General features: G+C 58.3%; 52 protein-coding genes and 1 pseudogene (2 of these 53 cut by a window edge). 33 read left to right on the top strand and 20 right to left on the bottom strand.

Translation table 11 applies throughout. The features are described from left to right. From BLW70_RS11085 to BLW70_RS11075, 3 genes are all read right to left on the bottom strand, one after another. Nucleotides 1–49, bottom strand: the start of a protein-coding gene (locus BLW70_RS11085) for a co-chaperone GroES (protein WP_007948593.1). The gene continues 245 nt to the left of window position 1, outside the view; 49 of the gene's 294 nt are visible here — the first part of the coding sequence; its start codon is at nt 47–49; its stop codon lies beyond the left edge, outside the window. Between the two features lie 248 nt (nt 50–297). Next, on the bottom strand, nt 298–774 hold the full coding sequence (locus BLW70_RS11080; protein WP_008155548.1) for an FxsA family protein: 477 nt from the start codon (nt 772–774) through the stop codon (nt 298–300). 66 nt (nt 775–840) lie between these two features. Continuing rightward, nucleotides 841–1,572 (bottom strand): HugZ family pyridoxamine 5'-phosphate oxidase, encoded by a 732-nt coding sequence (locus BLW70_RS11075; protein ID WP_074874046.1) that lies wholly within the window; start codon nt 1,570–1,572, stop codon nt 841–843. A gap of 168 nt (nt 1,573–1,740) precedes the next feature. Here BLW70_RS11075 and BLW70_RS11070 point away from each other — a divergent pair, with 168 nt between their 5' ends. Next, complete coding sequence (locus BLW70_RS11070) at nt 1,741–2,499, top strand: SDR family oxidoreductase (protein WP_074874045.1); 759 nt, start codon at nt 1,741–1,743, stop codon at nt 2,497–2,499. A 69-nt stretch (nt 2,500–2,568) separates the two neighbouring features. Here BLW70_RS11070 and apbC read toward each other — a convergent pair whose 3' ends face one another. Further along, nucleotides 2,569–3,663: an iron-sulfur cluster carrier protein ApbC gene (gene apbC / locus BLW70_RS11065; RefSeq protein ID WP_074874044.1), complete on the bottom strand. Its 1,095-nt coding sequence runs from the start codon at nt 3,661–3,663 to the stop codon at nt 2,569–2,571. Between the two features lie 367 nt (nt 3,664–4,030). Here apbC and metG point away from each other — a divergent pair, with 367 nt between their 5' ends. The 8 genes from metG to BLW70_RS11025 all read left to right on the top strand — a co-directional run bounded on the left by metG (nt 4,031) and on the right by BLW70_RS11025 (nt 10,918). Then, the gene (gene metG / locus BLW70_RS11060) at nt 4,031–6,082 is read left to right on the top strand and encodes a methionine--tRNA ligase (RefSeq protein WP_074874043.1); all 2,052 of its coding nucleotides are present in this window, start codon (nt 4,031–4,033) and stop codon (nt 6,080–6,082) included. Between the two features lie 142 nt (nt 6,083–6,224). After that, nucleotides 6,225–6,794 (top strand): electron transport complex protein RnfA, encoded by a 570-nt coding sequence (locus BLW70_RS11055; RefSeq protein WP_074874042.1) that lies wholly within the window; start codon nt 6,225–6,227, stop codon nt 6,792–6,794. After that, a complete protein-coding gene (gene rsxB, locus BLW70_RS11050) occupies nt 6,791–7,801 on the top strand; it encodes an electron transport complex subunit RsxB (RefSeq protein ID WP_074874041.1) in 1,011 nt (336 codons plus the stop codon). The genes BLW70_RS11055 and rsxB overlap by 4 nt, the downstream gene beginning before the upstream one ends. Then, on the top strand, nt 7,788–8,780 hold the full coding sequence (locus BLW70_RS11045; RefSeq protein WP_074874040.1) for an RnfABCDGE type electron transport complex subunit D: 993 nt from the start codon (nt 7,788–7,790) through the stop codon (nt 8,778–8,780). Before rsxB ends, BLW70_RS11045 begins: the two co-directional genes overlap by 14 nt. Further along, nucleotides 8,777–9,388: an RnfABCDGE type electron transport complex subunit G gene (locus BLW70_RS11040; RefSeq protein ID WP_074874039.1), complete on the top strand. Its 612-nt coding sequence runs from the start codon at nt 8,777–8,779 to the stop codon at nt 9,386–9,388. Before BLW70_RS11045 ends, BLW70_RS11040 begins: the two co-directional genes overlap by 4 nt. Further along, nucleotides 9,381–9,968: an Rnf-Nqr domain containing protein gene (locus tag BLW70_RS11035; RefSeq protein ID WP_074874038.1), complete on the top strand. Its 588-nt coding sequence runs from the start codon at nt 9,381–9,383 to the stop codon at nt 9,966–9,968. The genes BLW70_RS11040 and BLW70_RS11035 overlap by 8 nt, the downstream gene beginning before the upstream one ends. Nucleotides 9,969–9,993: 25 nt before the next feature. After that, nucleotides 9,994–10,632 carry an endonuclease III gene (gene nth / locus BLW70_RS11030; RefSeq protein WP_074874037.1) on the top strand — a complete coding sequence of 213 codons (639 nt, stop codon included), beginning with the start codon at nt 9,994–9,996 and terminating at the stop codon, nt 10,630–10,632. Between the two features lie 106 nt (nt 10,633–10,738). Continuing rightward, entirely contained in the window at nt 10,739–10,918 is a 180-nt protein-coding gene (locus BLW70_RS11025; RefSeq protein WP_007898493.1) for a PA3496 family putative envelope integrity protein, read from the top strand. Between the two features lie 83 nt (nt 10,919–11,001). Here the strand turns inward: BLW70_RS11025 and BLW70_RS11020 are convergent, their stop codons facing one another. After that, nucleotides 11,002–11,628, bottom strand: coding sequence for a response regulator transcription factor (locus tag BLW70_RS11020; RefSeq protein WP_008155570.1), 627 nt, complete (start codon nt 11,626–11,628; stop codon nt 11,002–11,004). Nucleotides 11,629–12,204: 576 nt separating this feature from the next. Here BLW70_RS11020 and BLW70_RS11015 point away from each other — a divergent pair. After that, entirely contained in the window at nt 12,205–12,837 is a 633-nt protein-coding gene (locus tag BLW70_RS11015) for a hypothetical protein (protein ID WP_074874036.1), read from the top strand. A gap of 149 nt (nt 12,838–12,986) precedes the next feature. On the opposite strand, the gene BLW70_RS11010 is transcribed toward BLW70_RS11015, so the two are convergent. Both BLW70_RS11010 and BLW70_RS11005 read right to left on the bottom strand, forming a co-directional pair. Then, on the bottom strand, nt 12,987–14,204 hold the full coding sequence (locus BLW70_RS11010) for an argininosuccinate synthase (RefSeq protein WP_007898502.1): 1,218 nt from the start codon (nt 14,202–14,204) through the stop codon (nt 12,987–12,989). Nucleotides 14,205–14,333: 129 nt separating this feature from the next. Further along, complete coding sequence (locus tag BLW70_RS11005; RefSeq protein WP_074874035.1) at nt 14,334–15,242, bottom strand: flagellar protein MotY; 909 nt, start codon at nt 15,240–15,242, stop codon at nt 14,334–14,336. Between the two features lie 159 nt (nt 15,243–15,401). On the opposite strand from BLW70_RS11005, the gene pyrC reads away from it, so the two are divergent. Together pyrC and rnt are read left to right on the top strand one after the other, a co-directional pair. Next, entirely contained in the window at nt 15,402–16,448 is a 1,047-nt protein-coding gene (pyrC, locus tag BLW70_RS11000) for a dihydroorotase (protein ID WP_008155578.1), read from the top strand. Beyond that, nucleotides 16,445–17,122: a ribonuclease T gene (rnt, locus tag BLW70_RS10995; protein ID WP_008155580.1), complete on the top strand. Its 678-nt coding sequence runs from the start codon at nt 16,445–16,447 to the stop codon at nt 17,120–17,122. The genes pyrC and rnt overlap by 4 nt, the downstream gene beginning before the upstream one ends. A 75-nt stretch (nt 17,123–17,197) precedes the next feature. On the opposite strand, the gene BLW70_RS10990 is transcribed toward rnt, so the two are convergent. Beyond that, nucleotides 17,198–17,800, bottom strand: coding sequence for a peroxiredoxin (locus tag BLW70_RS10990; RefSeq protein WP_008155583.1), 603 nt, complete (start codon nt 17,798–17,800; stop codon nt 17,198–17,200). A gap of 302 nt (nt 17,801–18,102) precedes the next feature. On the opposite strand from BLW70_RS10990, the gene BLW70_RS10985 reads away from it, so the two are divergent. Then, entirely contained in the window at nt 18,103–18,321 is a 219-nt protein-coding gene (locus BLW70_RS10985) for a bacterioferritin-associated ferredoxin (RefSeq protein ID WP_008155585.1), read from the top strand. Between the two features lie 198 nt (nt 18,322–18,519). Further along, nucleotides 18,520–18,993, top strand: coding sequence for a bacterioferritin (gene bfr / locus BLW70_RS10980; protein WP_074874034.1), 474 nt, complete (start codon nt 18,520–18,522; stop codon nt 18,991–18,993). Between the two features lie 175 nt (nt 18,994–19,168). On the opposite strand, the gene grxD is transcribed toward bfr, so the two are convergent. The 3 genes from grxD to BLW70_RS10965 all read right to left on the bottom strand — a co-directional run bounded on the left by grxD (nt 19,169) and on the right by BLW70_RS10965 (nt 22,138). Continuing rightward, nucleotides 19,169–19,510 carry a Grx4 family monothiol glutaredoxin gene (grxD, locus tag BLW70_RS10975; RefSeq protein ID WP_074874033.1) on the bottom strand — a complete coding sequence of 114 codons (342 nt, stop codon included), beginning with the start codon at nt 19,508–19,510 and terminating at the stop codon, nt 19,169–19,171. 97 nt (nt 19,511–19,607) lie between these two features. Further along, complete coding sequence (locus tag BLW70_RS10970; RefSeq protein ID WP_074874032.1) at nt 19,608–21,713, bottom strand: molybdopterin oxidoreductase family protein; 2,106 nt, start codon at nt 21,711–21,713, stop codon at nt 19,608–19,610. Between the two features lie 134 nt (nt 21,714–21,847). Further along, nucleotides 21,848–22,138 carry a hypothetical protein gene (locus BLW70_RS10965; RefSeq protein WP_074874031.1) on the bottom strand — a complete coding sequence of 97 codons (291 nt, stop codon included), beginning with the start codon at nt 22,136–22,138 and terminating at the stop codon, nt 21,848–21,850. Between the two features lie 417 nt (nt 22,139–22,555). On the opposite strand from BLW70_RS10965, the gene argF reads away from it, so the two are divergent. Beyond that, nucleotides 22,556–23,476: an ornithine carbamoyltransferase gene (gene argF, locus BLW70_RS10960; RefSeq protein ID WP_074874030.1), complete on the top strand. Its 921-nt coding sequence runs from the start codon at nt 22,556–22,558 to the stop codon at nt 23,474–23,476. After that, entirely contained in the window at nt 23,473–24,582 is a 1,110-nt protein-coding gene (locus tag BLW70_RS10955; RefSeq protein WP_074874029.1) for an ABC transporter ATP-binding protein, read from the top strand. Before argF ends, BLW70_RS10955 begins: the two co-directional genes overlap by 4 nt. A gap of 22 nt (nt 24,583–24,604) precedes the next feature. Here BLW70_RS10955 and BLW70_RS10950 read toward each other — a convergent pair. Beyond that, nucleotides 24,605–24,787: pseudogene (locus BLW70_RS10950) on the bottom strand (isomerase); the annotation flags it as partial. Between the two features lie 55 nt (nt 24,788–24,842). Continuing rightward, nucleotides 24,843–25,313: a Cys-tRNA(Pro) deacylase gene (ybaK, locus tag BLW70_RS10945; RefSeq protein WP_007971306.1), complete on the bottom strand. Its 471-nt coding sequence runs from the start codon at nt 25,311–25,313 to the stop codon at nt 24,843–24,845. A gap of 370 nt (nt 25,314–25,683) precedes the next feature. Between ybaK and BLW70_RS10940 the strand changes: the two genes are divergently transcribed. The 4 genes from BLW70_RS10940 (at nt 25,684) to glpD (ending at nt 30,819) form a co-directional block, all read left to right on the top strand. Beyond that, a complete protein-coding gene (locus tag BLW70_RS10940) occupies nt 25,684–26,535 on the top strand; it encodes an MIP/aquaporin family protein (protein WP_074874028.1) in 852 nt (283 codons plus the stop codon). A gap of 75 nt (nt 26,536–26,610) precedes the next feature. Next, nucleotides 26,611–28,116, top strand: coding sequence for a glycerol kinase GlpK (gene glpK, locus BLW70_RS10935; protein WP_074874027.1), 1,506 nt, complete (start codon nt 26,611–26,613; stop codon nt 28,114–28,116). A gap of 96 nt (nt 28,117–28,212) precedes the next feature. Further along, complete coding sequence (locus BLW70_RS10930; protein ID WP_027922833.1) at nt 28,213–28,968, top strand: DeoR/GlpR family transcriptional regulator; 756 nt, start codon at nt 28,213–28,215, stop codon at nt 28,966–28,968. 312 nt (nt 28,969–29,280) lie between these two features. Then, complete coding sequence (gene glpD, locus BLW70_RS10925) at nt 29,281–30,819, top strand: glycerol-3-phosphate dehydrogenase (RefSeq protein WP_074874026.1); 1,539 nt, start codon at nt 29,281–29,283, stop codon at nt 30,817–30,819. 65 nt (nt 30,820–30,884) lie between these two features. Here glpD and BLW70_RS10920 read toward each other — a convergent pair whose 3' ends face one another. Next, nucleotides 30,885–31,772: a LysR family transcriptional regulator gene (locus tag BLW70_RS10920; RefSeq protein ID WP_074874025.1), complete on the bottom strand. Its 888-nt coding sequence runs from the start codon at nt 31,770–31,772 to the stop codon at nt 30,885–30,887. Nucleotides 31,773–31,877: 105 nt separating this feature from the next. Between BLW70_RS10920 and BLW70_RS10915 the strand changes: the two genes are divergently transcribed. The 9 genes from BLW70_RS10915 to BLW70_RS10875 all read left to right on the top strand — a co-directional run bounded on the left by BLW70_RS10915 (nt 31,878) and on the right by BLW70_RS10875 (nt 40,998). After that, nucleotides 31,878–33,245 carry an MFS transporter gene (locus BLW70_RS10915; protein WP_074874024.1) on the top strand — a complete coding sequence of 456 codons (1,368 nt, stop codon included), beginning with the start codon at nt 31,878–31,880 and terminating at the stop codon, nt 33,243–33,245. After that, nucleotides 33,226–33,636, top strand: coding sequence for a DUF4440 domain-containing protein (locus tag BLW70_RS10910; protein WP_074874023.1), 411 nt, complete (start codon nt 33,226–33,228; stop codon nt 33,634–33,636). The genes BLW70_RS10915 and BLW70_RS10910 overlap by 20 nt, the downstream gene beginning before the upstream one ends. A gap of 327 nt (nt 33,637–33,963) precedes the next feature. Then, a complete protein-coding gene (locus tag BLW70_RS10905; protein ID WP_074874022.1) occupies nt 33,964–34,878 on the top strand; it encodes a glutamate/aspartate ABC transporter substrate-binding protein in 915 nt (304 codons plus the stop codon). Between the two features lie 190 nt (nt 34,879–35,068). Then, the gene (locus tag BLW70_RS10900; protein WP_074874021.1) at nt 35,069–35,815 is read left to right on the top strand and encodes an amino acid ABC transporter permease; all 747 of its coding nucleotides are present in this window, start codon (nt 35,069–35,071) and stop codon (nt 35,813–35,815) included. Beyond that, nucleotides 35,815–36,486: an amino acid ABC transporter permease gene (locus BLW70_RS10895; protein WP_033053683.1), complete on the top strand. Its 672-nt coding sequence runs from the start codon at nt 35,815–35,817 to the stop codon at nt 36,484–36,486. The genes BLW70_RS10900 and BLW70_RS10895 overlap by 1 nt, the downstream gene beginning before the upstream one ends. Continuing rightward, the gene (locus tag BLW70_RS10890) at nt 36,483–37,217 is read left to right on the top strand and encodes an amino acid ABC transporter ATP-binding protein (RefSeq protein ID WP_074874020.1); all 735 of its coding nucleotides are present in this window, start codon (nt 36,483–36,485) and stop codon (nt 37,215–37,217) included. The genes BLW70_RS10895 and BLW70_RS10890 overlap by 4 nt, the downstream gene beginning before the upstream one ends. A gap of 216 nt (nt 37,218–37,433) precedes the next feature. Next, a complete protein-coding gene (gene aauS, locus BLW70_RS10885) occupies nt 37,434–39,335 on the top strand; it encodes a two-component sensor histidine kinase AauS (protein WP_074874019.1) in 1,902 nt (633 codons plus the stop codon). Continuing rightward, nucleotides 39,332–40,660, top strand: coding sequence for a two-component response regulator AauR (gene aauR / locus BLW70_RS10880; RefSeq protein ID WP_074874018.1), 1,329 nt, complete (start codon nt 39,332–39,334; stop codon nt 40,658–40,660). Before aauS ends, aauR begins: the two co-directional genes overlap by 4 nt. A gap of 8 nt (nt 40,661–40,668) precedes the next feature. Beyond that, complete coding sequence (locus BLW70_RS10875) at nt 40,669–40,998, top strand: GlpM family protein (RefSeq protein WP_173860489.1); 330 nt, start codon at nt 40,669–40,671, stop codon at nt 40,996–40,998. 100 nt (nt 40,999–41,098) lie between these two features. Here the strand turns inward: BLW70_RS10875 and BLW70_RS10870 are convergent, their stop codons facing one another. Further along, nucleotides 41,099–42,133 (bottom strand): alpha/beta fold hydrolase, encoded by a 1,035-nt coding sequence (locus BLW70_RS10870; RefSeq protein WP_074874016.1) that lies wholly within the window; start codon nt 42,131–42,133, stop codon nt 41,099–41,101. A gap of 190 nt (nt 42,134–42,323) precedes the next feature. Between BLW70_RS10870 and BLW70_RS10865 the strand changes: the two genes are divergently transcribed. The 3 genes from BLW70_RS10865 to BLW70_RS10855 all read left to right on the top strand — a co-directional run bounded on the left by BLW70_RS10865 (nt 42,324) and on the right by BLW70_RS10855 (nt 52,146). Then, nucleotides 42,324–47,915, top strand: coding sequence for a dermonecrotic toxin domain-containing protein (locus tag BLW70_RS10865; protein ID WP_074880504.1), 5,592 nt, complete (start codon nt 42,324–42,326; stop codon nt 47,913–47,915). Nucleotides 47,916–48,095: 180 nt separating this feature from the next. Beyond that, nucleotides 48,096–49,208, top strand: coding sequence for a hypothetical protein (locus BLW70_RS10860; protein WP_074874015.1), 1,113 nt, complete (start codon nt 48,096–48,098; stop codon nt 49,206–49,208). A gap of 34 nt (nt 49,209–49,242) precedes the next feature. Continuing rightward, nucleotides 49,243–52,146, top strand: coding sequence for an Ig-like domain repeat protein (locus BLW70_RS10855; RefSeq protein WP_074874014.1), 2,904 nt, complete (start codon nt 49,243–49,245; stop codon nt 52,144–52,146). 106 nt (nt 52,147–52,252) lie between these two features. Here BLW70_RS10855 and metE read toward each other — a convergent pair whose 3' ends face one another. Then, nucleotides 52,253–54,565: a 5-methyltetrahydropteroyltriglutamate--homocysteine S-methyltransferase gene (metE, locus tag BLW70_RS10850; RefSeq protein WP_074874013.1), complete on the bottom strand. Its 2,313-nt coding sequence runs from the start codon at nt 54,563–54,565 to the stop codon at nt 52,253–52,255. Between the two features lie 119 nt (nt 54,566–54,684). On the opposite strand from metE, the gene metR reads away from it, so the two are divergent. Continuing rightward, a complete protein-coding gene (gene metR / locus BLW70_RS10845) occupies nt 54,685–55,602 on the top strand; it encodes a transcriptional regulator MetR (RefSeq protein WP_074874012.1) in 918 nt (305 codons plus the stop codon). A gap of 146 nt (nt 55,603–55,748) precedes the next feature. On the opposite strand, the gene BLW70_RS10840 is transcribed toward metR, so the two are convergent. The 4 genes from BLW70_RS10840 to BLW70_RS10825 all read right to left on the bottom strand — a co-directional run. Further along, a complete protein-coding gene (locus BLW70_RS10840) occupies nt 55,749–56,246 on the bottom strand; it encodes a GNAT family N-acetyltransferase (RefSeq protein WP_074874011.1) in 498 nt (165 codons plus the stop codon). Between the two features lie 2 nt (nt 56,247–56,248). After that, entirely contained in the window at nt 56,249–56,887 is a 639-nt protein-coding gene (locus tag BLW70_RS10835; RefSeq protein ID WP_074874010.1) for a LysE family translocator, read from the bottom strand. A 27-nt stretch (nt 56,888–56,914) separates the two neighbouring features. Beyond that, nucleotides 56,915–57,349 (bottom strand): NUDIX hydrolase, encoded by a 435-nt coding sequence (locus BLW70_RS10830; protein WP_074874009.1) that lies wholly within the window; start codon nt 57,347–57,349, stop codon nt 56,915–56,917. Between the two features lie 143 nt (nt 57,350–57,492). Next, a protein-coding gene (locus tag BLW70_RS10825; protein WP_074874008.1) for a response regulator c-di-GMP phosphodiesterase, NosR family crosses the window boundary here: on the bottom strand, nt 57,493–57,671 show its 3' end. The gene runs 1,180 nt beyond the window's last position; 179 of the gene's 1,359 nt are visible here — the last part of the coding sequence; the start codon falls outside the window, past its right edge — the gene reads right to left on this strand; its stop codon occupies nt 57,493–57,495.

The following is a 57,671-nucleotide window of genomic DNA, read 5'->3' as shown; positions in this document are numbered from 1 at the left end:
CTTCGCTGCGACGGACGACGACGCGGTCATGCAGAGGACGAAGCTTCATTGTCGATCTCTCCTAATTGTGGTTTTCATCGGCCGGTGTATTCCCGGCGGGTTTAACAAATCCGGCGGTGCCGGGTGCGGTTCGTCAAGCGAACCGCGGAAGTCTGTCTGGCGTGTTCGCCAGAAACCTTGCGGTGACCGTTACATAAGGGCGCGCAAGCTTATTACAAGGGCGAGGACGCAAATTTTTTCAGGTTGTTGCCCCACAAACGAACACGGCACCCGAAGGTGCCGTGCCAATGGTATGGATTACTTGGTATCGCGGTGTTCGAATTCGCCTTCGATCACGTTGGGCTCACGGCCCAACGGCTCGCGCGGGGCAGGACCGCCACGTGGCTGAAGGTCGTCGGCGAAGGCACGCTGACGGATTGCCGCCTCTTCGGCACGCTGGCGCATTTTATTGGCCAGCAGTCGACGAGAGATCGGCAGCAACATGATCAGACCCAGCACGTCAGTGACGAAGCCCGGCAGGATCAACAGACCACCCGCCAGCGCCAGCATCAAGCCTTCGAGCATGGTCTGGGCCGGCAACTCGCCGCGGTTCAGGCTTTCACGAGCACGCAACGCGGTTGCCAGACCAGCGATACGCAGCACGAACACACCGAGCATCGAGCCGAGAATGACCAGCAGCAGGGCCGGGAAAAACCCGATCGCCCCGCTGACCTTGACGAATACGAACAGCTCCAACACCGGAAACAGTACAAAGAGCAACAAAAAAGGGCGCATCAAATGGTTCCTCAACGCAAGAATGCCTTGCCAGTCTCCCCTAGATGACGTCGCCAATTCGTGAATTCAAGCGTCGGCCCCTTCATTTTTTGGCCAATGTTCGGCGTGAGCCAGGAAAACCAAGGCTTCGCGCACTTGTGTCGGCGTATTGCACGGCGCTTGAAACGGCAACCAATAGAGCCCCTGGCCAATGCGCAGGTGCATGCCTTCGGTGTCGATACCCGCCAGTTGCGCCGGCTCGGTTTTCGGCAGGCCCGCCATTTCGACGTAATGGGCGATGGCTTTGGCGTGATCGGCATTCATGTGCTCGACCATGCTCGCTTCGGCTTTTCCGGCGAACGGGTTGGCCAGCGTTAACTGATCGACCCAGTGAATCGCACCGAAGCCGCCGATGTAACGGTGGCGTACCGGTTTGAGCACCCAGAAATCGAAATCATGAGCCTTGTGGTAGCTCTGCGAATCAGGGAAATAGCGGTAGTAACGCTCAGCCGCCGCGTCGATGGCGGCCTCGTCCTCGAGCTTTTCGGCTTCGGCGAGGTAGGTCAGGCGACCAACGGCTTGCACGTCTTCGGCCCCGCGCTCGCCCACAAACAGTGAGCATTTTGGATCTTTCTGCAGGTTATGGGTGTGCTGGGCGATACGGCTGATAAGGATCAGCGGCCAGCCCTGTGCGTCCAGACAGTACGGAACCACGGAGCCAAACGGGAAACCGGGCATCGCCTTGGAATGCGTCGAGAGCACTCCACGGTATTCCTTGAGAAGCAATTCTCGGGCATTCTTGGCCGCTTCAACGCTCAATTTATGACTCCTTATTAGAATCCGTCAAAAAAACGGACAGGCGCCTGGGATAAGTTCCAGAGCGCTATCGGGGCAGTTCTCATGTGCAGCCAGGCCGCATCAGGTGCAGATCGAGAGGCTACTCTCTAAAAGGAAACCACACCTCTGACCTGCTATTGGGGCATGCGAATGCAACTCACTGACAAAGTAATCATTATCACGGGCGGTTGCCAGGGTTTAGGCCGTTCCATGGCCGAGTATTTCGCCGGTAAAGGCGCGAAGCTGGCGCTGGTGGACCTGAACCAGGAAAAGCTCGACGACACCGTCGTCGCTTGCAAGGCCAAAGGCGTCGAGGCTCGCGCTTATCTGTGCAATGTCGCCAATGAAGAGCAAGTGACGCATATGGTCGCCCAGGTGGCCGAAGACTTCGGTGCGATCCATGGCCTGATCAACAACGCCGGGATCCTGCGCGATGGCTTGCTCATCAAGGTCAAGGACGGCGAGATGACCAAGATGAGCCTGGCCCAGTGGCAGTCGGTCATTGACGTCAATCTGACGGGGGTGTTCCTGTGCACCCGTGAAGTCGCGGCCAAAATGATCGAGCTGAACAACAGCGGCACGATCATTAATATCTCGTCGATCTCCCGTGCGGGCAACGCCGGCCAGACCAACTACTCCGCCGCCAAAGCCGGTGTCGCTGCGATGACCGTGACCTGGGCGAAGGAATTGGCACGCTACGGTATTCGCGTGGCAGGCATTGCACCGGGTTTTATCGAAACCGAAATGACGCTGAGCATGAAGCCTGAGGCGCTGGAGAAGATAACGTCAGTGATTCCACTCAAGCGCATGGGCACGCCTGAAGAGATCGCCCATTCGGCGGCGTACATCTTCGAGAACGACTACATCAGCGGTCGGATTCTGGAGCTGGATGGCGGGTTGCGGATCTAAATCCCGACACAAAACAAATGTGGGAGCGGGCTTGCTCGCTCCCACAGGGGATTGCATTCCTTCAGTGAATTAATCGTCGCTGATGGTGATATTGGGCATCGCGGGCGATACCGCTTCCTGCAACACGATCCGCGCGCCGACATGGCGGGCCAGTTCCTGGTAAACCATTGCAATCGGGCTGTCGGGCTCGGCGATCACCGTTGGCTTGCCGCCGTCGGCCTGTTCGCGGATGGCCATCGCCAGCGGCAACGAAGCCAGCAGCTCGACGCCGTACTGGTTGGCCAGCTTCACACCACCGCCCTCACCGAACAGATGCTCGGCATGCCCGCAGTTGGAGCAGATGTGCACGGCCATGTTTTCCACTACGCCCAGCACCGGAATGTTGACCTTGCGGAACATCTCCACGCCCTTGCGTGCGTCCAGCAATGCCAGGTCTTGCGGCGTGGTAACGATCACCGCGCCGGCTACCGGGACTTTCTGCGCCAGGGTCAGCTGGATGTCGCCGGTGCCTGGCGGCATGTCGATGACCAGGTAATCCAGGTCGCCCCAGGCGGTTTGAGTGACCAGTTGCAACAAGGCGCCGGAAACCATCGGTCCGCGCCAGACCATCGGCGTGTTGTCGTCAGTCAGGAACGCCATGGACATGACTTCGACACCATGGGACTCGATCGGAATGAACCACTTCTGATCCTTGACCTGGGGCCGGGTGCCTTCAGGGATGCCGAACATGATGCCTTGGCTCGGACCGTAGATATCCGCGTCGAGAATCCCGACCTTGGCGCCTTCGCGGGCCAGGGCCAGGGCCAGGTTGGCGGCGGTCGTCGATTTACCCACACCGCCCTTGCCGGACGCCACGGCGACCACGTTCTTGACGTTGGCCAGGCCCGGGATCTGCGCTTGAGCCTTGTGTGCGGCAATGACACTGGTGATCTCGACGCGAGCGATGGTCACGCCGTCCAGCCCTTCAATGGCCATTTGCAGCAACTGCGCCCAGCCACTCTTGAACAGGCCGGCGGCATAACCCAGCTCCAACTGGACGCTGACGCGATCACCCTGAATGTCGATGCTGCGAACGCACCCGGCGCTGACCGGGTCCAGGTTCAGGTAAGGGTCGGTGTATTGGCGAAGGACGGCTTCCACCGCTGCGCGATTGACGGCGCTCATGGGCAACTCCGATAGCAAGACTGAAAAATCAGGCGGGTATCCTAACCGTTCTACATCATAGACGGCATGCCCCACGATGATTTGTGGCAAACACATCCTGGTGGCGAGGGAGCTTGCTCCCGCTCGGCTGCGCAGCAGTCGTAATCAAGTTGATGCGATCCTTCTGTCGGAACCGGGTTACAGGGGTTGGGGCGGCTTCGCCACCCAGCGGGAGCAAGCTCCCTCGCCACAAAAGCCCACCTGCACCAAGCAAACTCATCACCACTCTTTTCAGAGGCGATGCATTCGGAAACAGGCCCGAAGGGTGAAAAATATACGCCAGCGCTTTATAGTGGCCGACCTCCGTTTCATCAAGTAGCCGAGCCCCATGTCCGAGCCACGCAAGATCCTCGTCACCAGCGCCCTGCCCTATGCCAATGGTTCGATCCATCTTGGCCACATGCTGGAATACATCCAGACCGATATGTGGGTGCGCTTCCAGAAGCACCGCGGCAATCAATGCATTTATGTCTGCGCCGACGACGCCCACGGTTCGGCCATCATGTTGCGCGCGGAAAAGGAAGGCATCACCCCGGAACAACTGATCGCCAACGTCCAGGCTGAACACAGCGCCGACTTTGCCGAGTTCCTGGTGGACTTCGACAACTTCCACTCCACTCACGCCGAAGAAAACCGTGAGCTGTCGAGCCAGATCTACCTGAAGCTGCGCGACGCCGGGCACATTGCCACGCGCTCGATCACTCAGTACTTCGACCCGGAAAAGAAAATGTTCCTGGCCGACCGCTTCATCAAGGGCACCTGCCCGAAATGCGGCACCGAAGACCAGTACGGCGACAACTGCGAAAAATGCGGTGCGACCTACGCGCCAACCGACCTGAAGGATCCAAAGTCGGCGATCTCCGGCGCCACTCCGGTGCTCAAGGATTCCCAGCACTTCTTCTTCAAACTGCCGGACTTCCAGGAAATGCTGCAAGCCTGGACCCGCAGCGGTACCCTGCAAGAAGCCGTGGCGAACAAAATCGCCGAATGGCTGGACGCCGGCCTGCAACAGTGGGACATCTCCCGTGATGCGCCGTACTTCGGTTTCGAAATCCCCGACGAGCCAGGCAAGTACTTCTACGTCTGGCTGGATGCGCCGATCGGCTACATGGCCAGCTTCAAGAACCTTTGCGACCGCACGCCGGAACTGGACTTCGACGCGTTCTGGGGCAAGGATTCCACCGCCGAGCTGTACCATTTCATCGGCAAGGACATCGTCAACTTCCACGCCCTGTTCTGGCCAGCCATGCTCGAAGGCGCCGGTTTCCGTAAACCGACCGGTATCAACGTACACGGCTACCTGACCGTCAACGGTCAGAAAATGTCCAAATCCCGCGGCACCTTCATCAAGGCCCGGACCTATCTCGACCACCTGTCGCCGGAATACCTGCGTTACTACTACGCGGCCAAGCTGAGCCGTGGCGTCGATGACCTGGACCTGAACCTCGAAGACTTCGTGCAGAAGGTCAATTCCGATCTGGTCGGCAAAGTCGTCAACATTGCCAGCCGTTGCGCCGGTTTCATCCATAAAGGCAACGCCGGTGTACTGGTGGCGGGCAATGCCGCGCCGGAACTGACCGAAGCGTTCCTCGCCGCAGCGCCGAGCATCGCCGAAGCCTACGAGGCTCGCGACTTCGCCCGCGCCATGCGCGAGATCATGGGCCTGGCCGACCGTGCCAATGCCTGGATTGCCGACAAGGCGCCGTGGTCGCTGAACAAACAAGAAGGCAAGCAAGACGAAGTCCAGGCCATCTGCGCCCTGGGCGTCAACCTGTTCCGCCAGCTGGTGATTTTCCTCAAGCCGGTGCTGCCGCTGCTGGCCGCCGACGCCGAGGCGTTCCTGAACGTCGCGCCGCTGACCTGGGACGACCACGCGACCTTGCTCAGCAACCATCAACTGAACGAGTTCAAACCGTTGATGACCCGTATCGACCCGGTAAAAGTGCAAGCCATGAGCGACGCCTCGAAAGAAGACCTGACCGCCAGCGCTACCGACACCGGCGATGCTGCACCTGCCGGCAATGGCGAACTGGCCAAGGATCCGCTGTCACCGGAAATCGAGTTCGATACCTTTGCCGCTATCGACCTGCGCGTCGCCCTGATCCTCAAGGCCGAACACGTGGAAGGTGCCGACAAACTGCTGCGCCTGACCCTGGACATCGGTGACGAGCAACGCAACGTGTTCTCCGGGATCAAGAGCGCTTATCCGGATCCGTCCAAGCTCAATGGTCGCCTGACCATGATGATCGCCAACCTCAAGCCCCGGAAAATGAAGTTCGGCATCTCCGAAGGCATGGTGATGGCGGCCGGCCCTGGCGGTGAAGAAATCTACCTGCTCAGCCCTGACAGCGGCGCCAAGCCAGGCCAGCGCATCAAGTAAGGCTGTGCGGTAAACCAATCCCACAGTCGTGCCTGGCGCGACTGTGGGATTTTCATGTCTGGCCCACCCTCCGTCCTTGCCGGATAATGCCTAAGCTTTTTAGACCGCTCCGTTAAAAAGCCCCGTTCTTGCCGGCACGACCATGACCGAATTGCTTCTTACGCTTATCAGCACTGCCCTGATCAACAACCTCGTGTTGCACTGGCCGCTGGGCGTCGATCCGCTGCTGGGCAACGAGCATCGGCAAGTTCACGCATTGGGCCTTGCGACCACGTGTTTGATGCTGATCGTCGGCACGCTGGGCTACGTGGCCTACCGTTGGTTGCTGGTCCCGCTGGAGCTGACGTCGCTGCGCCTTTTTGTCTTCCTGCCATTAAGCGTTCTGCTGATTGGCCCGCTGCTGAAAGTGCTTTCCCGGTCACTTCCAAAATTTGCGTTCAATGGCCTCTGGCCCCTGCTGCTGGGCAACGCCGGCGTACTCGGCTTGACGCTGCTCAATGCTCAGGACGACAAAGGCTTCTTCCACGCCGTGGCCCTGAGCCTGGGCGCCGGGCTGGGGTTCTGGCTGGTACTGAGCCTGTTCAGCGACTTGCGCCAACGCACCCTCGAAAATGATATCCCCCTGCCCTTTCGCGGCCTGCCCATCGACCTGATCGGCGCTGGACTGATAGCAGTGGCCTTTCTCGGATTCAGCGGACTGATCAAAACATGAGTCTGATTCAACGCATCGACGCCCTGTTGCCGCAGACCCAATGCGGCAAGTGCGGCCACCCCGGATGCAAACCGTACGCCGAAGGCATTGCCAATGGCGAACCGATCAACAAATGCCCGCCCGGCGGCAGCGAGACCATCGCGGCCCTGGCCGAGCTGTTGAAAGTGCCAGTGCTGGAACTGGACGTCAGTCGCGGTTCGGCCCCGGCGCAGATCGCCTATATTCGTGAAGCGGAGTGTATTGGTTGCACCAAGTGCATCCAGGCATGCCCTGTGGATGCCATTGTCGGCGCGGCGAAATTGATGCACACGGTGATCATCGATGAATGCACCGGTTGCGACTTGTGCGTGGCGCCCTGCCCGGTGGATTGCATCGAGATGCGGCCATTGCCGCTGGACACGGTGCTGCCGGTTGTCGGCGGTCTGGCGTTCAGCCTTGAGGAGCAACGCGCCCGGACGGCCAAACGCAATCACGCACGGCAGCGATTCGAACAGCGCAACGCGCGCCTGCATCGCGAAGAAGAACAGAAAATCGCCGAGCGTCAGGCCCGGGCCCAGCGCGCCGCCCAGCACAGTGAGGTAGCGACACTCGACCCGGTTCAAGCCGCTCTTGAGCGTGTCCGTGTACAGAAGGCAGCCAATGCCGATGCGGCGTTGAAAAAGGCCAAGATCGATCTGGCGATGAGTCGGGCGCAACTGAACAAGTCACTCAAGGCCTTCGGGCATCCGCCGACCTTCGAACAGCAGTCGCAACTGATCGTCTTGCAACAGCAATTCGAGGCTGCCGAACAGGCGTTGGCGAAACTGGAAAGTGCTGCACCGCCAGCCGCGGCCCCCGTCGTTCCGGCGAAAAATGCGCAGCTGAATCGGGCAAAGATCCAGTTGGCCATGCGCCGCACCGAACTCAAGAAAGCCCAGGCCAGCAAAGCGCCGGCTGAGCAGATTGAAGCCCTGGAACTGGCGGTAAATGAAGCCGAGCGTCAGGTGGATGCCTATGCCGCCCCTTGAATCGGTCGATGAGCGCCTTCAGCAAGCCATGAAGCTGGTATTGCTGGCCACCGTGCCGGGGCTGCTGGTGTTTTTCTGGCTGTATGGCTGGGGCGTGTTGATCAACCTGGTTCTGACGGGTGTTACCGCACTGGCCGTTGAAGCGGCCGTGTTGCGCTTGCGCAAGCAGGCGCTCAAGCCAACCTTGAGCGACGGCAGCGCACTGGTCAGCGCGACGCTGTTGGCGCTGGCCCTGCCGCCGTATTGCCCGTGGTGGCTGACGGTCTTCGCCGCAGCGTGCGCGATGGTATTTGGCAAACACCTGTACGGCGGCGTTGGCAAGAACCCGTTCAACCCGGCAATGCTGGGCTTCGCCCTGGTGCTGGTGACCTTTCCCCAACAGATGACCCTCTGGCCGTCGTCCCATGGACTGGACCTGATCGGCGGTTTGCAGCAGGTGTTCGGGTTCAGCCTCAGCCAGGCTCCGGATGCCTGGGTCCAGGCCACGGCGCTGGACAGCCTGCGGATCAACAAAAGCCTGACGATGGATGAACTGTTTACCGCCAACCCGGCGTTCGGTCATTTCGGCGGCCGAGGCATGGAATGGGTCAACCTGGCCTTTCTGGCGGGCGGTGCGTTTCTGCTGCAACGACGGGTGTTCAGCTGGCATGCGCCGGTCGGCATGCTCGCCAGCCTGTTCATCATCAGCCTGCTGTGCTGGAACGGCTCGGGCTCCGACTCCCACGGTTCGCCGCTGTTTCATCTGCTCACTGGCGCGAGCATGCTGGGCGCATTCTTCATCGTCACGGAACCGGTGTCCGGCGCAAAAAGCCCCAGCGCGCGACTGCTGTTTGGCGTGGGCGTCGGGCTGCTGACGTATCTGATTCGTACCTGGGGTGGCTATCCGGACGGCGTCGCCTTTGCCGTCCTGTTGATGAACCTCTGTGTGCCGGCGCTGGAGCGGTTTGCCGCTTCCAGACTGGAACGGGGTGCGCCATGAGCCGGACGTCGAGTGTTGTGATCCTGGTGGTGCTGGCAGCCTTGGGGATTGGCGCGACTTACCTCGTGCAGCACACCAGCGCGCCGCGCATTGCGGCCGAACAGCGCCTGATCGACAGTCGTAACCTGCTGGACTTGCTCCCTGCTGGAAGCTACGACAATCAGCCGCTGGACCAACCACTTGCCCTGGAAAATACCGGGTTGGCCAACAGCACGCTGCTGGGTGGCTACCTGGCGACCAAGACAGGCCAGACCAGCGCGGTGTTGCTGCGCAGCCAGACCCTGGGTTACGAAGGTTCCATTGAATTGCTGATCGCTATCGGCGCAAACGGCAAAGTGCTCGGCGTCAAAACGCTGAGGCAATCGGAAACTCCGGGGCTGGGCGGTCGACTCGCCGACTGGCCCAATACCTGGCTTCAGGCTTTTTCCGGAAAGTCCCGAAGCGAACCTTCCGACAATGGCTGGGCGTTGAAAAAGGATCAGGGGCAATTCGATCAAATGGCGGGGGCGACCATCACTTCGAGAGCGGTCATCAACGCTATCCATGACGCGTTGCGCTATTTCGACGAACATCAGCGACAGTTGATTGGGAGCAGCACTCATGAATAAGTCCTCGACGCTGCACAATTCACTGATGCTTGCGCCGCTGATCGGTGCCACGGATTCATTGGTGTCCGCCCTGGGCTTGTGGTTGATGTTCATCGTGGCGATCAGTGCCTTTGGAGTGAGCATGGGCGCCTTGCGACCCCGACTTGTCCCAGAGACACGTCTGCTTGCCAGCATCCTGCTGGCCGCCGCACTGACCAGCTGCATCGAACTCGCCGCGCAAGTCTGGTCGCTGCAATGGCACCAGCATGTTGGGTTCTATGCAGGGTTGATTGCCTTGCAATGCGTTGTGCTGGAACACACCGGTTTTCACCAGAGTACCTGGCGTGATCGCCTGCGCCTGAGTGGCCTGTTCGGCGCGTTGATGGTGGGCCTTGGCTTGCTGCGCGAACTCATCGGCAGCGGGACACTCGGCAGCCATCTGCCATGGCTGGCAGGCACCGCACAAACGGACTGGCAAGGCTGGGTGCTCACTGCCGACGGCGGCTTGCGCCTGGTCACCCTGGCCCCTGGCGGATTCATACTGCTGGGACTGCTGATCGCCGCACGTCAGGCCTGGACCCGCTCGACGCCTTCACACTGACCGCCTTCGAGGAAATTCACTGCCCATGAATGCCGCAAAACGCCTGGAAATTTTTCGCCGATTTCACGAAGACAACCCGGAGCCGAAGACCGAACTGGCCTACTCCTCGCCGTTCGAATTGCTGATATCCGTGATCCTCTCGGCACAGTCGACCGATGTCGGCGTCAATAAGGCCACCGCCAAGCTCTACCCGGTAGCCAATACACCGGCTGCAATTTATGCCTTGGGGGTCGAGGGACTGTCGGAATACATCAAGACCATCGGCCTGTTCAACAGCAAAGCGAAAAACGTGATCGAGACCTGTCGCTTACTGATCGAACGTCATGGGGGCGAAGTGCCGCAAACCCGTGAAGAGCTGGAAGCGTTACCCGGCGTCGGCCGCAAGACTGCCAACGTGGTGCTCAATACCGCATTCCGCCAGCTGACCATGGCCGTGGACACGCATATTTTCCGGGTCAGCAACCGTACCGGCATTGCGCCAGGGAAAAATGTGGTCGAGGTTGAACAAAAACTGATGAAGTTCGTGCCGAAGGAATACCTGCTGGATTCCCATCACTGGCTGATCCTTCACGGACGCTACGTTTGCCTTGCCCGCAAGCCTCGCTGCGGCAGTTGCCGGATTGAAGATTTGTGCGAATACAAGCACAAGACGTCGGACGATTGAGGCGCTATTAGGTTTTTTGATTTATCGATTGAAAAAATCTTTTTTACCCGCCGGGAGATTATCGATATAAGGAGCGCCAAAGGCAGCCTTAGCCTGGAGTAACACTATGAGCACTGGCAAAGAGCAATTGGACGTAGAAGACGACTTCACCCCTGTTGAGGCTGATGATGCTGAACCGGTGGTTGAAGTGGCGAAGACCAACCTGAGCAAACGCCGTACCATCGATAACCTGCTGGAGGAGCGCCGACTGCAAAAGCAATTGGCCGATTACGATTTTGACCTATGACACCTAAAAGCCTCCCGAAACGGAGGCTTTTTACTAAGTGTCGCCGCTGGATCCCCCTCGCGCCTCGTCAAACGCCGAGGCGGTCACACCAGACCATTGCGTTGAGCCAATTCGATCAGGTCGACCAGGGAGCGGGCATTGAGCTTCAACAACAGACGAGTCTTGTAAGTGCTGACGGTCTTGTTGCTGAGGAACATTCCGTCGGCGATTTCCTTGTTGGTCTTGCCTCGAGCCAATTGCTGCAAAACCATCATTTCCCGTCCCGACAGTCGATCGACCATATCGGCTTCACTGGCGTTCCCCAAACTTGAACGCACAGTATGCAAGGCTTGATTCGGAAAGTAACTGTAGCCCGACAATACTGCCTTTATTGCACTGAGCAACTCAGTGAGATCTTGTTGTTTGCAAACATACCCGGCGGCACCGGATTGCATGCAGCGCATTGAAAAATGCCCTGGCGCCTGGGAAGTTAATATCAGTACCTTCATGGGCATTGCTGTCGAGGTCAGACGCGCGATGACTTCCAATCCATCAAGTTTCGGTATTCCAATATCCAGGATGACAATATCCGGCATATGCTCACGGGCAAGTTGCAACGCATCCACGCCATTGTCTGTCTCTGCAATGACTTCGTAGCCATGACGTTCCATTAGCATACGCACCGCAAGACGAATGACAGGGTGATCATCCACGATCAGCACTTTATTCATGGGCAAGTCCAATTTCGCTGTTCGAATTTTTAGAGCCCGCACAATAGCCTAGTCGTTTCCCCCATGGCATGCCGCCCCCCTCGGCCACCCACACCGAGAGACATTCCCTACAGATATTAGGGAATTGTCTTACAAATTTTCAGAAAATATCGTGAGAGGAAAAATTTTATCAACCTGAAAACATTTCGATTATCCGCAATTTTTTTGTTTCCATTTACAACCAGAAACATGAACAAGAGGATTCGCCGCAAGCGATCAAACGAACTCTGGCTATTGAGCTACCCTTAAAAGTAACTGATATTTACCACTTTCGATTTTACCCGACAAAAACCACATAAAAAGGAACAAGAAAAAAATCACACAAGGCAACACTTAAAAAATACATTTAACGCAACACTACTTAAAACACCAGGAACAGAGATACCCGACCCGCATACAATAACGCTACTATCATACTATTCAAACCCAACACTAAAAGGAGTTCCGCGCCAACATAAATTCCAACTATTCGTTATAAATATCAAACTAAAAACACTAATCAATCGAGAAAAGATAATACTTCCATGAGCAGAAAACATGAACAAACAAAAGAAAAAAATCATAAACCCCATGACAGTCATTGCGATATTCGCCGCCATTTCTGAAACATCCGCCGCCGTCTCGCTGCCCTTTCTAGACAATAAGGAGCGGGAACTCTATGTCTGGTTCCTGATCAGTTTTCCTTTTTATTTGCTTTTTCTTTTCTTCGCCACACTAAACTTCAACTACCGGTCGCTGTACGCGCCCTCCGATTACAGCAAGGGAAAGCAATTTATAAAAGTGATGGACAATGCTGAACGTGGTCAGCGGCCCGATAACCTGAAGGACCCTCCCCCCCGAATCGATATTCATTCGGGCCTTTCGGCTCTTCAGCACGTGAGTCTGGCCGAGCAGTTGCAAAACCTGCACATCGTCGATGCGCGGTGGCTAAACAAGAAAACGGAATTCGGCGCCTGGATCGAAAAAAACCGGCACCCACAGGGAAGTCCTGCACAAGTGATCATATTTCTCACTTGTACTGAATCAGAGGCACTACTGAAGGAAAGCGCAACCAAGCAATCAAGACAGGCAAAAAATCGCAACGGCTCAACACTTTGCATTGCCTACAATTTGAATTCACGCGGTCTGACGATTCTTGATCATTCTTTTTACCTGACACGCAGCAGGTAACGCTTGAAGAGCATTCAGAAAGAGGAATCAGAAGGAAGGTATTACAGAGACAAAAAGAGCGCTGAACATGATGTCCGCAGGAAAATCCCCCTATTCAGAAATTGTGGCCTTGTCACCGACAAGGCCACAACTCTACGGTTTGAAAGGTCTCAGAAAAGCTTCCGGCCTTTGTTCGCCGCAATACGCATGCGCAACGCGTTGAGCTTGATGAAGCCCGCCGCGTCGGCCTGGTTGTAGGCGCCGCCATCTTCTTCGAAGGTCGCAATATTGGCATCGAACAACGATTCGTCGGACTTGCGACCAGTGACGATCACGTTGCCCTTGTACAGCTTCAGGCGCACAACGCCGTTCACGTGAGCCTGGGACGCATCGATCATCTGTTGCAGCATTAGACGCTCAGGGCTCCACCAGTAACCGGTGTAGATCAGGCTGGCGTATTTAGGCATCAGCTCGTCTTTGAGGTGAGCCACTTCGCGGTCCAGGGTGATCGATTCGATCGCTCGGTGGGCGCGCAGCATAATGGTGCCGCCTGGGGTTTCGTAGCAGCCGCGGGACTTCATGCCCACGTAACGGTTCTCGACGATGTCGAGACGGCCGATACCGTGTTCGCCACCGATACGGTTCAGGGTCGCCAGCACAGTAGCCGGGGTCATTTCGACGCCGTCCAGTGCCACGATGTCGCCGTTGCGGTAGGTCAGTTCCAGGTATTGCGCTTTATCTGGAGCCTTCTCCGGGGAGACGGTCCATTTCCACATGTCTTCTTCGTGCTCGGTCCAGGTGTCTTCCAGCACGCCGCCTTCATAGGAGATGTGCAGCAGGTTGGCATCCATCGAGTACGGGGATTTTTTCTTGCCGTGACGCTCGATCGGGATGTTGTGCTTTTCAGCATAATCCATCAGCTTTTCACGGGAGAGCAGGTCCCATTCGCGCCACGGAGCAATCACTTTCACACCTGGTTTCAAGGCGTAGGCGCCCAGTTCGAAACGAACCTGGTCGTTGCCCTTGCCGGTGGCACCGTGGGAAATGGCATCCGCGCCGGTTTCGTTGGCGATTTCGATCAAGCGCTTGGCGATCAACGGACGAGCGATGGAAGTACCCAGCAGGTACTCGCCTTCGTAAACGGTGTTGGCGCGGAACATCGGGAAAACGAAATCGCGCACGAATTCTTCGCGCAAGTCGTCGATGTAGATCTCTTTCACGCCCATGGCCTGTGCCTTGGCGCGTGCAGGTTCGACTTCTTCGCCCTGACCCAGGTCAGCGGTGAAGGTCACGACTTCACAGTTATAAGTATCCTGCAGCCACTTGAGGATCACCGAAGTGTCCAGGCCGCCGGAATACGCCAGAACGACCTTGTTTACGTCCGCCATGCCATCACTCCACGGGGTTCTACGGAAAGCCGCCAAGTCTACCGCTCATGCAGGGCAATTTACAGAGGCGCGACAGCTTATGACGACGAAGCGACAGATTATGTCGAGTGAGCGACGAAAACAGCGGGTTCAGGAGGTCGAGGCGGCACTCGCCGATGCCGTGGCCTGAGGGGCCGGTTTCTCGGTGGGCGCAACCCGCGCGAGGTGCACGTTGACCCGACGGTTCTTCGCCCTGTTAGCGGAGTTGGTATTGGGCGCCAATGGATAACGCTCACCATGAAAACGCACGGTGATCTGCGACTCCTGAATGCCGTTGGCCTTGAAGAATTCCATGACTGCCAGGGCCCGACGTCGCGACAAATCCCGATTGGTCAGGCGGTTGCCGCTGTTATCGGAGTGGCCATCGAGCTCGATGTGGTTGACCGTCGGATCAGCCTTCATGAACTCCAGCATCACTTGTAATTGCGCCTTGGCCTGCGCGTCCAGATCCATGCCTTCGCCGGGGAAGCCAATCTGCGACTGTTTAACCTGCTCGAAATTCTTCGGCAGCAGCTTCGCCACGCAGCCCTGATAATCATTAAATGCCTGGCTGAACTTGACGGGCAACAGACGCACTTCTGACACTCGACCATCGCCCGAGTGATGTCGAACGACCGGACTTCGGCCATCCAACAGGCCACTGATCAAGCGGCCGGCCTGAACTTGCGAGCTGTTGAACAACACATTGCCGCTGCCAATTCGCACAGAACCGAGGTTGATGTCGCCGCGCCCCGGCTGCCAAGGGGCAGCCGCCGCCAGCAGGGTGGCCGAACCACCGCCGATCATCGCGTTATAGGCCTTCAGACGGAACGTCGCTTGCTCACCCGCACGGCGCACGAACTCACCCGAACCAAAATCAGTGATCGGCTGAGTCAGACGACATTCGAACTTGTCTCCTTCGACCGTCCACTCAATGCTCTCCAGACGGGTCTGGAAAGTGAGCGCCATCGCAGGAAGGCTGGCAAACACACTGAGCAAGGCTAAATAACGCTGGCGCACGGAAGGCTCCACTGGCTTCTACAACAAAAAGACCGACACACAGATGTTTACGGCATACCTGTTGGATATCGGAAGCTTCCTGCAAAACTTGATAGCGAGTGCCTGGAAGAGTCTTTTCCGGTAGCATTCCCCTCAGTTTGACCCGCCTGGAATCCCCTCATGTCCGACCGCCTGACCCTGCTGCGTCCCGACGACTGGCATATTCATCTTCGCGATGGTGCTGTGTTGCCCAATACAGTCGCGGATGTCGCGCGCACCTTTGGTCGCGCCATCATCATGCCCAACCTGGTACCTCCGGTGCGTAACACCGCTGAAGCCGACGGCTATCGCCAGCGGATTCTCGCTGCACGCCCGGCTGGCAGCCGCTTCGAACCGTTGATGGTGCTGTACCTGACCGACCGCACCCAGCCCGAAGAAATTCGCGAGGCCAAGGCCAGCGGCTTCATTCACGCCGCCAAGCTGTACCCGGCCGGCGCGACCACCAACTCGGACTCTGGTGTCACCAGCATCGACAAGATTTTCCCTGCACTCGAGGCCATGGCCGAAGTCGGGATGCCCTTGCTGGTTCACGGTGAAGTCACCCGTGGCGATGTCGACGTGTTCGATCGCGAAAAAATCTTCATCGATGAGCACATGCGTCGTGTGGTCGAGCGCTTCCCTAGCCTCAAAGTGGTGTTCGAACACATCACCACCGCCGACGCCGTGCAGTTCGTCAACGAGGCTTCGGCCAATGTAGGCGCGACCATCACCGCGCATCACCTGCTGTACAACCGCAACCACATGCTGGTGGGCGGGATTCGGCCGCACTTCTATTGCCTGCCGATCCTCAAGCGCAACACCCATCAGGAAGCCCTGCTCGACGCCGCCACCAGCGGCAGCGACAAGTTCTTCCTCGGCACCGACTCGGCGCCCCATGCCCAGCACGCCAAAGAAGCCGCTTGCGGCTGCGCCGGTTGCTACACCGCTTATGCAGCGATCGAGATGTATGCCGAAGCCTTCGAACAGCGCAACGCGCTGGACAAGCTCGAAGCCTTCGCCAGCCTGAACGGACCGCGTTTCTACGGCCTGCCGGTGAACACCGATCGCATCACCCTGGTCCGCGAAGAGTGGACCGCCCCAACCAGCCTGCCATTTGGCGAGCTGACCGTAATCCCGCTGCGCGCCGGTGAAAAACTGCGCTGGCGCCTGCTGGAGGAACACGCGTGAGTGAAGACCATTTCGACGACGAACAGGACGGTCAAGGCGGCGGAGGTGGTTCGCGCCACCCGATGGCTGAGCGCTTCCGTGGATACCTGCCCGTTGTTGTCGACGTTGAAACCGGTGGTTTCAACTCTGCCACTGACGCCTTGCTGGAAATTGCCGCAACCACTATCGCCATGGATGAAAAAGGGTTTGTGTATCCCGATCACACCTATTTCTTCCGCGTCGAGCCTTTTGAAGGCGCGAACATTGAAGCGGCCGCGCTGGAATTCACCGGGATCAAACTCGATCACCCGCTGCGTATGGCGGTGAGCGAAGAAACGGCCCTGACCGATATTTTCCGCGGCATCCGCAAGGCCCTGAAAGCCAACGGCTGCAAACGGGCGATTCTGGTCGGGCACAACAGCAGCTTCGACCTGGGTTTCCTCAACGCCGCTGTCGCGCGTCTGGACATGAAACGTAATCCGTTTCACCCGTTCTCAAGCTTCGATACCGCGACCCTGGCCGGTCTGGCTTATGGCCAAACCGTGCTGGCCAAGGCCTGTCAGGCCGCCGATATCGACTTCGACGGTCGTGAAGCCCACTCGGCTCGCTACGACACCGAGAAGACCGCCGAGCTGTTCTGCGGCATCGTCAATCGCTGGAAACAAATGGGCGGCTGGGAAGACTTCAACGACTGATCCCGGTCGCTGGATTTATCCCGCCCATAAAAAAACCGGCCTCTACGGCCGGTTTTTTTATGCCTCAAACGTACCTTACAGCGCAGCAGCGTGCTCGGTCAGGTAAGCCGCAACACCTTCGGTGGAAGCGGTCATGCCTTTGTCGCCTTTTTTCCAGTTGGCAGGGCAAACTTCACCGTGCTCTTCGTGGAATTGCAGTGCGTCGACCAGACGAACCAGCTCTTCGATGTTACGGCCCAGCGGCAGGTCGTTGATGATCTGCGAGCGGACAACGCCTTTGTCGTCGATCAGGAACGCACCACGGAAAGCTACGCCGTCAGCGGACTGAACGTCGTAAGCCTTCATGATTTCCTGCTTGATATCGGCAGCCATGGTGTAACGGACCTGGCCGATACCACCATTGTTGACCGGGGTGTTGCGCCAGGCGTTGTGGGTGAAGTGCGAGTCGATCGAAACGGCGATCACTTCAACGTTGCGTGCCTTGAAGTCAGACATGCGGTTGTCCAGAGCGATCAGCTCGGACGGGCAAACGAAGGTAAAGTCCAGTGGGTAGAAGAACACCAGGCCGTATTTGCCTTTGATGGCCGACGACAGGGTGAAGCTGTCTACGATTTCGCCATTGCCGAGTACAGCCGGTACGGTGAAGTCAGGGGCTTGTTTGCCTACGAGTACGCTCATTGGATATCTCCTGGTGTAAAAACGTGAAGTTCCGGGTTTGTGCCAGCCTGCCACCTTCGGGCGACAGCCCTGTGACACGAACCCGCTTCATAAGGACCGGCCATCATACACTGCGTTTTTGACCTGTCCTTAACGGTTTTTTTGTCAGGGGAAATGCTATCGAGAGGTTTTCCTCATGATCGATGCGCAGAGGTAACCGTTCGTCAGGCTTGAACAAAGCTTTCAGAAACCACTTTGACAATCATTCTCGTTAACATTAAGATCCATCGCAATTGAGTCACAACCAGCGACGGTTTTCACTTATGTATGTTTGCCTCTGCACTGGCGTCACCGACGGTCAAATCCGCGAAGCGATCTATGAAGGTTGCTGCAGCTACAAGGAAGTCCGTCAGGCCACCGGCGTAGCCAGCCAATGCGGTAAATGTGCCTGCCTTGCCAAGGAAGTGGTCCGCGAAACCCTGACCAAATTGCAATCCGCCCAGGCCGCGATTCCCTACCCTGTAGAATTTACTGCCGCGTAATTAACGTATTTCAAAGAACCGGACTAGATGTCCGGTTTTTTTATGTCTGAAAATCAAACGCTTACGCTCTAGACGCGGAACACAAACATTCTTATTCCGATTAATTTTCATTTAAGTTTCAATAACTTAGGTTTGACACTCTTAATATCGCAGCTCAAACTCTGCCTCATAGACAGCTATTTAGGGCAGGACCCCATCATGAAAGGCGACATTACAGTCATCCAGCATCTCAACAAGATCCTTGCCAATGAGCTGGTCGCGATCAATCAATACTTCCTGCATGCACGTATGTATGAAGATTGGGGCCTGAACAAACTTGGCAAGCACGAATACCACGAATCCATCGACGAGATGAAGCACGCGGACAAGCTGATCAAGCGCATTCTGTTCCTTGAAGGCCTGCCGAACGTCCAGGACCTGGGCAAGCTGCAGATCGGCGAGCACACCCAGGAAATGCTTGAGTGCGACCTGCGTATCGAACGCACCGGTCATGCGGATCTCAAAGCGGCTATCGCTCATTGCGAAACCGTTGGCGACTTTGGTAGCCGTGAACTGCTTGAAGATATTCTTGAATCCGAAGAAGAACATATCGATTGGCTGGAAACCCAACTGGGCCTGATCGATAAAGTCGGTCTTGAGAACTATCTGCAATCGCAGATGGGCGAAGAGTAAGTTAGCGCCCGCTAAACTCGGAACAATAAAAAGCCCCGCTCTCTTTTAGGAGGCGGGGCTTTTTTATGCCTGTTCTTGCAGGAGCATGGCTTGCCCGCGATGAACGATGACGCGGTGTTCTTGCTGAACCGCGGCGCCTGCATCGTGAGCAAGCTTTGCTCCTGCAAGGAGCGAATCAGGCTTCGGTCTTGCCAGCAGCAGCTTTTTCAACAGCAGCCTTGATGGTGGTTTGCAGCGAACCGTCTGCAGCCATCTCGGTCATGATGTCGCTACCGCCGACCAACTCACCGCCAACCCACAGTTGCGGGAAGGTTGGCCAGTTGGCGTATTTTGGCAGGTTGGCGCGGATTTCCGGGTTCTGCAGGATGTCCACGTAAGCAAATTTTTCACCACACGCCATCACGGCCTGCGCGGCTTTCGCGGAGAAGCCACACTGCGGGGCATTCGGCGAGCCTTTCATGTAAAGCAGAATGGTGTTGTTAGCAATCTGCTCTTTAATCGTTTCGATGATATCCATGGAGCACCTCGGCTGAACTTTCCGACTCAGGGGTCGGCACGGTGGCGCATTGTAACGGAAACCCGAGCACCCTGCTCGGTCTCCCCGACAGACTTGATCAAGCCGCCGCCACGGTCACTGGCACACCGTTCAACGCCGCATTGCCCGACAACTCATCGAGCAGGCATTCGTCGGTCAGGTCATTGGCGCTGGAGCCCGGCTGACCACTGGCAATGGTCATCTGCACGCCTGGCCGCGCATGGCCCCAACCGTGCGGAAGGCTGACCACGCCTTTCATCATATCCAGACTGCCGAGCACTTCAACTTCGATCTCACCGACCCGCGACCTGACCCGCACGCGCTGCCCGTCGTTGAGCCCACGGCTGGCCAGGTCATCCGGGTGCATCAGCAATTGATGACGCGGCTTGCCCTTCACCAGGCGGTGATAGTTATGCATCCACGAGTTGTTGCTGCGCACATGACGGCGGCCAATCATCAGCAACTCATCGGCCGCAGGCGCTTGCAGGGCCGCAAAGCGCGCCAGGTCGGCAAGGATCGCTGGCGGCGCAGCCTGGACGCGCTGGTTTTCGGTTTTCAGGCGAGGCGCCAGGTTGGGTTTCAGCGCACCGAGATCGACGCCATGCGGGTGATCGAACAAGGTCGCCAGCGACAATTTCTGCTGCGAAGCATCGCCATACAACCCCATCCGCAAGCCACGATCGATCATCTGCGCTGGCGGGATCGTCGGTTTCAGGTCCTTGCCGGTCTTTGCCGCAAAGGCCTTGGCCAGCCCAACGAAGATCTCCCAGTCATGCAACGCACCTTCAGGTTTGGGCAGGATCGCGCGATTGAACCGAGTGACGTTACGCACCGCAAACATATTGAATGTCGTGTCGTAATGATCGTTTTCCAGGGCCGATGTCGACGGCAGGATCAGATCGGCATAACGCGTGGTTTCATTGATGTACAGGTCGACGCTGACCATGAACTCCAAACCGTCCAGCGCCTGTTCCAGTTGTCGGCCATTGGGCGTCGACAGCACCGGATTACCCGCCACGGTAATCAGCGCGCGGACCTGCCCTTCCCCTTCGGTAAGCATCTCTTCGGCCAGCGCCGACACCGGCAGTTCTCCCCCATACTCAGGACGCCCGGAGACCCGGCTCTGCCACAGATTGAAATGCCCACCGGAAGTGGACGCCACCAGATCCACCGCAGGTTCGGTGCACAACGCCCCTCCTACACGATCGAGATTACCGGTGACCAGGTTGATCAGTTGCACAACCCAATGACACAAGGTCCCGAACGCCTGGGTCGAGACACCCATGCGGCCGTAACAGACCGCTGTCGGCGCCGCCGCAAAGTCCCGCGCCAGTTGGCGGATCTGTTCGGCGGGTACCGCGCACAGCGGGCTCATGGCCTCAGCGGTGAAATTCGCGACCGCCTCCCGCACCTCGTCCAGACCGTCCACCGTCAAATGACTGTCGCGGGTCAGACCTTCAGCGAACAAGGTATTGAGCAGTCCGAACAACAATGCCGCATCGCCACCGGGGCGCACGAACAGATGCTGGTCGGCAATCGCCGCGGTCTCGCTGCGGCGTGGATCGACCACTACCACTTTGCCGCCGCGGGCCTGAATCGCCTTCAAGCGCTTCTCCACATCCGGCACAGTCATGATGCTGCCGTTGGAGGCCAGCGGATTGCCGCCGAGGATCAGCATGAAATCGGTGTGATCGATGTCCGGAATCGGCAACAGCAAACCGTGGCCGTACATCAAATGGCTGGTCAGGTGATGGGGCAATTGGTCGACCGAGGTCGCGGAAAACCGGTTGCGGGTTTTCAACAGGCCGAGAAAGTAATTGCTGTGGGTCATCAGCCCATAGTTGTGCACGCTGGGGTTGCCTTGATAGACCGCCACGGCGTTCTGTCCGTGACGCCCCTGAATCGCCGCCAGACGTTCGGCTACAAGGTTGAAGGCGTCTTCCCACTCGATGGGTTGCCATTCACTGCCGACCCGCAGCATCGGCTGACGCAGACGATCCGGATCGTTCTGGATATCTTGCAAGGCGACAGCCTTGGGGCAGATATGCCCGCGGCTGAAGGTATCCTGAGCGTCACCCTTGATCGACGTGATCTGTACCGCGCCTTCAACCTCGGTGGTTTCGATGGTCAAGCCGCAGATGGCTTCGCACAAGTGGCACGCACGGTGATGGAGAGTCTTGGTCATGGCCAGTCTCTGTCTTGTTCTGGGCGGGCAATATCGGCCGCGGGAACAAAACTATGGCGCCTGATCCACTGCTGCGCCAGCGACGTTCGTCTTGTGAATCGGCGGCCATCAGGCCAGCCGATGACCGTTGAGGATCAGTTCGGCGGCAGCCTCGGCGGCGCCTGCAACTGGATCTCCTGGATGGTTTCGATCTGCTCTTGAGCGAGATGAACACCGGTGAGTTCGCCGATCAGCCGCCAGTGCTCGTCGAGCCCGGTGCTGATGGTTGCCATGCGGTCGATCATCCGCCGGCCGGCGGCCTTGGTGACTTCGTCTTCACTGCGCATCAACTCGAAGGACATCGAGGTCATGGACGCGGTGAGGTGGGTTAGTGAGCGAGCCGTGAGGCCGAGTAATTCCATTAACTGTCGTTCTTTCGAATCCATTCCGAAGGCTCCCTGCGTCATTCGTGCGTTAGTTATAACCCGCCACTTTGCTTTAGCAAATGTTTCAGACCAGACACATCCCTCAATCCTGAGTGCAAATGTCTCGAATGACAGGTCAGAAACCGACCGTTGCTATGCCGTCCCCGCCCCGTTTGATTGCAAAGCCCCGTGACCCCAGTGTACAAATGACGGGCTGCTGTCAGGAAACAGGCTTCAAAAGCGCTACTGCGGTCATCCCGTAGCCCCTCTGAAATCCCCTAAAAACCGTAGCCCTATTGGTAAGACGCGACATTTAATTATAAGATCGCGCCTTCCCCTATTTCGTCGCCCCGTGCGGCTTACGCCGCAGGTCTCGCCCGTTTTTCAGTTAAACAAGGCTTTGAGTATCTGCGGTCTGTTGCAAAAAGGTAGTCAATGATGAGCGCAAGGCACTTTCTCTCCCTGATGGATTGCACGCCCGAAGAGCTGGTCAGCGTGATCCGTCGAGGCGTTGAGCTCAAAGACCTGCGTAACCGCGGCGTACTGTTCGAGCCTCTGAAAAACCGCGTGCTCGGGATGATTTTCGAGAAGTCCTCGACCCGCACCCGTATTTCGTTCGAAGCCGGCATGATCCAGCTCGGTGGCCAGGCGATCTTCCTGTCGCCGCGCGACACCCAACTGGGCCGTGGCGAGCCGATCGGCGACTGCGCGATCGTCATGTCGAGCATGCTCGACGCCGTGATGATCCGTACCTTTGCCCACAGCACCCTGACCGAATTCGCCGCCAACTCCCGCGTGCCCGTGATCAACGGCCTGTCCGATGATCTGCACCCGTGCCAGTTGCTCGCCGACATGCAGACGTTCCTCGAACACCGCGGTTCGATCCAGGGCAAAACCGTGGCCTGGATCGGCGACGGCAACAACATGTGCAACAGCTATATAGAAGCGGCGATCCAGTTCGACTTCCAGTTGCGCATCGCTTGCCCGGAAGGCTTTGAACCCAACCCGGAGTTCGTGGCCAAAGCCGGCGATCGTGTCACCATCGTCCGCGATCCGAAGGATGCCGTACGTGGCGCCCACCTGGTCAGCACCGACGTCTGGACCTCCATGGGCCAGGAAGAGGAAACCGCCAAGCGCCTGAAGCTGTTCGCGCCGTTCCAGGTCAACCGCGCCCTGCTCGACCTGGCCGCACCGGACGTGCTGTTCATGCACTGCCTGCCGGCCCACCGTGGCGAAGAGATCAGCGTCGACCTGCTCGATGACCCGCGCTCCGTCGCATGGGATCAAGCCGAAAACCGTCTTCACGCACAAAAGGCCTTGCTCGAGTTTCTCGTCGAACCGGCGTATCACCACGCATGAGCCATCCATTACTGCTGAACCTGCGTAACCTCGCCTGCGGTTATCAAGACCAGCGCGTCGTACAAAACCTCAACCTGCATTTGAATGCCGGCGACATCGGTTGCCTGCTGGGCTCTTCGGGTTGCGGCAAAACCACCACGCTGCGGGCGATTGCCGGTTTCGAACCGGTGCACGAAGGTGAAATCCAGTTGGCGGGCGAGACAATCTCCCGCGCCGGTTTCACCCTCGCCCCGGAGAAACGCCGGATCGGCATGGTGTTCCAGGATTACGCACTGTTTCCGCATTTAAGCGTCGCCGAGAACATCGCCTTCGGGATCCGCAAGCACCCGCAAAAGGATCGCGTCACCGAAGAGTTGCTGGAACTGGTCAACCTGAAAAACCTCGGCAAGCGCTTCCCGCATGAGTTGTCCGGTGGTCAACAACAGCGCGTCGCACTGGCCCGCGCCCTGGCACCGGAACCACAATTGCTGCTGCTCGACGAACCCTTTTCCAACCTTGATGGCGAGCTGCGACGCAAGCTCAGCCATGAGGTGCGCGATATTCTCAAGGCCCGTGGCACCAGCGCAATTCTGGTAACGCATGACCAGGAAGAAGCCTTCGCGGTGAGTGATCATGTGGGGGTTTTCAAGGAAGGTCGCCTGGAGCAGTGGGATACGCCCTACAACCTGTATCACGAACCGCTGACGCCGTTTGTCGCCAGCTTCATCGGTCAGGGCTATTTCATTCGCGGTCAGTTGAGCAGCCCCGAGTCGGTGCAGACCGAACTGGGTGAGTTACGCGGTAATCGTGCCTACACCTGGCCGGTGGGCGGTGCGGTGGATGTCTTGCTGCGTCCGGACGACATCGTTTATGCACCGGACAGCACGCTGAAGGCGCTGATTGTCGGCAAGTCTTTCCAGGGTGCGTCCACTTTGTATCGCTTGCAATTGCCGACCGGCGCGCAACTGGAATCGATTTTCCCGAGCCATGCCGATCATCAGGTGGGTTCAGAGGTTGGCATTCGTGTCGCAGCTGAACATCTGGTGCTGTTCCAGGCCACCGGCAGCATCGCGGCGCAGATTCCGCTCGTCGAATCCGGCGTTCGGCGCTACAGCGGCGCCCACTGACACTCCCGCCTCTGTAGGAGCATCAACCCAGCATCAGCGTTCCGCTCGCAACGAGCGTCGCATTCCCGCCGATTTTCACCCGATCCCCTTCCAGTCGGCAGAACAACTCCCCGCCTCGAGCCGAGCGCTGACAAGCCGTCAGGCTCGACTTGCCCAAACGTTTCGACCAGTACGGGATCAGGCTGCAATGGGTCGAACCGGTCACCCATTCCACACCTGGCGCGCGTTCGACATCCCGCCCACTTGCGACGAAGCTCGCGTCAGGCGCGACCGATATCAGCGAACTTTGCCTGGGTATGTTCGGCCAGCACCGCGGGCGCCAATTCGACTTCCAGGCCACGTCGCCCCGCGCTGACAAAAATGCTGGCGAAGGGCTGCGCCGAATTATCGATAAAGGTGCGCAAGCGCTTTTTCTGTCCCAACGGACTGATGCCGCCCAACAGGTAACCGGTGGATCGTTGCGCAGCTGCGGGATCGGCCATTTCGACTTTTTTCACCCCGGCCGCATGCGCAAGGCCCTTTAAGTCCAGACTTCCGACGACCGGCACCACAGCCACCAACAATTCACCTTTCTCGCTGGCCGCCAGCAAGGTCTTGAACACCTGCGCCGGATCCAGCCCCAGCTTCTCCGCGGCCTCCAGACCGTAGGACGCGGCCTTCGGATCATGTTCGTAACTGTGCACGCGATGTTCGGCACGAACTTTTTTCAACAAATCCAATGCGGGGGTCATGACAGCTCCAGACTGGGCGGCAGTAGAAAAATACTGCGCTGGATTCTAGGCCATTGATCGACAAAACGCTCTATTGCGGCGCTATTTCAAAGGCTCGGCCGTGTCGCATGCCGTTCGTCCACCTTCGGCCAGCCGCGTGAACGATGCGGTCATTCATGTGACTAATAGTTCGATTGTGACTGATGGTTCACTTTCGACCTTTGACAGCAGCGTTTCTTGTCTATATTTTTTCGAATCTGAATACTGTACGAATGTTCCTATCGCAGCACCCAGCAGTAGGCCGAGAACAGGATGGGGATCCTGCCTCGGTGAAAATCGCGCTTTGACCATGATGCAAAAGCGCCAGACAACAACAAAAATGAGGTTTTCAATGACAACTGCTTTACAACAACCGTCGCTCTCAAGCCAATGCATGGCCGAATTCCTGGGCACTGCGCTGCTGATATTTTTTGGTACAGGTTGTGTTGCCGCGCTCAAGGTCGCGGGTGCCAGCTTTGGCCTTTGGGAAATCAGCATCATCTGGGGGGTCGGCGTGAGTATGGCGATCTACCTGACCGCCGGCGTTTCCGGGGCTCATCTCAATCCTGCCGTCAGCATTGCCCTGAGCATTTTCGCTGACTTCGAAAAGCGCAAACTGCCTTTTTATATCCTCGCCCAGATCGCAGGCGCCTTCTGTGGAGCGTTGTTGGTTTACACGCTGTACAGCAATTTATTCTTCGATTACGAACAAACACACCATATGGTTCGTGGTACTCAGGCCAGCCTCGAATTGGCGTCGGTGTTTTCCACCTTCCCCAACCCGGTCTTGTCCACGGCTCAAGCCTTCCTCGTCGAAGTGATCATCACTGCCATCCTGATGGGCGTGATCATGTCCCTGACCGACGACAACAATGGCTTGCCAAAGGGTCCGCTCGCTCCGCTGCTGATCGGCCTGCTGATTGCCGTAATTGGCAGTTCGATGGGGCCGCTGACCGGTTTTGCGATGAACCCGGCGCGCGACTTCGGTCCTAAACTGATGACTTTCTTCGCTGGCTGGGGTGAAATTTCCTTCACCGGCGGGCGCGATATCCCGTATTTCCTGATTCCGATTTTTGCACCGATTGTCGGTGCCTGCCTCGGTGCTGCAGCATATCGCGGGTTGATTGCCCGCCATCTGCCCAGCGCCCTGCCTGCTACAAAGGACGCAGCACCGGCCATTGACGGCAAACCAAGAACTTCTTGATACCGTTGGCGTGTGATCCTGCCCATCAGATCACGCGCCGGACCTCACTCCCTTTTTTCGTCCAAGGCAATCGACATGACCGACATTCAGAATAAGAACTACATCATTGCCCTCGATCAGGGTACGACCAGCTCCCGCGCGATCATTTTCGACCGCGACGCGAATGTGGTCTGCACCGCCCAGCGCGAATTCGCACAGCATTACCCGCAAGCCGGCTGGGTTGAACACGACCCGATGGAAATCTTCGCCACCCAAAGCGCGGTGATGGTCGAGGCCCTGGCACAAGCCGGTCTGCATCACGACCAGGTTGCCGCCATCGGCATCACCAACCAGCGCGAAACCACCGTGGTCTGGGACAAGACCACCGGGCGGCCGATCTACAACGCGATCGTCTGGCAGTGCCGCCGCAGCACCGAGATCTGCCAGCAGCTCAAGCGCGACGGTCACGAGCAATACATCAGCGAAACCACCGGCCTGGTCACCGACCCGTACTTCTCCGGCACCAAGCTCAAGTGGATCCTCGACAACGTCGAAGGCAGCCGCGAACGCGCGCGCAAAGGCGAACTGTTGTTCGGCACCATCGACAGCTGGCTGATCTGGAAATTTACCGGCGGCAAGGTGCACGTCACCGACTACACCAACGCCTCGCGCACCATGCTCTTCAACATCCACACGCTTGAGTGGGACGCGAAGATGCTGGAAGTGCTGGATATTCCGCGCGAGATGCTGCCGGAAGTTAAATCCTCGTCCGAAATCTATGGCCATACCAAAAGCGGCATCGCCATCGGTGGCATCGCGGGTGACCAGCAAGCAGCCCTGTTCGGTCAGATGTGCGTCGAGCCAGGCCAGGCGAAAAACACCTACGGCACCGGCTGCTTCCTGCTGATGAACACCGGCGAAAAAGCAGTGAAATCCAAGCACGGCATGTTGACCACCATCGCTTGCGGCCCGCGCGGCGAAGTGGCTTACGCGCTGGAAGGTGCCGTGTTCAACGGTGGTTCCACTGTTCAATGGCTGCGTGATGAACTGAAAATCATCAACGACGCCCACGACACCGAATACTTCGCCAACAAGGTCAAGGACAGCAACGGCGTGTACCTGGTGCCCGCCTTCACCGGTCTGGGCGCTCCGTACTGGGATCCGTATGCCCGCGGCGCATTGTTCGGCCTGACGCGCGGCGTACGCGTGGACCACATCATTCGGGCAGCCTTGGAGTCGATTGCCTACCAGACCCGCGACGTTCTCGACGCCATGCAACAGGACTCCGGCGAACGCTTGAAATCCCTGCGCGTCGACGGCGGCGCAGTCGCGAACAACTTCCTGATGCAGTTCCAGGCCGACATCCTCGGCACTCAGGTCGAGCGCCCGCAAATGCGCGAAACCACGGCACTCGGTGCGGCGTACCTGGCCGGTCTGGCGTGTGGCTTCTGGGGCAGCCTGGACGAGTTGCGCGGCAAGGCGGTGATCGAGCGCGAATTCGAACCGACCCTGGAGGAAACCGCGAAGGAAAAACTCTACGCCGGCTGGAAAAAAGCCGTCAGCCGCACCCGCGACTGGGAACCGCATGAAGGCGCTGAATAAGCCGAGGTGAGTACTCGTATCTGTATGTAACTGGCAGGGAGCAGATTCCTGCGGCATCATGGGCAAATTTTTGCACGGCAGCCCAAAGGAAGCCCCATGAATCTGCCTCCCCGTCAGCAGCAAATCCTCGAACTGGTCCGCGAACGCGGGTACGTCAGCATCGAGGAAATGGCTACGCTGTTCGTCGTTACACCGCAAACCATCCGCCGTGATATCAATCAGCTCGCGGAAGCTAATTTATTGCGTCGCTACCACGGCGGCGCAGCCTACGATTCCAGCGTCGAAAACACCGCCTACGCCATGCGTGCCGACCAGATGCGCGATGAAAAGCAGCGTATCGGCGAAGCCATTGCGGCTCAAATCCCGGATCACGCCTCGCTGTTCATCAACATCGGCACCACCACCGAATCCATCGCCCGGGCGTTGCTCAATCACAATCACCTGAAAATCATCACCAACAACCTGCATGTGGCATCAATGCTCAGCGCCAAGGACGACTTCGATGTCCTGCTGACCGGCGGCAACGTGCGGCGCGACGGTGGCGTGGTCGGTCAGGCCAGTGTCGACTTCATTAACCAGTTCAAGGTTGATTTCGCCCTGGTCGGCATCAGCGGTATCGATGAAGACGGCAGCCTGCTGGACTTCGACTATCAGGAAGTTCGGGTGTCCCAGGCGATCATCGCCAATGCCCGGAAGGTGATACTGGCGGCTGACTCCAGCAAATTCGGGCGCAACGCCATGATTCGCCTGGGGCCGATCAGCTTGATCGATTGCCTGGTGACCGATCAGCAACCTGTGCCGGCGTTGGCGCAGTTGTTGAGTCAGCACAAGATTCGGCTAGAAGTCGTGTAAGCACATCGGTCCCTTGTGGCGAGGGGGCTTGCCCCCGTTGGGCCGCGAAGCGGCCCCAAAACCATTCACAGCCAAACCCTCAGTTAAACATCGCAACCCGCTCTGCGACTGCTGCGCAGTCGAACGGGGGCAAGCCCCCTCGCCAAAAAACCCACCTCTAAATGTTCGAAAATTTTCCTTTCACGGCCCTTCGATCAGTATTTTCAATCGAAGTTAACTGGCTGTGGGCGACTTTATGGGCTACCATTTTCGCAAATGAACATTTATGTTCGAATTCCAATACCGAAAATCATAAAAGCCCGAGGCTAGCCGATGCCCACTTCTACCTTGCCTACGCCCCCTCTCGCTGAGATCTACGATATCGCCGTCATCGGTGGCGGGATCAATGGCGTGGGGATCGCAGCGGATGCCGCCGGTCGCGGTCTTTCGGTGTTTCTATGCGAAAAGGACGACCTGGCCAGCCACACCTCCTCAGCCAGCAGCAAGCTGATCCACGGTGGCCTGCGTTACCTCGAACATTACGAATTCCGCCTGGTGCGCGAAGCCCTGGCCGAACGCGAAGTGCTGCTGGCCAAGGCCCCGCACATCGTCAAGCAGATGCGCTTCGTGCTGCCGCACCGTCCGCACCTGCGTCCGGCCTGGATGATCCGCGCCGGTCTGTTCCTTTATGACCACCTCGGCAAACGGGAAAAACTCGAAGGTTCGAAAAGCCTGAAGTTCGGCCCGGACAGCCCGCTGAAAAGCGAAATCACCAAAGGCTTCGAATACTCCGATTGCTGGGTCGACGATGCTCGTCTGGTGGTGCTGAACGCCATGGCCGCCCGCGAAAAAGGCGCCCACGTTCACACCCAGACTCGCTGCGTCAGCGCCCGTCGCACCAAGGGCATGTGGCACCTGCATCTGGAACGCGCCGATGGCAGTCTGTTCTCGATCCGCGCCAAGGCACTGGTAAACGCCGCCGGCCCTTGGGTCGCCAAGTTCATTCGTGACGACCTGAAGATGGAATCGCCGTACGGCATCCGCCTGATTCAGGGCAGCCACCTGATCGTGCCGAAACTGTACGAAGGCGAACACGCGCACATTCTGCAAAACGAAGACCAGCGCATCGTGTTCACCATTCCGTACCTGAACCACTTCACCCTCATCGGCACCACCGACCGCGAATACACCGGCGATCCGGCTGCAGTGGCGATCACCGAAGGCGAAACCGATTACCTGTTGAAAGTGGTCAACTCTCATTTCAAGAAACGCATCAGCCGCGACGACATCCTGCACAGCTATTCCGGCGTTCGCCCGCTGTGTAACGACGAATCCGATAACCCGTCGGCCGTCACCCGCGACTACACCCTGGCACTGTCGGGTACCGGCGAAGAAGCGCCGCTGTTGTCGGTGTTCGGCGGCAAGCTGACCACCTACCGCAAACTGGCCGAGTCGGCGCTGGCGCAACTGGCCCCGTACTTCAAGGACATCAAGCCGAGCTGGACCGCCAGCGCTACCCTGCCGGGCGGCGAAGACATGACCACCCCGCAAGCCTTGTGCGCCTTGATCCGTGACAAGTTCGACTGGGTGCCGACCGAAATCGCCCGCCGCTGGGCCACCACCTACGGCAGCCGCACCTGGCGCATGCTCGAAGGCGTGCAAAACCTCGGCGATATGGGCGAACACATCGGCGGCGGGCTCTACACCCGTGAAGTCGATTATCTGTGCAGCGAAGAATGGGCGACCACCGCGCACGACATCCTGTGGCGCCGCAGCAAGCTGGGCTTGTTCACCACGCCGGAGGAACAGCAGAAACTGGCGGATTATATGAGCAAGGTCGAGCAGAACCGCAGCAAGATCGAAGCGGCCTGATCCCTGATCCGCTTAAACGAAAGCCCCTGAATCTCACGATTCAGGGGCTTTTTTTGTACGTGTGCTTACTGCGCTAGATGCAGCAACAGGAAATCAATGAACGCCCTCGATTTGTGGGGCAAATGCGGGCTGTTGGGGAACACCACGTTGACTGACTGAGAGGGCAGCGAATAGTCGGGCAACAACCGAATCAGCCGCTCACTGGCGATGTCGTCCTTGACCACCCAGGCGGGCAGCACCGAGACGCCTAGCGATGACAACGTCATGGAGCGGATAGCCGTGGAAGAATTGGATTCAAACTGATTGATCCCATTGATCTCGACAGCCCCCAATTGCGGATGGCGCAACGACCACTGGGTCGGTGCCTGCAGGTTGCTGTTGGCGATCCACGGCACCGAATTCAGGTCCTGAGGATTGCGCACCGGGTGACGAGCAAGAAACGTCTCGGTCGCCACCAGCACAATTTCATAATCCGCCAGTTTACGGCTCTTGAAAGCCGAGTCCGCCAAGTTGCCTAAACGGATAACCAGGTCTAACTTTTCCGCCACCAGATCATTGAGTGACGAGTTGAAGTTATAACAGAGTTTGATTTCCGGATAGCGTTCTATGAATTTCGGTATCAACGGAAGAATATAGGCCTCGCCGTATTCACTGGTGGAACTGAAGCGCAACTTTCCGGACACCCGATCATGCCCTTTTAATACATTATCGAAGGCGTTATCGATGTCCGCGACAATACCTTTGAACTCTTCATAAAAGTCCTGGCCGATTTCGGTGAGGGATATATTTCGAGTATTGCGAATCAACAACGTCGCTGACAGCAAGTCCTCCAGGGCCTTGACATGCAGGCTGGCCATGGCCTTGCTGATGCTCAGGTAATTGGCCGCCTTGGTGTAAGAACCAAAATCGACCACGGCCAGGAATGTCTGGACCCGATTAAGATGAGTGTGCATAGCAATAAGGCTCACTGTTAAATCCCGTCAAACATTGTTTCAAGGATAGTCGTATCGACAGTTCAAGTCCACCGCCCCTATGCTTTGTGGCAAAGGGGAAACAACATGACCTATCGCTACAAAGTTGCACTGATATTTCTGATCGGCTTTTTTATAGACTGCATTAACATCTTTATGTCAGCGGTCGCATTACCGAGTATATCGGCGGCGCTGCACGTTAGTACTTCAGATGTTGCCTGGGTGTCTAACGCTTATATTCTGGGGCTGACACTGATCATCCCGGTCAGCACCTGGCTGGCCGGTCATTTTGGCAGCCGGGAAATCCTCACTGCCTCGATGATCGTGTTCACCGCCTCGGTGTGGATGTGTGGTCTGGCCAACAGCTTCCATGAGCTGGTGATCTGGCGCTTCGTCCAGGGAATAGGCGGCGGCTTGTTGATTCCAGTCGGCCAGGCGCTGACGTTCAACCTGTTCAAGGGCGAGCAGCGGGCGAAAATATCCACATTGGTCATGGCCGTTGCCCTGATAGCGCCCGCAATTTCACCGACCATCGGCGGTGTCATCGTCGACAGCAGTTCCTGGCGCTGGGTGTTCTACAGCAACATCCCGTTTTCGCTGATCGCGGCATTGCTGTCCTGGTTCTGGATCAACGAAGGACGCCCGACGAGCTTGCCCAGGCCCGACATCAAGGGCTTGCTACTGGTCAGCGCGGCGCTCGGCAGCCTGCTGATGGGTATGTCGTTATACGGCGGCGACGCTCCGGCATGGGTAGCCGCGCTCTTCGTCATGGCCGGCGTTGCTTTCGTCGTGCTGTACGGGCTGCACTACCGCACCTGCAAAAACCCGATCATTGAACTGAGCCTGCTCAAAAGCAAAAAACTCAGCACCTCCATCTTTATCTATTACGCGATTCCCGGTGTGTTCACGGGGGTCAACTTGATGAGCATCTTTTTCCTGCAAAACACCCTGCACTTCAGCGCCCGACTGACAGGAATGTTCATGATCCTGTACGCCATCGGCGCGTTCATCGCGATGTTGATCTGTGGTCGGGTCTACAACCGGATGGACGCGAAGCGGCTGTTTGCCCTTGGCATGTTCTTGCACAGTGCCGGCATTGCCACCCTGTTACTGGTGAACGACCCCAAGGATTTTCTGGCGATTGTCATCGCCTACAGCTTGATGGGGATCGGCGGCGGCATCGGTGCCAACACAGCACAAACCACGTCGCTGATGGACTTCGAGGGTAATGATACCCACAAGGCCAGTGTCATCTGGAACATCAACCGACAGATGTCGTTCAGCATCGGCGCCGCCCTCTTCCTGATGATTTTCAACCTGCTCCTGAAGCATTTCGATACCACCCAGGCCTACCACGTGACCTTTGCTATCGCCGCGCTGGTGGGCCTGTTTCCACTCTTTCGACTGAGTCAGTTGAACACTCAAAAGGACTGTCATGCACAACAAAATAGTTGAACAGGCGCACCACAGCATTCATCACGTGCACGAGCTGATCCATACCCTGTTCACCGACGCAAACGGCAAGGGGCAGGCCGCGCTTGAACCGCTGATGTCGGCATTCGCCGAGCACTTCACCCTGGTCACCACCTCGGCCGCCATTGTCAGCCGGGCGACGGTCGAACAGATGTTCAAAGGTGCAGTCGGCGCCAAGCCAGGCCTGGAGATCGTCATCAGCGACCTGCAGACGGTCTGGCAGGAAGGCAACAGTGTGGCGATCCGCTACAAGGAAACCCATCGCCTCGGCCAGCACGAAAGCTCACGGGTTTCGGTGGCGATCATTGGCATGCATCACCACAACGCCCAATGGATCTACCTGCATGAAACACCGTTAAGCCAGGAAAGCTGATTGTCATATGAGCGGTACGATCACTGGCTCTTCTATGATCTGGCCGAAAGAACGTTAGCAGCCCCAAACACCATTCGGTTTTCCGAACGCGACCCGTCGGTCGATTCGGTTAACCGGATTCCCCCACCATCAAAACCCTCGCCACAAATATTTAATCCCCTTATAAATCAATAGGTTGATCTATTAGACCTGGCCTGGCACGAGTCATGCTCTACACTCTTGGACGAATGACCGCTGCGCCACCCCTTCAGGAGCCGGCAAGCATTCGAAGCACAAAAAAGGGCCGATGAACTGGCTCCATATAAAAACAATGTCGAGGAAAATTTGATGCGCATCGTTCCCCATCTCCTGGGCGCAGCCATTGCTGCCGCTCTGATCAGCACTCCAGTTTTCGCCGCCGAACTCACCGGCACCCTGAAGAAGATCAAAGAGTCCGGCGTTATCACCCTCGGGCATCGTGACGCTTCCATTCCGTTTTCCTACATCGCGGACGCTTCCGGCAAACCGGTTGGCTACTCCCACGATATCCAGCTGAAAATCGTGGAAGCCATCAAAAAAGACCTGGACATGCCCAACCTCCAGGTCAAATACAACCTGGTGACTTCGCAAACCCGTATCCCGCTGGTGCAGAACGGCACCGTGGACGTCGAGTGCGGTTCCACCACCAACAACGTCGAACGTCAGCAGCAAGTTGACTTCTCGGTCGGCATCTTCGAAATCGGCACCAAGCTGCTGGCCAAGAAAGACTCGCCTTACAAAGACTTCCCGGACCTGAAAGGCAAGAACGTCGTGACCACCGCTGGCACCACGTCCGAGCGCATCCTCAAGTCGATGAACGCCGACAAGCAAATGGGCATGAACGTCATCTCCGCCAAAGACCACGGCGAGTCGTTCAACATGCTGGAAAGCGGCCGTGCCGTGGCTTTCATGATGGATGACGCCTTGCTGGCCGGTGAAATGGCCAAGGCCAAGAAGCCAACCGACTGGTCCGTGACCGGTACTGCACAGTCCTACGAAATCTACGGTTGCATGGTCCGCAAGGGCGATGCACCGTTCAAGAAAGCCGTGGACGACGCAATCATCGCGACCTACAAGTCCGGCGAGATCAACAAGATCTACGAAAAATGGTTCATGCAGCCAATCCCGCCAAAAAACCTGAACCTGATGTTCCCGATGAGCGACGAGCTCAAGGCCCTGATCGCCAATCCGACCGACAAAGCGGCTGACGAAAAGAAATCCTGATTTCTGACTAACCTTATCTCCTGAGAGGGCCTCTGCCCTTTCGGGGGATAGTCACTCCCTGCTGGCATTTTTGGAAACACTCGAACCGGTGGCTGTCGAGCCGCTCGTGTGTGCCCGGTTTTCAATCGGGCGGGAACGGAGCTTCCCCAGGCGGGCACTTGTACATCGATCGATCTGAGGGGAGACCCTAATGAATTACAACTGGGACTGGGGCGTGTTCTTCAAGTCCACCGGCGTGGGCAGCGAGACGTATCTCGACTGGTACGTCGCCGGTTTGGGCTGGACCATTGCCATCGCCGTCGTGGCCTGGATCATCGCCCTGCTGCTGGGCTCGATTCTGGGCGTCATGCGCACCGTGCCTAACCGCATCGTATCGGGCATCGCGACCTGCTACGTCGAACTCTTCCGTAACGTGCCGCTGTTGGTTCAGCTGTTCATCTGGTACTTCCTGGTACCCGATCTGCTGCCTCAGAACCTGCAAGACTGGTACAAGCAGGACCTGAACCCGACCACCTCGGCTTACCTCAGCGTCGTCGTCTGCCTGGGCTTGTTCACCGCCGCTCGTGTTTGCGAACAAGTGCGCACCGGTATCCAGGCGCTGCCGCGCGGCCAGGAATCCGCCGCTCGCGCCATGGGTTTCAAACTGCCGCAAATCTACTGGAACGTGCTGCTGCCCCAGGCTTACCGGATCATCATTCCGCCGCTCACCTCCGAATTCCTGAACGTGTTCAAGAACTCTTCCGTGGCGTCGCTGATCGGCCTGATGGAATTGCTCGCGCAGACTAAACAGACCGCCGAGTTCTCCGCCAACCTGTTCGAAGCCTTCACCCTGGCAACGCTGATCTACTTCACCCTGAACATGGGCCTGATGCTGCTGATGCGCATGGTCGAGAAGAAAGTCGCCGTACCGGGCCTGATCTCCGTAGGGGGTAAATGATGGAATTCGACTTCTCGGGCATCATCCCGTCCCTGCCGGGTTTGTGGAACGGCATGGTCATGACCCTGCAACTGATGGCGCTGGGCGTCGTCGGCGGGATCATCCTTGGCACGATCCTGGCGCTGATGCGCCTGTCGCACAGCAAGCTGCTGTCGAACATTGCCGGCGCCTACGTTAACTATTTCCGTTCGATTCCACTGCTGCTGGTAATCACCTGGTTCTACCTGGCGGTGCCGTTCGTACTGCGCTGGATCACCGGCGAAGACACCCCGATCGGCGCCTTCGCCTCCTGCATCGTGGCATTCATGATGTTCGAAGCGGCGTACTTCTGCGAAATCGTCCGGGCCGGTGTCCAGTCGATTTCCAAGGGTCAGATGGGTGCTGCCCAAGCCCTGGGCATGACGTATGGCCAGATGATGCGGCTGATCATCCTGCCGCAAGCGTTCCGCAAGATGACCCCGCTGTTGCTGCAACAGAGCATCATCCTGTTCCAGGACACCTCCCTGGTCTACGCGGTTGGCCTGGTGGACTTCCTCAATGCCTCGCGTGCCAGTGGCGACATCATCGGTCGCTCCAACGAGTTCCTGATCTTTGCAGGTCTCACGTACTTCACAATCAGCTTTGCCGCCTCGCTGCTGGTCAAGCGTCTGCAAAAAAGGTTTGCCGTATGATCTCTATCAAGAATGTCAACAAGTGGTATGGCGACTTCCAGGTACTGACTGACTGCAGCACCGAGGTCAAAAAAGGCGAAGTGATTGTGGTGTGCGGGCCGTCCGGTTCCGGCAAATCCACCCTGATCAAATGCGTCAATGCCCTGGAACCGTTCCAGAAAGGCGACGTGGTGGTCGATGGCACATCCATCGCCGACCCGAAGACCGACCTGCCGAAACTGCGTTCGCGCGTTGGCATGGTGTTCCAGCATTTCGAACTGTTCCCGCACCTGACCATCACCGAAAACCTGACCATCGCGCAGATCAAGGTGTTGGGCCGCAGCAAGGAAGAAGCCACCAAGAAAGGCCTGCAACTGCTTGAGCGCGTCGGGTTGTCTGCCCACGCGCACAAACACCCGGGCCAGCTTTCCGGTGGCCAGCAACAGCGTGTGGCGATTGCCCGTGCGCTGGCGATGGACCCGATCGTCATGCTGTTCGACGAACCGACGTCGGCGCTGGACCCGGAAATGGTCAACGAAGTACTCGATGTAATGGTGCAACTGGCCCACGAAGGCATGACCATGATGTGCGTGACCCACGAAATGGGCTTCGCCCGTAAAGTGGCGGACCGGGTGATCTTCATGGACCAGGGCAAAATCATCGAAGACTGCAAGAAAGAGGAGTTCTTCGGCGACATCAATGCCCGCGCCGAGCGTACGCAGCATTTCCTCGCCAAGATTCTGCAGCACTAAGCACCACACCGAACTCTGTGGCGAGGGAGCTTGCTCCCGCTGGGTTGCGTAGCGACCCACAACATCGACCAGCACGTTGTGTCTGACATACCGTGTTGGCTGGGTTTGCGACTGCTTCGCAGCCGATCGGGAGCAAGCTCCCTCGCCACAGGTTCTGCGCTCGACCAAACCAGGACGCAAGCCCATTGCCACACTGGTTGACCCAAGGCATCTGTGATGAAATGCGACCCAAATCTCTATCGCGCCGCGCCGCCATCACTTGCCGTGAAACCCCGTCTGATTCGCCACTTGTTCCTGCCGCCGCTGGTCATCGCCCTGATGATCGGGTTGGGTTACCTCGGCTTCTGGGTCAGTGAGCACTACGGGATTCGCAGCCTCAGCGAGAACGGCCAGCGTCAGCTGGAACTGCACGCCCGCGCCGTCGAGAGCGAGATCAGCAAGTACACCTACCTGCCCAGCCTGCTGGAACTCGAGTCCAGTGTTTCGAAGCTGTTGGCCGACCCGTCGCCGGAACACCGACAGACGGTCAATGAATACCTCGAAGGCCTGAACCGGCGCAGCCGCAGTCGGGCTATCTATGTGATGGACACCACCGGTCGTGTCATGGCCACCAGCAACTGGCGCGATGTCGACAGTTACCTGGGCGAAGACCTGTCCTTTCGCGCCTATTTCCAGAATGCCGTGCGCGGTCAGCCGGGGCGCTTCTATGGCATTGGCAGCACCAGTGGCGAACCCGGCTATTACCTGGCTCATGGCCTGGAAGAGCACGGCAAGATCATCGGCGTCGCCGTGGTCAAGGTCCGCCTCGAAGCCATGGAAGAACGCTGGCAGCGTGCGCGACTGGAAGCCTTCGTCAGCGACGAGAACGGCATCATCATTCTCTCCAGCGATCCGGCGCGGCGGCTTAAATCGGTTGTGCCATTGAGCGAGGAAACCAAGGAAAAACTGGCCCGTAGCCTGCAGTACTACTGGTTTCCGCTGAACGAGCTGCAACCGCTGGCCCGTGAACAACTGGCCGAAGGCGAGGAAAAACTGACCTTCCCCGCCAACAGCGAAGTGAAATCAGACGAAGAGGACATCAGCTACCTTTCGCAAACCCGTCCGCTGAGCGACACGCCATGGAACTTTACCCTGCTGACACCGCTGCAGGATTTGCGCCGCGAAGCGATCAATCAGGGGATTCTGGTGGCGGTGGCGTTTGCCCTCGTGGCGTTCCTGCTGATCGCCTGGAACGAGCGGCGCAAGGTCATTGCCACGCGTCTCGCCGCCCGGGAAGCCTTGCAGGAAGCCAACAATCAACTGGAGCGTCGGATTACCGAACGTACCACCGACCTGCGCGCCAGCAACGAACGGCTCAAGGGCCAGATCCGTGAACGCCGGCAAGCGGAAGAGACGTTGCGCCGCGCCCAGGATGAACTGGTCCAGGCCGGCAAACTGGCGGCCATCGGCCAGATGTCCACCAGCATCGCCCACGAATTGAACCAGCCGCTGGCCGCACTGCGAACCTTGTCCGGCAATACCGTGCGCTTTCTGGAGCGCGGTCAGCTGGATGTGGCCAGCACCAACCTCAAGACCATCAATGAACTGATCGACCGCATGGGCCGGATCACCGCCAGCCTGCGTTCGTTCGCTCGCCGCGGCGACGACAAAGGTCAGGCCAGTCTCGGCAAAGCGGTGGATGCAGCCTTGCAGTTGCTCGGCGCTCGCGTGGAAAACGCGCATCTGCAACTGCACCGAGACTTCGCCGATCTGCAGGTGCAGATCGACCAGACCCGCCTGGAGCAGATTCTGGTCAACCTGATCGGCAATGCCATTGACGCCATGCAGGCACAACCGCTGCCCGAACTGTGGCTCGAAGGCGAAGAGTTCGATGGCAAATATCGCCTTCGTGTACGCGACAACGGCCACGGCATCGACGCCGAAGCGCGCAAGCATTTGTTCGAACCGTTCTTCACCACCAAACCCGGCGAACAGGGCCTGGGCCTGGGCCTGACCCTTTCCGCCAGCCTGGCCGCCGCCACCGGCGGGCACTTGGGTGTCGAGCACCCGGCCAGCGGTGGTACCACTTTCGTCCTCAGTTTACCGTTGGTAAGCCCCACTCACGCCGAGCCAATATGAACAACGACCTTAGTGTGCTGATCGTCGAAGACGACCCCCATGTGCTGCTCGGCTGCCAACAGGCGCTGACCCTGGAAGACATTCCCTGCGTGGGCGTCGGCAGCGCCGAAGAAGCGCTGGAGCGGGTCGGCGACAACTTCGCCGGTATTGTCATCAGCGACATCCGCCTGCCGGGCATCGACGGTCTGGAGTTGCTGACCCGCCTCAAGGCCCGCGACCGCAGCCTGCCGGTGGTACTGATTACCGGTCATGGCGACATTTCCATGGCTGTCGGTGCGATGCAGAAAGGCGCCTATGACTTCATGGAGAAACCTTTCTCCCCCGAACGTCTGGTCGACGTGGCGCGCCGTGCGCTGGAGCAACGCAGCCTGGCGCGGGAAGTCTCTTCGTTGCGTCGGCAACTGGCGGAACGAGATTCCCTGGAAGGCCGGATCATCGGCCGCTCCCCCGCCATGCAGAACCTGCGGGAACTGATCGCCAACGTCGCCGATACGTCAGCCAACGTGCTGATCGAAGGCGAGACCGGCACAGGCAAAGAATTGGTTGCGCGTTGCCTGCACGACTTCAGTCGGCGGCACACCAAGCAGTTCGTCGCGCTGAACTGCGGTGGCCTGCCGGAAAACCTGTTCGAAAGCGAAATCTTCGGCCATGAGGCCAACGCCTTCACCGGCGCCGGCAAGCGGCGGATCGGCAAGATCGAACACGCCGACGGCGGCACGCTGTTCCTCGACGAAGTGGAAAGCATGCCGCTACCACTGCAAATCAAACTGCTGCGGGTGTTGCAGGAACGCACCCTGGAACGCCTCGGCTCGAACCAGAGCGTGGCGGTGGATTGCCGGGTGATCGCGGCGACCAAGTCCGATCTGGACGAGTCGAGTAAGGCTGGCGAGTTTCGCAGCGACCTGTATTACCGCTTGAACGTGGTGACCCTCGAATTGCCACCGCTGCGCGAACGCCGCGAAGACATCCTGCAATTGTTCGAACACTTTCTGCAGCAGTCGTCCCTGCGCTTCGACCGTGCCGTGCCGGACCTGGACAACCAGACCCTGTCGAACCTGATGAGCCACGACTGGCCGGGCAACGTGCGCGAACTGCGCAACGTCGCCGAGCGCTTTGCCCTCGGCCTGCCGGCCTTCAAGAAATCCGGCACCAGCGGCAGCAATCAGGGCCTGGCCTTCGCCGAAGCGGTAGAAGCGTTTGAACGCAACCTGCTGAGCGACGCTTTGCAGCGCAGTGGCGGCAACCTGACCCAGGCCAGCCTGGAACTGGGGATGGCCAAGACCACGCTGTTCGACAAAGTGAAGAAGTACGGGCTGAGCCACTGATGGACCTGATCCTCAAGGCAACCCTGGGCGCGGCCGTGGTGGTGATCCTCGCGGCACTGGCCAAGACCAAAAACTATTACATCGCCGGATTGGTGCCGCTGTTTCCGACCTTTGCGCTGATTGCGCATTACATCGTCGGCAAGGGTCGTTCGCTGGAGGATTTGAAGACCACCATCGTGTTTGGGATGTGGTCGATCATTCCTTACTTCATCTACCTGGCGACGTTGTACGTGATGGTCGACCGGATGCGGCTGGAGGCCTCGCTCGCGGTGGCGGCGGTGGCTTGGTTGATGGCGGCTACGGTGTTGGTCACTGTCTGGGTTCGCCTCCAAGCCTGACGTTCTTTCCCCCCTGTGGGAGCGAGCCGGCCCGCGAAAGCGGTGTTACAGCCAACATTAGCGCCAACTGACACTCCCTCTTCACAGTGGATTCAGGTTGTTACAGAAGGTTGGGTTCAGCCACCGGATCAATCTGCGCCCAATGCGAGGAATCTTCGCGGTGGGCCTGCAAATACGGCAACACCGCCGCCAGTAACGGCGCCTTGAACGCGTCCTGGAATCGATGCGCCAGCCCCGGAATCAGCTTCAACTGACTGCCGCGGATATGCGCCGCCAAGTGCACGCCGTGCATGACCGGCAGCAACGGATCAGCAGTGCCGTGAACCACCAGCGTCGGTACGCGCAGTTGATTGAGCAGCGCCACACGACTGCGTTCGGCGAGGATCGCCATGATCTGGCGCTTCACGCCCTCGGGGTTGAACGCCCGGTCATAGGATTGCGCTGCCTGATGCAGCAATGCCTGCCGATCATCGCTCACCGTCGGGCTGCCCAGCGCCGCCAGCAAATCGGCCTGTTGCTCCAGCGCCACTTCGCGATTAGGCGCCTCACGGCGCGACAACAATTGCACCAACGCCGCACTCGGCGCCGGCAAGCCTTCGGCCCCGGAACTGGTCATGATCAGGGTCAGGCTCTCGACCCGTTGCGGCGCCATCGCAGCCATGTGCTGGGCGATCATCCCGCCCATGCTCGCGCCCAGCACGTGAAACTGCTCGACGTGCAACGCATCCATCAAGCCAAAAGCATCATCCGCCATATCGGTCAGGGTGTACGGCGCCGACACCGGCAAACCGAGTTTGTAGCGCAGCACTTCGAAGGTCAGGTTGGCGTCAGCGGGGACTTGCCGCCAGGTCGAGAGCCCGACATCGCGATTGTCATAGCGAATCACCCGAAAACCCTGCTGACACAGCGCGACCACCACCTCATCCGGCCAGTGAATCAACTGCCCTCCCAGGCCCATCACCAACAACAACGCAGGGTCCGAGGCACGGCCGATGCTCTGGTACGCCAGGCTCACGTGTGCCAGAACGACCTGTTCGGTCGGAACATTGATATCGCAACGAGATGCCGCCAAGGACGGCAGGCCGAACAACAGCGCGGCCAGGAAAACCGCTGTGGAAAAAAATCGTGCACGCATGAAAAACACCGAAACGCAGAACTCCAGTAGAGCGCGAGTCTGATGAAGTTTGTTCAAGCGCGCTGCCACAGTTACGTGACAGTTTGATGAAGTTCGCTGAACGGTCAATGCGATAACTATGTACCACCACCGCCCGAGCCCCTTCGCATTCAATGCCTGCCAACCGTCCACTTTGAAAGCCAGGCAAACCATGCTCGAACAACATCACGACACTGACCCAAGCACCCTCAGCGATTTTGGCCTCGCACTCGCCACCGTCCCGGCGATGCAGAATGAACATTTATTCCTCCAGGCCTCGCAGCGCTGGCGAGACAGCCAGCAGCAAATGCTCAAGCTCATGGCGACCTCCCCCAGCGTTCACAGCCTGTTGACGCAAACGCTCAAGCAGCAACTGGATCTGGATGGCGAGCGGGTCGGCCTGTTTTTTCCGGCCACCGCCGAGCGCTCTTCGCGCCGTTGCAGCCTGACAGAAGCCTGCGCCTTCCTGCTGCAACAACCGGATCTGGACCCGCGGCATCTCCCCACCTGTCGGGTGACGGGGATCGATCGCAGCCATCGACACTTCGCCACCTCTGCCGGCGAGCTGCTCAAACAACTCAAGGCACTGGGCCTGAAGCAACGCCTGACCGATGGCTGGAACACGTACTGGAACGGACGGGCCAACGGCTCGCCATTATCCAGACGGCACCTGGCCGCCCGGTTGTACCGCACACACGTTGACGCGGCAGGCCAACTGGCCCTCGCCGAGGGTGCGTTAAGTGCCGAGCAGTTAAAGCCGCTGCTGGCGATCCTCGATCCTGTCGACGGAAAATCCGAAGTGGCAGGCCAGCGAGTCATCGCCGAACAGTTGGCCCTGCAACGCGCTGACAATCGTTTCGCCAAACTTCCTGGTGTGCTGGGCATCAGTCTTTACGGGGGACAATCCACCGAGCAGTTGCTGTATTTGCCCACCCACCGGCCTGCACTGTTGCACTTCAGTCAGCGCAGCGAGCTGGACAGTTGGCTGATCAGGCATCAACACGAAATCCCCTGGAGTGTCACGACTGACGGTCACAGCGTCGTCGACTACCACAACCCGAGTGCCCCGCTGGAGGTCGGTGCAGCCCAATTGCTGGAGCGTTTGCATGCCATTCAACTGGAAAGCGCATGCACCGGCCTGGGCGACGACATTGCCGAACAGGCGGCCTATGCACTGCTCGCTGTCAATCAAGTCGACGCGCAACGCCGCGCAAAAGGAGGCTTTAGCGAAGCGCCGGACCTCCCCGCACCGGTACACGAGCAGGACGATCAGGCGCTCGCCCCCTCCTTCCCGCTCGGTAATCCCGGGCACGAATTCTCTTTGTTCGTGCGCAAGGCCGCATTCAGGCAGCAATACAGCGCCATCGAAAACATGCTGAAAAAACACGATCAGGAGACGTTCGACAATCCACAGGTGACAGCGCTCAAGGCCCTGTTTGCATCCCTGGACGAGGCCGAGCAGGCCGCCATGACCGCGGCATCCGCCCTGCTGGAACGCGAGCGCGTTTTCGATACGTCGACGATCAACACTCAATACACCGCACTCTATCAGGCGAGACTCAAGGCCCTGCAAGCCGAGGCCAACATCCAACTCAAGCTGGAGCAGATCGATACCGCCGAACACAAGCTGCTTGAAGCCGTGTTGAAAACGCCTGCCAGCGCCGATCGCTCCGATCAGAGCGCCGCTGCCTTCGTGACCTTATCGGTCAGCGAAACCGGCGACATTAAAACCGTTTCGCAGCGTCAGGAGCTGGAGGGGCTGCTGGTTTTCGCCGACACCGCGACGCTGCAAGACCCATCCTCAACGCAAAGCCTGTTGCTCTACTGCACCGGTGCTGGCGGAGGTTTGCAACGGTTCGCCAATCGCCGGGAAATGGAGCGTTCCCTGTTTAAACTGCATGCCGCCGACGAGCACGCGGCGTTGCAACTGACCCCGATCGTCACCGACCCTTTCGAGTACAGCTTGCGTCAACAAGTCGCGACTTTCGAACGCCGCGCAGCCGAGATCCGCCAGCAATACCCCATCGGTACCCAACCCGCACAACACGCGAACGCACTGGGACAGTTACGCGAGCAAACGCTTACCGCCCTGCAGGTGCCCAGCCACCAGAACCGCGACCTCGCTTTCGCACAAATCGTCGAGCAAAACCTGAGCGCACGATTGACCCGCCAGTTCCCCCAATGGCTCACCCAGGCATCACCGGATGAACGCTTGCAACTCAATGCATTGATTGAACGCTATGTGCCAGCCTTGCAACGCGCCCACGCGTTGCACGAACTCACATTGCCGCTGGTCAGTGACTTCGCCGCCAAACGCATCGATGCCCGGCTGCGCAAGGATTTCTCACTCCTGCACAGCTTCGCCGTGCAATTGAACCTGCCTGATGCAGTGACATCCGAACAACACTTCACCGTGGCTCCAGGCGCACCGGGAACGCCGACCAAAACCGTATGGGTCGCCAGCCAAAGCCGCAGCAAACTGTCGATCCATGAACTGGCGCTGCTGAACATCGACGACAGCATCAAGCAGCGCTTGAGCTTCATGCGTGTCGAAGTCACCGCCAGCTCCGATACCGAGCGCAATGCGCTGGTCAAAGGCATCACCCTGTCGTACCTGTGCGCCCTCGTGCCGGAACTCGATCTGGCGCAGCACTACGAAGCGCTGATACGCAGCACCTACAGCGGGCCGGCGACGGCATCGGCCTTCGAACGTGAGTATCACCACGAATGCCTGCTCGAACCCTACCGCTTGCAACTCACCATTCAGGGACGCTTTGCCCTCCTGCGAGGTGCAATCAACGCCACCGAGTGGCAAATCCTCAACGTCGCGATTGAGGCTGCGACGGCGCAGGACTGGTCCGCCAATGGCCAGCAGATCGTACTGCTGCCCGCCTTCTTGAGCGCGGGTGGCAAAGATACGGACTACAAGTCAACCACCCTTTCGGGCATTACCTTCATTGAGGAGAAAACCAGCGGTGTTACGCTGCTGTACCTGCCCGACACCCCGGACGGCGTGTTCCTGCGCCGATACGACAGTCTGGAGCAAGCCCGAAAGGCGTTGTTCGATCTGTGCCTTGGCAGTGAAATGGCCAACTATCTGGCAGAGCGTGCCCTTGATGGCCAAAAGGCGAATCACCTGGCCCGCATCACGCAAGCCTTGCTGAAAAACTTCGATGGGATCATCGGCGTCGGGCGCCCGTGGCCCAAAAGCACTTCATTGCCAGCCCATCTATTGCATGCCGAGATGGGCCGCCTGATCCTCGCTCATCGCAACACCTCACGCTCCAACAGCGAACTCTTTCTGGAGCAATACGCAGTCAAGGGCGAGAAGGTGTTCACCTACTTGAAAATGGCCATTGGCGTCTTGCCCATCATCGGTACCGGTGTCGGCCTCTATGATGCCTGGAACAGCGCCAATCAAGCCGTCGCGGCCTTTCGCAAAGGTAATCACGTGCAAGGCATGGCTGAAATAACCATGGTGCTGCAGGCGTTGATCGATGCAGGCATGGACTTTCTTTCGGGTTTCAGCTTGCGGCTCAGCGCGATCCGCACACGAACGTTTCATCGCCAGTTGAGCAGGATGTTCAGAGGCACTGACGCTTCGTCCACACCGCTGATATCGGCACGTGAGGCCCGGCATATTGCAGCCCGATTCGCTGGTTATCACTACGAAAAACCAGTTTCCCTGGCGGGCCTTCAACCCGGTACGGACGGCGTTTATCGCAATGTCTATCGACACGCCGACGGTGACTTCATTGTCAGGTACGGAATCATCTACAAGGTGGAATTGCATGACGGGGCCTGGCGGCTGAGCGGGACTGAGCTCAAAAGCTATAAACAACCCGTAGCCCTCGATGCCAGCGGGCAATGGAACACTCACTTCGCCGTTTACGGGACTGCCTTCAATGGCGGCCTGGCGGGAGGGGGTGGGGTACAAAGTTACCTGGCCAACAGGCTTGATCCGATCTGGCCGACGGTCATCCGCGAGCGACTGCCGCGTTGGTGGGTCGATCGGGTTTTTCGGCGCCAACAAGCACTGACAGCCAGCACCGATGCCAGGATCGAGCAACTCAGCACCCTGAGCACGCGCACAAATGAGACGCTGAAGCGCTACCAAAGTAGCCCACCTCAAACCCACATGGAACAAATCAAGCACCTGGACGCCGCTTGCCTGAAAGAAATAGAACTGGCCAAAACCGCTTACCTGGAACTCGAAGAACTGTTGCCGTTGAGCCATGGCAACAAGCGGGCAGGTATTAACGACATAAAAAGCCGAATGGCCTGGGTGATAGTGGACCGCTCACTGCACCGGTTGAGGTTTGGCGCCCGGCGCATCGCTCAGCACCTGGAGGAACTCGACGATTTTGCAAACCAGTCGGATACTCTGCCCAACACAGACTTCAAGCCCCTATTGAGCCTTCTGCAACAGCGCAAAAATGCACGGGTAGGGATGGTCAAGGCGCTCGAATTGATCGACGCGACCAGCGCACAGATTGATGAATGGAGCAAACGCATCACCAATGACGCTCAACGAAGAGTCGTAGCGACAGAAAAAAACAAAATGGCAGCCGCATTGCTGCCGGAGAACCGGCAGTACCTGAAAACGGGTCAATACTTGCAAGTCGTCAGTCGGTTTGATGCGGTTAATGATGTCTCCTGGTTTTATCTGCAAACCCAGATGGCTGACGCACGGGCCAGGATCGATCGGGTCCTGGCTACCCAACACTGTCTTCACCAAGTGAACGCCCGCCCCGCGGAACGCACCAGAATTCTTGAAGACTGTCTCGCGGCCTACGATCAATTTCGCAAGGAGCTGACGGCATGGACAGCCAGCTATCCTCAACATTTCGATCTCACCTATGTCCCGCTGCTCCTGGACGGCATAGAAAAAACCGCCGAACGAGCTCGCCAGGCCATCAGGCAAACATCTGTGCCACGGCCGACCGGGCCTATCGTGAAAAAGATCTTTGAAACCGAACAAGGTCAATTGTTGATCGGTGACGTGATCAGCGGCCAGGATCGATTCACACTCAAGGGCATCGATGGCTATACCGAAAACTGGTTGCCAGGGTTACACGGCAAATACCGTCTGCAGGACAATCCCCTGCGGATCAGCCAACAGCATGCCCCCACGGATGTCAGGCCTTTGTTGGCGGAGGCAAAGAGTCGCCTGAACACCCAGGCGGCGTACCAGGACAAGGTCGAAGCCTACGCCAGGCAAAACATGCTGCCCGTCGACCTTGAACACATGATGCTGACTGAAGCCACCGAGCTTCGCCTGCGCGCCAGCCAGATCGAACGCCTCGACCCCCAGGCCCCTCTCATCGGGCAACTGCGAGAAAAGGCTGCCGAACTGACGCGCAAAGGACAAGACTTGCGCATCCGGCACTCCCTCATCAGCCAAACGCCCACAGAAGGGTATCTGGACTATCTGCTCAAACAGGGTGCGGTGCAGGTTCGCAAGAACGGTGAATTGACCGAGCTCGCACGCCTGAAGGACGGGCGCAGGGACTTCCTGCAGGAATACGAAGTGCTCGACCTGACGCAAACTCCGACACAGCCCCTGTGGTATGCCCATTTTCACTACAACAAGCCCCAACCGCGCTTCGACGAGTTCGTCAAAGCTCATCTCAAAACAGCGCAACAACGCCATCTCGGCCTGCAATGGCAACAAAAGCAGGCGCAAACCGGTGCGCCGGTCGACTCTATCTGGCGTGGTGAAATCGGCAGGCCGTTAGCCTTGCAGCAAGTCCAGAACCTCTGACACCACCAGCGCCGGGGGGCGGCAATGCTCCTGCGGCGTATGGGCGAAGCTTGCCACCCGTCTGAAAAGTGCCTTGACCTGTCACATTTGACAGTAGCCGGTTTCAACACCGGAACCTTAAATAAGAGCCCATCCGCTGTGATCTGGCGGCATCAGTTCGCTCTGACTTGAGGACACATCATGAATATTGACGAACAACTGGTGGAAAATAGCCCCGCCCGGTTTGCCACCTCGATCGTGAGCGAAAGCAGGCTTGATATTCCCGGCGCCCTCACGGCGATCGAAGACGCGGATGTGGGCATCAACCGAACGTTGGCCCGAGGCAACATCAACGGTATGGCGATCGTTATTCCCCCCACACAAATCTTCGTCGGTGACCGGGTGGAAGTGTTCATTCGCCACCCGACCTCACCCGCCCTGCCGATCATCTGGTTCACCGTGCCAAGTGACTATAACGGCGAGCCGCTCTTGAGAAGAGTCCAGGTCAAGGACATTCCCGAGGGCTTCAGTACCTGGTTCTATCGGGTCAATAGCGTGGAGTCGGGGCATCTTGAGGTGTTCGTCAAAACCGAACTGCCCGGGGGAATCGACCCACAACCGGAATACCCGGGCCACAGGTTATTGCGGCCCCCCGTCATTACGCCGTCGATCATCGACGGCACACAGGACGTCATTGTCACCGTGCAGCCCTGGCAGGGCATGCGCCCCAACGATACCGTGGCGTTTCAGTATGTCGGCTGGCGCATCGCACACAAGGTTCTGAAGTCCGAGATCGGTCAACCGGTCGAGCTCACGATTTCCCAGGAAATGATCGCGGCCGACGGTAGTGGGCAGGCCTTGCTTCAGTACTGGGTAACTGACGAGGTGGGCAACATGGCCTCTGACCACTCGATCGGGCTGATGGTCGATATCCAGGACGCCAATCACGCACAACGCCTGCCCGCCCCGGCGGTGTCCGAAACCGATCAGGACAACGCCATCTACATGACTGCGCTAGGGGCCAAGTCCGTCATCGTGACGGTCGCGACCCCGGCCTCGGTCTTTGCCCCAACGGATGTAGTGGAACTCGACTGGCGAGGCGAACCCCGCACAGGCCTGCCCCAGCTGTTCACCGACTCTCGAACGGTTGCCTCCCAGACAGCGCTGACCTTCGAGGTGTCCAACGCCGTGGTCCAGCGCCTGGCCGGTGGTTTTGCCAACGTGGCGTACACGCAAGTCACCGCCAGCGGCGAACGCCGACGCTCGAAGTACGTCCAGGTCTTCATTGTCGGCAACACCCGCAGGATCGATTGACTCCCATTACCCACCTGTTCAGAGGTAATCCGCCATGAGCGTTTTCAACACACCCGAGCCCCCTGTCAAAGCACGGCAAATTGACCTGCTTCCACCGCTGCCAAAACCCGGCGATATCAGAGTCAATAGCATTGATCGGCTCTTGATATCCGGGTTTATCCCCAACCTGCCAGCGGATGAGGGCGTCCACGGCGGTATCAATCGACTCGCGTTCCTGGACGGAAAAGACCAGCCAACAGCGTTGAATGTGGTAATCGACCCATGGCTCAGCATGTCGGAAAAAGATGAATGGATAATTGAAGCGATCTACTCGCCGGGGAGCCCGATCACGCTTGCGAGCGACACTGTCAATGCCTCTCAAGTGGATAATCGGATGTTCCCGACCATCCAAAAGAATCAGTTGCCCGACGGCGTGTGCGATCTGGTGGTCGGCGTACGCAGGATCAGCAATATCGGGGGCGACTACGAACGCTCACCGGCACTGAAAGTACTGATCAAAACCACCCTGCCCGGCGGACCGGACCCGGATGAGAAGGAGCCTTACCATCAGGGGCTGCAACCCATCCAGGTAGAGCAGGATGTCCTGGACAGTGGCCTTACCAAGGACTATCTGGACGAAAACCGCGGGTTGCCCGTCACCATCCCTGCCTACGAGAACATGCGCAAGAACTCCAGCATTTTTATCGTGTGGGGAAGTAGAGATATAGAATTCAAGGTGCCCCTGGTTACTCCCGCCCAGGTTGGCCAGCCCATCAAGTACACGATTCCTGCAAGCGCCCTCAAGGACCTGCCCCCCGTAAATCCTTTGCTGCTCACTTATCGCCTTAAGGATGTGGTGGACAATCACAGCGCTGCCGATGCGCCTCCGATCTTCTTCCTGTTCGACCCCACGCTCGTGCTACTCGAACCCCCCGTTATCGACAAGGCGGATGGCGAACAACAGCTCGACCTTGATGCACTGCTGGGGGAGGACGTCGAAACACATATCTTCTCCTCCAAAGTCAGTTTTGTACCTGGGGACGTGGTGGATCTGAGCTGGCGCGGCGTCAGCGCTGGTGGCCGTCAGGTGCCCGTGGATATGCAATGGAAACCCGAAGCGTCGAGCCGTTCGCACACGTTCATGATTCCCTATGACCGGGTCCACCTGATCGCTCGGGGTTTCGTCAAAGTTGACTATAGACTGACCCAAGCCGCCAAACCCACCACCCCGCGCTACTCACGCACGACCTACGCCAAGATGATCGGCATGCCCCTGAAGCTGGCTGCACCTGTGGTGCCTGAAGCCAAAGGGGGGTCTGTCGCGGTAGACACCGACCCGGCCCACGTGATCGTGAAAAGCCAGCCAGGGGCCATCGTTCTCAACGATGTCGTTTACATTTACTGGTACGTCATGACGGCGATAGGCATAGAGGATTTCTACGCGGCGTCCAGCCCAGTCAGCGCGGAGATGGTGGACAAGGACATCGAGTTCACCGTCCCCAAAGACCATATTGAAAAATGGGAAGGGGCCAAGGTACTGGTCGAGTACACCGTCCGCCGCAAAGACACTGAAGACGTGGGTTCCGAAACCCTGGTGCTGGAAATCGGCGACATCACGGCCCAATTGCTGCGACCGGAAGTCATCGATGCGAAAGACGATGTGTTGATCCCGGAAAATGTACCCAACGGTGCAGCGGTCACCATCGAGCCTTATCCCGGCATGCGTGCCCTGCACATCGTCAGGCTCGACTTCATTGGGGCCAACCAGCAGGACTCCTGGTCGTCACCGCCGATAGAGGTGCAGCCTGAAATGGTGGGCAAAGACATTACGCGAACCGTGCCCTTCGAGAAACTGCTGGCCAATCGAAACAACACCGTCGAGCTGGTCTATACCGTCACCAACCCCTTTACCAAAACCCAACGGGTTTCGGAACGGCGGCGATTGAACATCGGCTCACCGATTCCGAACCCGGACATCACGATAGTCAAGGACGGCAATGGCAGCGATATCCCCCGCAACAGCCAGACATTTGCCACCCGGGCAACGCTGACGGGCACTGCTGGAGTGAGTGTCCCCGTAGAACTGCGCAACCATGGCGTGATCGTGGCCACACCAACCTCCACCGCAGGGAAAACCTGGTCACACACCCTCACCACCCTGGCGCCGGGCTCGTACAGTTTCACCGTGCAGAACCCCGGCACAAACCGGCCCTCCGCCATCTGGGCCTTTGTTGTGCAGGAAGCGCAGACGCCCATCATCGACTCGGTGAAGGCTGGCAGCTCGACGATCCCGAACGGTGGTGCGACTTACTACCAGAGCAATATCAGCATCAGCGGCTCGGCCTCACCAGGACATCAGATCGAAATCTACGATGGCGCCACCCTGCTGGGATCGGTCCCGACCACCAATACCGGAAGCTGGACCCTCCTAGCGCGCAACTTCTCGTTCGGCGGTCATTCCATTACCGCACGGACCACCGATGGCAGTAATAAAACCTCACTCGCCTACACCTTCACTGTGCAACAGGGGCTATCGACCGATATCACCAATTTCCACTATGGCCAATTCAATGGCTGGACCACGGGCGATGCCATTCGGCACCGGGACCTGACCTTTCATTTCAATCATGGGCAATACGTACTCAATAACTACACCTATACCAACTGGTCCAACGGAGTCTTGCTATACAAGACGTTCTACAACTTGCAACCCAATGTGTACTACTACTTCACTATTCGGATAGCACGTTTCTATCCTCAATACGCGCCACCACACATTAGGCTTCGCACCGACCAGTCAGCGGGTCAGGACTGGCACATTCACACTGCAAACATGTCTAACTTGACGATCGGTTTCAGCTCAACCACTCCACAGTTGACGTTGTACATCGATAGCCTTGAGGTCAGCGGTGTGGGTAACGATTGGGATATGGCGTGGATTCAGGTGAGTAAAGCTTAAACGTAAAAAACCCGCCGACCTTGCAGTCGGCGGGTCTAACCACTGCAGTGATGAAATGCTTGAGCGCACTGCCTTCACGGAACTACGTTCATCAGTTTCGCCTGCCTTAAGCCAGTTGACTCCTCAACTGCCGCGCCGCCGCCACCATGTTCACCAACGCCGCCTCAGTCTCCGGCCACGCCCGAGTCTTCAGCCCGCAATCCGGGTTCACCCACAACCGCTCAGCCGGAATGCGCTTCACGGCTTTGCTCATCAATTTCACCATTTCCGCCGTGTCCGGCACCCGTGGCGAGTGGATGTCATACACGCCCGGCCCGATGTCATTCGGGTAGTCGAACGCTTCGAAAGCCTCCAGCAATTCCATGTCCGAGCGCGAGGTTTCGATGGTGATCACATCGGCGTCCATCGCCGCGATTGACTGGATCACGTCATTGAATTCGCTGTAGCACATGTGGGTGTGGATCTGGGTTTCGTCCCGCACACCGGAGGCGCTCAAGCGGAACGCTTCTACCGCCCAGTCGAGGTATTCCTGCCATTGCGCACGGCGCAGCGGCAAGCCTTCACGGAAGGCGGCTTCGTCGATCTGCACGATTTTGATGCCGGCGGTTTCCAGGTCCACCACTTCGTCACGCAGGGCCAACGCCAGTTGCTGCGCCTGGATTTTGCGCGAGACGTCTTCGCGCGGAAACGACCACATCAGCATGGTCACGGGACCGGTGAGCATGCCCTTCATGACCTTCTCGGTCAGGCTTTGCGCATAGGTGATCCAGTCGACGGTCATGGCGTTCGGCCGACTCAGGTCACCATAGATAATCGCCGGTTTCACACAGCGCGAACCGTAGCTTTGCACCCAGCCGAAACGGGTGAACAGGTAGCCGTCCAGTTGCTCGGCGAAGTACTCGACCATGTCGTTGCGTTCAGCTTCACCGTGCACCAGCACGTCCAGCCCCAGGCGTTCCTGGACTTGCACGGCATGACGGATTTCGCTGTGCATGGCGTCGGTGTAATCGTTGGCCGACAGCTTGCCTTGCTTGAACGCCTGGCGTGCCAGACGAATCGAACCGGTTTGCGGGAAGGAACCGATGGTGGTGGTCGGGAATGCCGGCAGTTTCAATCGCGCACGCTGCTGCTCGATGCGTTTGGCGAACGGCGAATGGCGTTGGCTGTCCTTGTCACTGATGGCGTTTATCCGTGCCTGTACTTCGGCTTTATGGATACGCGGCGATTCGGCGCGACTGGCTTGAATGGCACGGCTTTCGGCGAGTGCGGCTTGCACCTTGGGTGACTGCGGGTCGTTGAGGGCATCGCGCAGCACGGCGATTTCGCCGCACTTTTGTACGGCGAAGGCCAGCCAGCTTTTCAGTTCAGGGTCGAGTTTGTCTTCGCGATCCAGATCCACCGGGCTGTGCAGCAACGAGCAGGAACTGCTGACCCACAGATTGTCGCCAAAACGTTCCTGAGCCGGCTGCAACTGAGCGAGCACTTGCTCCAGTTCGCAGCGCCAGACGTTGCGACCGTTGACCAGGCCTACCGAGAGAATCTTGTAGGTCGGCAGACGGTCCAGCACCTGGCCGAGTTGATCCGGGGCGCGCACGGCATCGATGTGCAAGCCTTGCACCGGCAGGCTGACCGCCAGGCCGAGGTTGTCTTCCAGACCGCTGAAGTAGGTCGCCACCAGTTTTTTCAGCGGCGAATATTGAAGAATGTGATAGGCGCGCTCGAAGGCGTTTTTCCAGGCCTGTGGCAGGTCAAGGGTCAGGATCGGTTCGTCGATCTGCACCCATTCCACGCCCTGAGCGGCGAGGCGGCCGAGGATTTCGCCGTAGATCGGCAGCAGGCGTTCCAACAGGTCGAGTTTGTCGAAGTCATTGCCTTTGGCTTTGCCCAGCCACAGGTAAGTCAGTGGACCGATGATCACCGGTTTGACGCTATGGCCGAGGGCCTTTGCCTCGTCGACTTCGTCGAACAGCTGTTCCCAGCTCAGTTTGAATTGTTGATCAGCGCTGAACTCCGGGACCAGGTAGTGGTAGTTGGTGTCGAACCACTTGGTCAGTTCCTGGGCGTATTGCGCTTTGCTGTGTTCGCCGCCGCAGCAGGCCGTCGTGGCGCCACGGGCCATGGCGAACAGGGTGTCGAGGGTCGGCAGGCCGCGCGAGTCCTTGGCGCTGTCGAAACGCTCGGGGATTACACCGAAGGTCAAGGAATGGGTGAGGACCTGGTCGTACCAGGCGAAGTCGCCCACGGGCAGCAGGTCGATGCCGGCGTCTTTCTGCAATTGCCAATGGGTGGCGCGCAATTGGCGGCCGACGCTTTTCAGCGCGTCCTGATCCAGATCGCCCTTCCAGTAGGATTCGAGGGCTTTTTTCAGTTCGCGGTCAGCGCCGATGCGCGGGAAACCCAGTGTGTGTGCCAAGGCCATGTGAAATTGCTCCCTCTAAAAGTTGCTGTAAAACATGGCGCTATTGTCGACAGCTAACCCAACATGAGACAAACTCAACCTTTTCGTGTTGATCACAAGTTTTCCTCATGGAGCCCCCGGTGCTTGAAATCCGTCACCTGAAGACCCTGCACGCCTTGCGCGAAGCCGACAGCCTGGTGGATGCGGCCGACCGCTTGCACCTGACGCAGTCCGCCCTGTCCCATCAGTTCAAGGAACTTGAGGAACGGCTGGGGATGCCGTTGTTCGTGCGCAAGACCAAACCGGTGCGCTTCACCAGCGCCGGTTTGCGCCTGCTGCAACTGGCCGACGCCACCCTGCCGTTGCTGCGCGGCGCCGAGCGCGATATCGCGCGGCTGGCCGGTGGCACTGCCGGGCGTTTGCACATGGCGATCGAGTGCCACAGTTGCTTTCAGTGGCTGATGCCGACCATCGACCAGTTCCGCGATGCCTGGCCGGAAGTCGAACTGGACCTTGCCTCAGGATTTTCCTTTGCCCCGCTGCCTGCGCTGGCCCGTGGCGATCTGGATCTGGTGGTGACCTCCGACCCGCTGGAACTGGCCGGGATCACTTACGTGCCGTTGTTCACCTATGAAGCGATGCTCGCGGTCGCCAATCAGCACCGCTTGGCGAACAAGGCCTACATCGTCCCGGAAGATTTGCTCACCGAAACGCTGATTACCTACCCGGTGGAGCGTGATCGGCTGGACATCTTCACCCGTTTCCTCGAACCGGCCGACATCGAACCGGCGCAGGTCCGCACGTCGGAACTGACGGTGATGATGATGCAATTGGTCGCCAGCGGCCGCGGCGTGTGCGGCATGCCCCATTGGGCGCTGCATGAATACAGCTCACGGGGTTATGTGAAGGCCAAGCGGCTGGGCGAGAAAGGTTTGTTTGCGACGCTGTACGCCGGAATTCGCGCCGACATGCTGGATGCGCCGTACATGCGCGACTTCCTGCTGACGGCCAAGGACACGTCGTTCTCGACACTGGACGGCGTCAGCGCCGTTAAATAGCACACCCTCCCCTACCGATCGTTCCCACGCTCCGCGTGGGAATGCAGCCCGGGACGCTCCGCGTCCCTTCAAGGGCCGAACGCAGAGCGTCCGTTGAGGCATTCCCACGCGGAGCGTGGGAATGATCATGTTTGTGATCCCCAGATTCAGAGTTCCCGCCACATGTGGATCTTGTCGAAGTAGTCTTCGCCCACCCGTACCGCCAGCGGTTCGAGGCCAAACTGGATGAAACCGCAACGCTGGTACAACTTGAACGCGGCGTCATTACCTGCGGTGACGGTCAGCTGGATCAGCCTCAGAGCTTTATGCTCCTGCGCTTCAGCCAGGGCAGCCTGCACCAGCTGATATCCGACCCCGCGCTGCCGGACCTTGCCCGACACGTACATGCCGAACAATGTCGACTTGTGCCGGGCCTTTTCCCGGGGTTCGAAGGCCAGGCCGACGATGCCCGCCAGCTCACCGCCTTCGAACGCGCCGAACACCACGTCCAGCTTGCTGGTAAGGCGTGATTCCCACCAACTCAATGGCATCACAGCACGTTCGCGCACGCTGGAGGTAAACGCCTGGGGATGCAGGTCATAGGCTTCGAGCATCAGCGCCCGATAGTCCAGGGCATGACTGGCATCAAGCCGTTCAATCCACATGTTCAAGCCATCCGTCGTTGTTCCAGCATCAGTCGCACCGCCAGCGCCGACAGCACGAACCCCATGAAATAGCGCTGCACCGCCAGCCAGGACGGGTTGTTGACGAACCAGGAGGCGATGCCCGCAGCGAACAGAGCGATCAGCAGATTGACGCTGAAACTGACGCTGATCTGCGTCAGACCCAGCATGATGCTTTGAGTGAACACCGAGCCATGCTCAGGCGTAATGAACTGCGGAAACACCGACAAATAAAACACGGCGATCTTCGGGTTCAGGGCGCTGGTCAGAAAACCCATGGTGATCAGTTTGCGCGACGAGTCCGGCGGCAACTGCTGCGCTTCGAACGGTGAACGCGCACCCGGTTTGACGGCTTGCCACGCCAACCACATCAGGTACAACGCGCCAGCCCACTTCAGCATTTCGTAGGCCATCGGCACCGCCAGAAACACCGCGGTCAAACCGGCAGCCGCCGCGAACAGGTGCACGAAAAACCCCGCGACCACACCCAGCAACGACGTCACACCGGCCTTGCGCCCCTGGCAAATCGAACGGGAGATCAGGTAGATCATGTTCGGCCCCGGCGTCAGCACCATCAGCAAGGCGGCAGCGGCGAAAATCAGCAAGTCTTGAAGCGGGATCATGGGCAAGTCCTTTTAGTCCAGAAATGATCAAGCGATCGCGGTTAACGAGGCTCGATAAAACGGCAGGATCAGGTCCCGTGTCAATGGCGCCAGCGTGAGATTGCCGTCAGTGGCCGGGTCGATCCAGCGCACCTCTTCGATCTCCGCCGCAGGCGATACGTCCGAGTCGATGGTCAGCTGAAAGAGTTCGGCCTGGACGGTAAAACCCGGCTCATTGGCGGCCGGTGCCGAGAATTGCCCGAGATAAGTGGCGTGTGCCGGATCGATGACCAAGCCCAATTCTTCTTCCAGTTCACGGGCCAGCGCGTGCACCGGTTGTTCATGGGCTTCGATCTTGCCCCCCGGCTGCATGAACGCTTCGGTGCCGCGCTTGCGGACCAACAGCGTTCGACCGTGCGGGCCGATCAACAGGGCAGCGGCGATGCGGATGAGATGGGGCGAAGCAGTGGCTGAAAGGGTCATGGATCAGGATTGTCCTTGGCAAAAGACGCAAGGATCACATGGCTGCCGCTGCCTCGTCACGCCGAAAAAACAGCTTCAAAGCACCACTGGCCCCTGTGGGAGCAGGCTCGCTCCCACAGGTTTTTTTGTAACGTCTGGAAAAACTAACCCACCTCGAGAATCGCGCCGTTCACTTCTTCCGGCACCTTCACAAAAATGCTGTATTTCGCGCCTTCCATCGCTTCGAAGGCGATCAACTTCTCCACCAATGGCCCATTCAACACCTTGCCGGCATTGAGCAGCAGCATGCCGTTGTCGGCATTGAGGTTGCGCGCCAGGATCA

This window comes from Pseudomonas frederiksbergensis, assembly GCF_900105495.1.
Taxonomy (GTDB): domain Bacteria; phylum Pseudomonadota; class Gammaproteobacteria; order Pseudomonadales; family Pseudomonadaceae; genus Aquipseudomonas; species Aquipseudomonas frederiksbergensis.
This window is presented reverse-complemented; position numbering and strand designations above follow the sequence as displayed.

Bases quoted from the DNA above. Each gene is read 5' to 3' on its own strand.
- aauS (WP_074874019.1), top strand. From the start codon at position 37,434: ATGAAATGCGACCCAAATCTCTATCGCGCCGCGCCGCCATCACTTGCC.
- glpK (WP_074874027.1), top strand. From the start codon at position 26,611: ATGACCGACATTCAGAATAAGAACTACATCATTGCCCTCGATCAGGGT.
- glpD (WP_074874026.1), top strand. From the start codon at position 29,281: ATGCCCACTTCTACCTTGCCTACGCCCCCTCTCGCTGAGATCTACGAT.
- pyrC (WP_008155578.1), top strand. From the start codon at position 15,402: ATGTCCGACCGCCTGACCCTGCTGCGTCCCGACGACTGGCATATTCAT.
- metE (WP_074874013.1), bottom strand. From the start codon at position 54,565: ATGGCCTTGGCACACACACTGGGTTTCCCGCGCATCGGCGCTGACCGC.
- BLW70_RS11020 (WP_008155570.1), bottom strand. From the start codon at position 11,628: ATGAATAAAGTGCTGATCGTGGATGATCACCCTGTCATTCGTCTTGCG.
- BLW70_RS11040 (WP_074874039.1), top strand. From the start codon at position 8,777: ATGAGCCGGACGTCGAGTGTTGTGATCCTGGTGGTGCTGGCAGCCTTG.
- BLW70_RS10955 (WP_074874029.1), top strand. From the start codon at position 23,473: ATGAGCCATCCATTACTGCTGAACCTGCGTAACCTCGCCTGCGGTTAT.
- BLW70_RS10970 (WP_074874032.1), bottom strand. From the start codon at position 21,713: ATGACCAAGACTCTCCATCACCGTGCGTGCCACTTGTGCGAAGCCATC.
- BLW70_RS10830 (WP_074874009.1), bottom strand. From the start codon at position 57,349: ATGACCCTTTCAGCCACTGCTTCGCCCCATCTCATCCGCATCGCCGCT.
- ybaK (WP_007971306.1), bottom strand. From the start codon at position 25,313: ATGACCCCCGCATTGGATTTGTTGAAAAAAGTTCGTGCCGAACATCGC.
- BLW70_RS10840 (WP_074874011.1), bottom strand. From the start codon at position 56,246: ATGTGGATTGAACGGCTTGATGCCAGTCATGCCCTGGACTATCGGGCG.
- BLW70_RS10865 (WP_074880504.1), top strand. From the start codon at position 42,324: ATGCTCGAACAACATCACGACACTGACCCAAGCACCCTCAGCGATTTT.
- BLW70_RS11025 (WP_007898493.1), top strand. From the start codon at position 10,739: ATGAGCACTGGCAAAGAGCAATTGGACGTAGAAGACGACTTCACCCCT.
- argF (WP_074874030.1), top strand. From the start codon at position 22,556: ATGAGCGCAAGGCACTTTCTCTCCCTGATGGATTGCACGCCCGAAGAG.
- grxD (WP_074874033.1), bottom strand. From the start codon at position 19,510: ATGGATATCATCGAAACGATTAAAGAGCAGATTGCTAACAACACCATT.
- nth (WP_074874037.1), top strand. From the start codon at position 9,994: ATGAATGCCGCAAAACGCCTGGAAATTTTTCGCCGATTTCACGAAGAC.
- metG (WP_074874043.1), top strand. From the start codon at position 4,031: ATGTCCGAGCCACGCAAGATCCTCGTCACCAGCGCCCTGCCCTATGCC.
- aauR (WP_074874018.1), top strand. From the start codon at position 39,332: ATGAACAACGACCTTAGTGTGCTGATCGTCGAAGACGACCCCCATGTG.
- BLW70_RS10895 (WP_033053683.1), top strand. From the start codon at position 35,815: ATGGAATTCGACTTCTCGGGCATCATCCCGTCCCTGCCGGGTTTGTGG.
- BLW70_RS10920 (WP_074874025.1), bottom strand. From the start codon at position 31,772: ATGCACACTCATCTTAATCGGGTCCAGACATTCCTGGCCGTGGTCGAT.
- bfr (WP_074874034.1), top strand. From the start codon at position 18,520: ATGAAAGGCGACATTACAGTCATCCAGCATCTCAACAAGATCCTTGCC.
- BLW70_RS11045 (WP_074874040.1), top strand. From the start codon at position 7,788: ATGCCGCCCCTTGAATCGGTCGATGAGCGCCTTCAGCAAGCCATGAAG.
- BLW70_RS10910 (WP_074874023.1), top strand. From the start codon at position 33,226: ATGCACAACAAAATAGTTGAACAGGCGCACCACAGCATTCATCACGTG.
- BLW70_RS10965 (WP_074874031.1), bottom strand. From the start codon at position 22,138: ATGGATTCGAAAGAACGACAGTTAATGGAATTACTCGGCCTCACGGCT.
- BLW70_RS10900 (WP_074874021.1), top strand. From the start codon at position 35,069: ATGAATTACAACTGGGACTGGGGCGTGTTCTTCAAGTCCACCGGCGTG.
- BLW70_RS10915 (WP_074874024.1), top strand. From the start codon at position 31,878: ATGACCTATCGCTACAAAGTTGCACTGATATTTCTGATCGGCTTTTTT.
- rsxB (WP_074874041.1), top strand. From the start codon at position 6,791: ATGAGTCTGATTCAACGCATCGACGCCCTGTTGCCGCAGACCCAATGC.
- BLW70_RS10870 (WP_074874016.1), bottom strand. From the start codon at position 42,133: ATGCGTGCACGATTTTTTTCCACAGCGGTTTTCCTGGCCGCGCTGTTG.
- apbC (WP_074874044.1), bottom strand. From the start codon at position 3,663: ATGAGCGCCGTCAATCGCGCAGCGGTGGAAGCCGTCCTTCGCCAATAC.
- BLW70_RS11070 (WP_074874045.1), top strand. From the start codon at position 1,741: ATGCAACTCACTGACAAAGTAATCATTATCACGGGCGGTTGCCAGGGT.
- BLW70_RS11035 (WP_074874038.1), top strand. From the start codon at position 9,381: ATGAATAAGTCCTCGACGCTGCACAATTCACTGATGCTTGCGCCGCTG.
- BLW70_RS10930 (WP_027922833.1), top strand. From the start codon at position 28,213: ATGAATCTGCCTCCCCGTCAGCAGCAAATCCTCGAACTGGTCCGCGAA.
- BLW70_RS11055 (WP_074874042.1), top strand. From the start codon at position 6,225: ATGACCGAATTGCTTCTTACGCTTATCAGCACTGCCCTGATCAACAAC.
- BLW70_RS10940 (WP_074874028.1), top strand. From the start codon at position 25,684: ATGACAACTGCTTTACAACAACCGTCGCTCTCAAGCCAATGCATGGCC.
- BLW70_RS10855 (WP_074874014.1), top strand. From the start codon at position 49,243: ATGAGCGTTTTCAACACACCCGAGCCCCCTGTCAAAGCACGGCAAATT.
- BLW70_RS11080 (WP_008155548.1), bottom strand. From the start codon at position 774: ATGCGCCCTTTTTTGTTGCTCTTTGTACTGTTTCCGGTGTTGGAGCTG.
- BLW70_RS10985 (WP_008155585.1), top strand. From the start codon at position 18,103: ATGTATGTTTGCCTCTGCACTGGCGTCACCGACGGTCAAATCCGCGAA.
- BLW70_RS10890 (WP_074874020.1), top strand. From the start codon at position 36,483: ATGATCTCTATCAAGAATGTCAACAAGTGGTATGGCGACTTCCAGGTA.
- BLW70_RS10905 (WP_074874022.1), top strand. From the start codon at position 33,964: ATGCGCATCGTTCCCCATCTCCTGGGCGCAGCCATTGCTGCCGCTCTG.
- BLW70_RS10835 (WP_074874010.1), bottom strand. From the start codon at position 56,887: ATGATCCCGCTTCAAGACTTGCTGATTTTCGCCGCTGCCGCCTTGCTG.
- BLW70_RS11015 (WP_074874036.1), top strand. From the start codon at position 12,205: ATGAACAAACAAAAGAAAAAAATCATAAACCCCATGACAGTCATTGCG.
- BLW70_RS11010 (WP_007898502.1), bottom strand. From the start codon at position 14,204: ATGGCGGACGTAAACAAGGTCGTTCTGGCGTATTCCGGCGGCCTGGAC.
- BLW70_RS10990 (WP_008155583.1), bottom strand. From the start codon at position 17,800: ATGAGCGTACTCGTAGGCAAACAAGCCCCTGACTTCACCGTACCGGCT.
- BLW70_RS10860 (WP_074874015.1), top strand. From the start codon at position 48,096: ATGAATATTGACGAACAACTGGTGGAAAATAGCCCCGCCCGGTTTGCC.